Annotated in this window: 54 protein-coding genes, 5 tRNA genes and 1 other RNA gene (1 of these 60 running past the window's edge); 29 read left to right on the top strand and 31 right to left on the bottom strand. The window is 42.0% G+C overall.

Annotation, left to right across the window (positions count from 1 at the left end; all coding sequences use genetic code 11):
- The 12 genes from MK127_04690 to MK127_04635 form a co-directional block, all read left to right on the top strand.
- On the top strand, positions 1-366 hold the 3' end of the coding sequence (locus tag MK127_04690; GenBank protein MCH2532089.1) for a DUF2298 domain-containing protein. Its footprint begins 3,123 nt before the window's first position; the window shows 366 of its 3,489 coding nt (coding positions 3,124-3,489); its start codon lies beyond the left edge, outside the window; it ends in the stop codon at positions 364-366.
- Between the two features lie 4 nt (positions 367-370).
- Positions 371-2,545 carry a TIGR03663 family protein gene (locus MK127_04685; GenBank protein MCH2532088.1) on the top strand — a complete coding sequence of 725 codons (2,175 nt, stop codon included), beginning with the start codon at positions 371-373 and terminating at the stop codon, positions 2,543-2,545.
- Between the two features lie 56 nt (positions 2,546-2,601).
- Positions 2,602-3,630: a flippase-like domain-containing protein gene (locus tag MK127_04680; GenBank protein ID MCH2532087.1), complete on the top strand. Its 1,029-nt coding sequence runs from the start codon at positions 2,602-2,604 to the stop codon at positions 3,628-3,630.
- On the top strand, positions 3,623-4,978 hold the full coding sequence (locus MK127_04675; GenBank protein MCH2532086.1) for an NAD(P)/FAD-dependent oxidoreductase: 1,356 nt from the start codon (positions 3,623-3,625) through the stop codon (positions 4,976-4,978). The genes MK127_04680 and MK127_04675 overlap by 8 nt, the downstream gene beginning before the upstream one ends.
- Positions 4,979-5,036: 58 nt before the next feature.
- Positions 5,037-6,200 carry an alpha-hydroxy-acid oxidizing protein gene (locus MK127_04670; protein MCH2532085.1) on the top strand — a complete coding sequence of 388 codons (1,164 nt, stop codon included), beginning with the start codon at positions 5,037-5,039 and terminating at the stop codon, positions 6,198-6,200.
- A gap of 161 nt (positions 6,201-6,361) precedes the next feature.
- The gene (gene ligA, locus MK127_04665; GenBank protein MCH2532084.1) at positions 6,362-8,380 is read left to right on the top strand and encodes an NAD-dependent DNA ligase LigA; all 2,019 of its coding nucleotides are present in this window, start codon (positions 6,362-6,364) and stop codon (positions 8,378-8,380) included.
- A gap of 4 nt (positions 8,381-8,384) precedes the next feature.
- Complete coding sequence (gene pth, locus MK127_04660; GenBank protein ID MCH2532083.1) at positions 8,385-9,005, top strand: aminoacyl-tRNA hydrolase; 621 nt, start codon at positions 8,385-8,387, stop codon at positions 9,003-9,005.
- Positions 9,002-10,846 carry an immune inhibitor A gene (locus MK127_04655; GenBank protein ID MCH2532082.1) on the top strand — a complete coding sequence of 615 codons (1,845 nt, stop codon included), beginning with the start codon at positions 9,002-9,004 and terminating at the stop codon, positions 10,844-10,846. The genes pth and MK127_04655 overlap by 4 nt, the downstream gene beginning before the upstream one ends.
- Before the next feature lie 11 nt (positions 10,847-10,857).
- Positions 10,858-11,409, top strand: coding sequence for a hypothetical protein (locus tag MK127_04650; protein MCH2532081.1), 552 nt, complete (start codon positions 10,858-10,860; stop codon positions 11,407-11,409).
- A gap of 30 nt (positions 11,410-11,439) precedes the next feature.
- Positions 11,440-12,666 (top strand): hypothetical protein, encoded by a 1,227-nt coding sequence (locus MK127_04645; GenBank protein MCH2532080.1) that lies wholly within the window; start codon positions 11,440-11,442, stop codon positions 12,664-12,666.
- Entirely contained in the window at positions 12,663-13,655 is a 993-nt protein-coding gene (locus MK127_04640; protein ID MCH2532079.1) for a zinc-binding dehydrogenase, read from the top strand. Before MK127_04645 ends, MK127_04640 begins: the two co-directional genes overlap by 4 nt.
- A gap of 146 nt (positions 13,656-13,801) precedes the next feature.
- Complete coding sequence (locus MK127_04635) at positions 13,802-14,914, top strand: MFS transporter (GenBank protein MCH2532078.1); 1,113 nt, start codon at positions 13,802-13,804, stop codon at positions 14,912-14,914.
- Here MK127_04635 and MK127_04630 read toward each other — a convergent pair.
- From MK127_04630 to ispE, 6 genes are read right to left on the bottom strand one after another with little or no spacing between them, the layout of a single operon-like run.
- Entirely contained in the window at positions 14,911-15,651 is a 741-nt protein-coding gene (locus MK127_04630; protein ID MCH2532077.1) for an SDR family oxidoreductase, read from the bottom strand. The genes MK127_04635 and MK127_04630 overlap by 4 nt on opposite strands.
- Positions 15,652-15,668: 17 nt before the next feature.
- Entirely contained in the window at positions 15,669-16,556 is an 888-nt protein-coding gene (locus tag MK127_04625) for a hypothetical protein (GenBank protein MCH2532076.1), read from the bottom strand.
- Positions 16,528-19,311, bottom strand: coding sequence for a hypothetical protein (locus tag MK127_04620; GenBank protein ID MCH2532075.1), 2,784 nt, complete (start codon positions 19,309-19,311; stop codon positions 16,528-16,530). The genes MK127_04625 and MK127_04620 overlap by 29 nt, the downstream gene beginning before the upstream one ends.
- A gap of 58 nt (positions 19,312-19,369) precedes the next feature.
- Entirely contained in the window at positions 19,370-20,128 is a 759-nt protein-coding gene (locus MK127_04615; protein MCH2532074.1) for a dienelactone hydrolase family protein, read from the bottom strand.
- An 18-nt stretch (positions 20,129-20,146) separates the two neighbouring features.
- Positions 20,147-20,536, bottom strand: coding sequence for a RidA family protein (locus MK127_04610; GenBank protein ID MCH2532073.1), 390 nt, complete (start codon positions 20,534-20,536; stop codon positions 20,147-20,149).
- Entirely contained in the window at positions 20,523-21,449 is a 927-nt protein-coding gene (gene ispE, locus MK127_04605) for a 4-(cytidine 5'-diphospho)-2-C-methyl-D-erythritol kinase (GenBank protein ID MCH2532072.1), read from the bottom strand. Before ispE ends, MK127_04610 begins: the two co-directional genes overlap by 14 nt.
- 71 nt (positions 21,450-21,520) lie before the next feature.
- On the opposite strand from ispE, the gene MK127_04600 reads away from it, so the two are divergent.
- Complete coding sequence (locus tag MK127_04600; GenBank protein ID MCH2532071.1) at positions 21,521-22,684, top strand: cupin domain-containing protein; 1,164 nt, start codon at positions 21,521-21,523, stop codon at positions 22,682-22,684.
- 51 nt (positions 22,685-22,735) lie between these two features.
- Here MK127_04600 and MK127_04595 read toward each other — a convergent pair whose 3' ends face one another.
- The 4 genes from MK127_04595 to MK127_04580 form a co-directional block, all read right to left on the bottom strand.
- Positions 22,736-22,942: a hypothetical protein gene (locus tag MK127_04595; protein MCH2532070.1), complete on the bottom strand. Its 207-nt coding sequence runs from the start codon at positions 22,940-22,942 to the stop codon at positions 22,736-22,738.
- On the bottom strand, positions 22,939-23,733 hold the full coding sequence (gene rsmA / locus MK127_04590) for a 16S rRNA (adenine(1518)-N(6)/adenine(1519)-N(6))-dimethyltransferase RsmA (protein MCH2532069.1): 795 nt from the start codon (positions 23,731-23,733) through the stop codon (positions 22,939-22,941). Before rsmA ends, MK127_04595 begins: the two co-directional genes overlap by 4 nt.
- 35 nt (positions 23,734-23,768) lie before the next feature.
- Positions 23,769-24,032, bottom strand: an RNA gene (ffs, locus tag MK127_04585) — signal recognition particle sRNA large type.
- A gap of 58 nt (positions 24,033-24,090) precedes the next feature.
- On the bottom strand, positions 24,091-25,266 hold the full coding sequence (locus MK127_04580) for an MFS transporter (protein ID MCH2532068.1): 1,176 nt from the start codon (positions 25,264-25,266) through the stop codon (positions 24,091-24,093).
- 93 nt (positions 25,267-25,359) lie between these two features.
- On the opposite strand from MK127_04580, the gene MK127_04575 reads away from it, so the two are divergent.
- Together MK127_04575 and MK127_04570 are read left to right on the top strand one after the other, a co-directional pair.
- The gene (locus MK127_04575; protein ID MCH2532067.1) at positions 25,360-26,217 is read left to right on the top strand and encodes a UTP--glucose-1-phosphate uridylyltransferase; all 858 of its coding nucleotides are present in this window, start codon (positions 25,360-25,362) and stop codon (positions 26,215-26,217) included.
- A gap of 32 nt (positions 26,218-26,249) precedes the next feature.
- Positions 26,250-27,542, top strand: coding sequence for a Rieske 2Fe-2S domain-containing protein (locus MK127_04570; protein ID MCH2532066.1), 1,293 nt, complete (start codon positions 26,250-26,252; stop codon positions 27,540-27,542).
- 3 nt (positions 27,543-27,545) lie between these two features.
- On the opposite strand, the gene lepA is transcribed toward MK127_04570, so the two are convergent.
- The 3 genes from lepA to hflK are packed head-to-tail and all read right to left on the bottom strand — an operon-like array spanning position 27,546 to position 31,414.
- On the bottom strand, positions 27,546-29,387 hold the full coding sequence (lepA, locus tag MK127_04565; protein MCH2532065.1) for a translation elongation factor 4: 1,842 nt from the start codon (positions 29,385-29,387) through the stop codon (positions 27,546-27,548).
- A gap of 34 nt (positions 29,388-29,421) precedes the next feature.
- Positions 29,422-30,354, bottom strand: coding sequence for a protease modulator HflC (gene hflC, locus MK127_04560; protein ID MCH2532064.1), 933 nt, complete (start codon positions 30,352-30,354; stop codon positions 29,422-29,424).
- A gap of 1 nt (position 30,355) precedes the next feature.
- Complete coding sequence (gene hflK, locus MK127_04555; GenBank protein MCH2532063.1) at positions 30,356-31,414, bottom strand: FtsH protease activity modulator HflK; 1,059 nt, start codon at positions 31,412-31,414, stop codon at positions 30,356-30,358.
- A 116-nt stretch (positions 31,415-31,530) separates the two neighbouring features.
- Here hflK and MK127_04550 point away from each other — a divergent pair, with 116 nt between their 5' ends.
- The gene (locus tag MK127_04550) at positions 31,531-32,535 is read left to right on the top strand and encodes an adenosine kinase (protein ID MCH2532062.1); all 1,005 of its coding nucleotides are present in this window, start codon (positions 31,531-31,533) and stop codon (positions 32,533-32,535) included.
- Between the two features lie 14 nt (positions 32,536-32,549).
- Positions 32,550-33,170, top strand: a complete 621-nt coding sequence (locus MK127_04545) for a class I SAM-dependent methyltransferase (GenBank protein MCH2532061.1) — start codon at positions 32,550-32,552, stop codon at positions 33,168-33,170.
- Here MK127_04545 and MK127_04540 read toward each other — a convergent pair.
- The 8 genes from MK127_04540 to MK127_04505 form a co-directional block, all read right to left on the bottom strand.
- Complete coding sequence (locus MK127_04540; protein MCH2532060.1) at positions 33,167-34,312, bottom strand: cobalamin-independent methionine synthase II family protein; 1,146 nt, start codon at positions 34,310-34,312, stop codon at positions 33,167-33,169. The two genes, MK127_04545 and MK127_04540, sit on opposite strands and share 4 nt — an antisense overlap.
- 2 nt (positions 34,313-34,314) lie before the next feature.
- Positions 34,315-35,061, bottom strand: coding sequence for a dienelactone hydrolase family protein (locus tag MK127_04535; GenBank protein ID MCH2532059.1), 747 nt, complete (start codon positions 35,059-35,061; stop codon positions 34,315-34,317).
- Between the two features lie 2 nt (positions 35,062-35,063).
- The gene (locus tag MK127_04530) at positions 35,064-36,023 is read right to left on the bottom strand and encodes an NADPH:quinone oxidoreductase family protein (protein MCH2532058.1); all 960 of its coding nucleotides are present in this window, start codon (positions 36,021-36,023) and stop codon (positions 35,064-35,066) included.
- 41 nt (positions 36,024-36,064) lie between these two features.
- Positions 36,065-37,231, bottom strand: a complete 1,167-nt coding sequence (locus tag MK127_04525) for an acyl-CoA dehydrogenase family protein (GenBank protein ID MCH2532057.1) — start codon at positions 37,229-37,231, stop codon at positions 36,065-36,067.
- 79 nt (positions 37,232-37,310) lie between these two features.
- Entirely contained in the window at positions 37,311-38,069 is a 759-nt protein-coding gene (locus tag MK127_04520; protein MCH2532056.1) for a hypothetical protein, read from the bottom strand.
- Positions 38,070-38,086: 17 nt separating this feature from the next.
- Positions 38,087-38,653 carry a hypothetical protein gene (locus MK127_04515; protein ID MCH2532055.1) on the bottom strand — a complete coding sequence of 189 codons (567 nt, stop codon included), beginning with the start codon at positions 38,651-38,653 and terminating at the stop codon, positions 38,087-38,089.
- A gap of 42 nt (positions 38,654-38,695) precedes the next feature.
- On the bottom strand, positions 38,696-39,208 hold the full coding sequence (locus MK127_04510; GenBank protein MCH2532054.1) for a hypothetical protein: 513 nt from the start codon (positions 39,206-39,208) through the stop codon (positions 38,696-38,698).
- A gap of 187 nt (positions 39,209-39,395) precedes the next feature.
- The gene (locus tag MK127_04505) at positions 39,396-40,373 is read right to left on the bottom strand and encodes a zinc-binding dehydrogenase (protein ID MCH2532053.1); all 978 of its coding nucleotides are present in this window, start codon (positions 40,371-40,373) and stop codon (positions 39,396-39,398) included.
- A gap of 89 nt (positions 40,374-40,462) precedes the next feature.
- On the opposite strand from MK127_04505, the gene MK127_04500 reads away from it, so the two are divergent.
- From MK127_04500 to MK127_04485, 4 genes are all read left to right on the top strand, one after another.
- Positions 40,463-40,687, top strand: coding sequence for a glutaredoxin family protein (locus MK127_04500; GenBank protein ID MCH2532052.1), 225 nt, complete (start codon positions 40,463-40,465; stop codon positions 40,685-40,687).
- Between the two features lie 40 nt (positions 40,688-40,727).
- A tRNA-Asp gene (locus MK127_04495) sits at positions 40,728-40,806 on the top strand.
- Between the two features lie 115 nt (positions 40,807-40,921).
- A tRNA-Asn gene (locus MK127_04490) sits at positions 40,922-40,996 on the top strand.
- Positions 40,997-41,016: 20 nt separating this feature from the next.
- Positions 41,017-41,092: transfer RNA gene (locus MK127_04485), tRNA-Ala, on the top strand.
- A gap of 17 nt (positions 41,093-41,109) precedes the next feature.
- On the opposite strand, the gene MK127_04480 is transcribed toward MK127_04485, so the two are convergent.
- Positions 41,110-41,194, bottom strand: a tRNA-Leu gene (locus MK127_04480).
- Between the two features lie 12 nt (positions 41,195-41,206).
- Positions 41,207-41,704: a thioredoxin family protein gene (locus MK127_04475; protein ID MCH2532051.1), complete on the bottom strand. Its 498-nt coding sequence runs from the start codon at positions 41,702-41,704 to the stop codon at positions 41,207-41,209.
- A 73-nt stretch (positions 41,705-41,777) separates the two neighbouring features.
- On the opposite strand from MK127_04475, the gene MK127_04470 reads away from it, so the two are divergent.
- The gene (locus MK127_04470; GenBank protein ID MCH2532050.1) at positions 41,778-42,602 is read left to right on the top strand and encodes an alpha/beta hydrolase; all 825 of its coding nucleotides are present in this window, start codon (positions 41,778-41,780) and stop codon (positions 42,600-42,602) included.
- 1 nt (position 42,603) lies between these two features.
- Here MK127_04470 and MK127_04465 read toward each other — a convergent pair whose 3' ends face one another.
- Positions 42,604-42,987: a hypothetical protein gene (locus MK127_04465; GenBank protein MCH2532049.1), complete on the bottom strand. Its 384-nt coding sequence runs from the start codon at positions 42,985-42,987 to the stop codon at positions 42,604-42,606.
- A 7-nt stretch (positions 42,988-42,994) separates the two neighbouring features.
- Complete coding sequence (locus tag MK127_04460) at positions 42,995-43,387, bottom strand: VOC family protein (GenBank protein ID MCH2532048.1); 393 nt, start codon at positions 43,385-43,387, stop codon at positions 42,995-42,997.
- A 117-nt stretch (positions 43,388-43,504) separates the two neighbouring features.
- Between MK127_04460 and MK127_04455 the strand changes: the two genes are divergently transcribed.
- Positions 43,505-44,506 carry an amidohydrolase family protein gene (locus MK127_04455; protein ID MCH2532047.1) on the top strand — a complete coding sequence of 334 codons (1,002 nt, stop codon included), beginning with the start codon at positions 43,505-43,507 and terminating at the stop codon, positions 44,504-44,506.
- A 12-nt stretch (positions 44,507-44,518) separates the two neighbouring features.
- Positions 44,519-45,310, top strand: coding sequence for an SDR family oxidoreductase (locus tag MK127_04450; protein MCH2532046.1), 792 nt, complete (start codon positions 44,519-44,521; stop codon positions 45,308-45,310).
- 11 nt (positions 45,311-45,321) lie between these two features.
- Here MK127_04450 and MK127_04445 read toward each other — a convergent pair whose 3' ends face one another.
- The 3 genes from MK127_04445 to MK127_04435 are packed head-to-tail and all read right to left on the bottom strand — an operon-like array spanning position 45,322 to position 47,277.
- Positions 45,322-46,173, bottom strand: coding sequence for an alpha/beta hydrolase (locus MK127_04445; protein ID MCH2532045.1), 852 nt, complete (start codon positions 46,171-46,173; stop codon positions 45,322-45,324).
- Positions 46,174-46,176: 3 nt separating this feature from the next.
- Positions 46,177-46,314, bottom strand: a complete 138-nt coding sequence (locus MK127_04440; GenBank protein ID MCH2532044.1) for a hypothetical protein — start codon at positions 46,312-46,314, stop codon at positions 46,177-46,179.
- A gap of 36 nt (positions 46,315-46,350) precedes the next feature.
- Entirely contained in the window at positions 46,351-47,277 is a 927-nt protein-coding gene (locus MK127_04435) for a GDP-mannose 4,6-dehydratase (protein ID MCH2532043.1), read from the bottom strand.
- A gap of 103 nt (positions 47,278-47,380) precedes the next feature.
- Here MK127_04435 and MK127_04430 point away from each other — a divergent pair, with 103 nt between their 5' ends.
- Both MK127_04430 and MK127_04425 read left to right on the top strand, forming a co-directional pair.
- Positions 47,381-48,643 (top strand): MFS transporter, encoded by a 1,263-nt coding sequence (locus MK127_04430; GenBank protein ID MCH2532042.1) that lies wholly within the window; start codon positions 47,381-47,383, stop codon positions 48,641-48,643.
- A 22-nt stretch (positions 48,644-48,665) separates the two neighbouring features.
- Positions 48,666-49,934, top strand: coding sequence for an MFS transporter (locus MK127_04425; GenBank protein MCH2532041.1), 1,269 nt, complete (start codon positions 48,666-48,668; stop codon positions 49,932-49,934).
- On the opposite strand, the gene selA is transcribed toward MK127_04425, so the two are convergent.
- The gene (gene selA / locus MK127_04420) at positions 49,931-51,295 is read right to left on the bottom strand and encodes an L-seryl-tRNA(Sec) selenium transferase (protein ID MCH2532040.1); all 1,365 of its coding nucleotides are present in this window, start codon (positions 51,293-51,295) and stop codon (positions 49,931-49,933) included. The genes MK127_04425 and selA overlap by 4 nt on opposite strands.
- A gap of 53 nt (positions 51,296-51,348) precedes the next feature.
- Here selA and MK127_04415 point away from each other — a divergent pair.
- Positions 51,349-51,436, top strand: a tRNA-Leu gene (locus MK127_04415).
- A gap of 100 nt (positions 51,437-51,536) precedes the next feature.
- Here the strand turns inward: MK127_04415 and MK127_04410 are convergent.
- Positions 51,537-52,145 (bottom strand): hypothetical protein, encoded by a 609-nt coding sequence (locus MK127_04410; protein ID MCH2532039.1) that lies wholly within the window; start codon positions 52,143-52,145, stop codon positions 51,537-51,539.
- Positions 52,146-52,305: 160 nt separating this feature from the next.
- On the opposite strand from MK127_04410, the gene MK127_04405 reads away from it, so the two are divergent.
- Together MK127_04405 and MK127_04400 are read left to right on the top strand one after the other, a co-directional pair.
- A complete protein-coding gene (locus tag MK127_04405; GenBank protein MCH2532038.1) occupies positions 52,306-53,475 on the top strand; it encodes a radical SAM protein in 1,170 nt (389 codons plus the stop codon).
- Between the two features lie 113 nt (positions 53,476-53,588).
- The gene (locus MK127_04400) at positions 53,589-54,359 is read left to right on the top strand and encodes an MBL fold metallo-hydrolase (GenBank protein MCH2532037.1); all 771 of its coding nucleotides are present in this window, start codon (positions 53,589-53,591) and stop codon (positions 54,357-54,359) included.
- Positions 54,360-54,385: 26 nt separating this feature from the next.
- Here MK127_04400 and MK127_04395 read toward each other — a convergent pair.
- A partial coding sequence (locus tag MK127_04395) for a hypothetical protein (GenBank protein MCH2532036.1) occupies positions 54,386-57,671 on the bottom strand: 3,286 nt, incomplete at its 5' end.

Here is a 57,671-nt window from a genome sequence, read left to right as displayed (position 1 = left end):
ATCGTACTCCAGGGGTCATTAGTGCCCTGTACAGCCAGCCAATCCGGCTGCAACGATTGGGACCCGCGCTTGGGAAGAGTAGCCTCAGCCACAGGTAGACCTACGGTCCTAGGGTGGGAGGGGCACGAACAACAGTGGCGAACCAATCATTCTCTCCTTGAAGAACGGCAGGATGACATACGTGAAATTTACACTACCACTGACCCCTCTGCTGCGAAAATTCTAATTTCTAAGTATGGGATTGATTACGTAGTCATCAGTAAAAGCGAGCTTGAAATCTACGGTACAAAAGGTAAGGAAAAATTCAAAGAATTTGGTAGTGTGGTTTTTGAAGGAACTGATTTGTTGATGTATAAGCTGGATTAATTAAATGCAATTTATTTTAAGAGCAATAGAATATTGGTCATCAGCAAAATATTTTTCCCTTAGGCTATGGGATTCTTTCAAGAGCATACGTCCTCCAAGAACTTTCGTTGGGTGGACTTATGTTGCCATAATTACAATTGCCATAATTACAAGGCTTTGGGATCTAAGCGGACGGTCTCTTCATTACGATGAAATTCTCCATGCATGGTATTCATGGATGTACTCCCAAGGTATGGGCTATTCGCATACTCCTCTAACTCACGGTCCTTTTTTGTTCCATGGTGGAGCGGCTAGCTTTTTTGTTTTCGGTTCAAATGACTTTACTGCCCGCTTTCTTCCCGCACTTTTTGGGATATTTTTAATAGGAATGCCCTATTTCTTACGTAATGAGATTGGAAAATACGGTGCAATTTTCGCGTCAATTTACCTGCTTATATCTCCATCATTTTTGTACTTCAGTAGATTTATGCGAAACGATATCTATATGGCAGTTTGGGCTCTAGCTCTAATTATCATAATGATTAAATACCAAAGATCTCCTAAATTCAGCTTACTTTTTGCATGGGCGATAATATGGGCTTTAGCCTATTCCACCAAAGAATCAGCTTTTTTACTTGCAGGTACTATTGGTTTAATACTGATTTTTCAGACTTCAAAAGCATTATGGCAATGGATAAAAGGCAATCGATTTCTCTCAGATATTGGTCCATCTGGCGATTTATTAATTGTCCTAGGAACATGTTCACTACCTTTATGGGCGCCAATTGCAGGAACTATTCAGTCCGCTTTGGGTGTAATACTTGTAAACCCAGACCCGAATGACCCTAGAGTAATTGCAGGAGAAATAATTAGATCAAATGCTGTAACTGGAGCACCAGTAGGGGGTAGTCTATACATTGCCGCATTTATATTTTTAGTCTTACTGATACTGTCGGTAGCGATAGGGCTACTTTGGGATAGGAAACGATGGCCTATACTTGCAGGCAGCTTTGCATTTATATGGCTAATTCTATTCACAAGCTTTTTTACTAATTGGCAGGGCTTATTCACAGGCGTATGGGGATCGCTTGGTTACTGGATAGCACAACAAGCAGTAGAACGTGCTAGCCAGCCTTGGTACTACTACCTACTAGGCCTAATGGTTTACGAGTCACTTGCAATAGTCCTAGCGACTATTGGTTCTATCTATCTCTTGTTAAAGCACCGAACAAATTTCAATCTAATAATTATTTTTTGGGCAGCTATGACATTAATACTTTTCACCATCGCAGGTGAAAAAATGCCTTGGCTACTGACCGGTATCACACTTCCCCTCGTGATAGTGTCTGGAATAGTAATCGATAAATTAATGCACCAAGCAATGAGTCTCTATATGCGGGTTAGAATATATTTAGTATGGCTTTTGCTATTCATTGCAAGTCCAATTATTATCCTGTACGTAATTCTTCCCTCCAAACCTTTTTCAGTTGAAATTTATTACATCGGAATTTTGATTGGAGCCATAGCTCTGATCTACTCCGTTGTCCTTATTTTTCAATGGAAAAATGCGACCAATAATTGGCCAAGCTTATATTCAGCACTGCCCATACTTGCTATTTCATTTATTTGCGTTTGGGCGTTTGGCATTGGAGCCAGTTCAGTCAGAGCAAGCTATTCCTATGACAACATGGAAAAACCCAGAGAATTGCTTGTTTACTCCCAGACAGGGCAAGAAACATCATATGCTGCAAAATGCCTAAATCGAATCAAGCTTATGTCCGAAGATGACATAAGAATTCTTGTAGATGAATCCGATAATTTTGCTTGGCAGTGGAGATGGTATTTGCGGGATTTTAATAACGTAGATTACAGGCCATTAAATCAAGGCCCTATTAAAGAACTGCCTGAATATCAAATCATAATGATGAGCAAAGCTTCAGAAAATAATCATGTGAATTCTTTAGGTGCGTACCGTAGAACAGGGGAGCTCCACCATCTCTGGTGGTTTCCTAATTATGCATATGAGCAACTCACTCTCCCCAAAATCCTTGATGGTGCAGTCTCGTCACAGGGATGGCAAACCATATACGATTATCAGGTCAGGAGAGAAATGGGCAGTAGTATGCAGCGCTCGAATGGAATTATTTATATTGCTGACCAGCTAACTGACGACGTCACTTCGTGCACAAAAAGGCAATAGGCGTACTTTCTAGTTATACTATCTTTCTTGCACAAAGGTAGGGTTAATTCAAAATGATGTCTCGTAGGTATTGGATCGGACTAATAATCAGTACTATTTTTCTGGTTATTTTAATCTCTCAAATCGACTACAAGGAAATGATTCAGTCCTTACGCGACGCTAATTACTTTTATGTATTTCCAGGCATATGCGTATATTTTATCTCTCTATATTTCCGAAGTATTCGATGGAAATATCTGCTCTCTCCTTTCGGATCAACTACTACCGCGAGACTTTATCCCGTATTACTTGTAGGTTATTTAGCAAATAACATTTTGCCCTTGCGGGCTGGCGAATTCGTCAGGAGTTATTACTTAGCAACGCGAGAAAAAATTTCTTCTGCTACCGGATTAGCTACTGTTCTTGTTGAGAGGGTATTTGACGGGCTGACTCTTATACTATTTCTTTTCGTTGGGGGTTTATTCTTGCCTCTTTCTCCACTCGTTTCAAAATTATCTGAAACTGCAAATCTACATCCACAATCGATTATTGCAATAGTTGTCTCTCCATTCGTACTTGTCTTTGCGTTAATTATTTTTATTGCAATTAAGCCCAATATCTTTCTATCTATAACGCGAAAATTTCTAATGAAGCTTCCAAGAAAATTTGAATCCACTTTAAGCCCGTTGATTACACGTTTTATTAACGGATTTAAAGGAATGAATAAACCGGATAGGTTGTTTTGGGTATTTTTATTATCCGTACCTGTATGGATGGCAGAAGCTTATATGTACCTAATCATAGGATACGGATTTGGAATCGATAACTTCTTCCCCAATATTTGGCAATATTCCCTAGCAATGCTTATTGTTGTATCAGTTTCCAATTTAGCTACCTCAATCCCTTCCTCGCAAGGTTCGATAGGACCATTTGAGGTCTTTGGAACAATTGCATTAGTTTACCTTGGAGTGAGCAATGGTGTGGCATCCGCGTATGTAATCATATTGCACTTATCTTTACTTTTACCCGTTATAATCGTTGGTATCGCGTATATGGTTTACGCAAGCCTTTCACTAAAACAACTAACTGGAGATCCGCGTGAATGATCTTCCCGAAACCTATCGGGTAGGAATAATTGGAGCAGGAGCTGCAGGCCTTGCGGCAGCTTATGATCTTGTTTCTGAGGGATGTCACGTAGACGTATATGAAAGTGCTCCATTCCTAGGAGGACAAGCGTCTACGTTCTTGATTAATGGTGTCCCTGTTGAAAGAGGGTATCATCACTTGTTCACAAGTGATCAATCAATGATTGGCTTAGTTACTGAGCTGGGGCTTTCGCATAAGTTGAAATGGATAGACTCAAACGTTGGTTATTTTACTAAAGGGAAATTATGGAAATTCACATCTCCATTTGACCTATTGGCCTTCAGGCCAATCCCTTTATGGGATAGAGTCAAATTAGGTCTTTTAACTTTAATGCTTCAACGTAGGAAAGAATGGAAGAGCCTCGAAAAAACAACTGCCTCGGAATGGTTATTAAAAAATGCAGGTTCGAATATTTACTATGCAATTTTCGAACCAATGCTAAGAGGTAAATTTGGCCGCTATTACGACCAAATCACCATGGCTTGGCTTTGGAATAAATTTGCTCTGCGCACTGCTTCCAGAGGAAAAGGAATCGCAGGTAAATTAAAAGAACAACTTGCCTATCCTTCGGGTTCTTTTGGCGAAATTTTTGATACCCTGGCTAAACGAATTGAAGACAGCAAAGGTAAAATTCATCTATCAAAATATGTAAAAAAAATAGTAATCGAGGACAATCGTGTATCAGGTCTAGAGGTTGCTTCGGAAGGAGAGTCCCCATCCTTCCATAGTTATGATCAAGTGCTAGCTACTGTTCCTTCTTTTGTATTACCAAAAATTCTAGAACATATTCCTGAAGATTACCTAAGCAAGTTAACTGATAAAACCTATCTATCTGCAGTCTTAGTGATTCTAGAGTTAGACAGGGCATTAACCCCTCATTATTGGACTTACGTAGGCGATCGTGAATTACCCTTCTTAGGAATAATTGAACATACTAATTTCATACCTGCAGAATATTACAATGGCGCACACATCGTTTATTTAACAAATTACCTTGAGCAAGACGACCCAATGTACAAATTGTCCCCTGAAGAGCTTTACCAAGAATATATCCCTCATCTTCAAAAAATTAATCCTAACTTCAGAGAATCCTGGGTTACTAATTACTACTACCACAAAGTAGATGCTGCCCAACCAATTGTTACCAAAGGTTATACAGAAAGCATACCCAGCCACCGCACACCTTTTAAGGATCTTTACTTGGCTAATACAACACAAATATACCCAGAGGATCGAGGGACAAATTATTCTGTACGTATGGGACGAAACGTTGCCCAACTGATGAAGGAAGATCGCGGGCTGAATTAATTAATCTGAGCTACCACAAATTGAGTGGCAGGCACCCTTGCCAAAAGGAGTAAAAGTCATGAAATTGAAAGATTGCCATAATTTCCACGATTTCAGAAAACTTGCCAAAAAGAAATTGCCGTCTCCTATATTTCATTATATAGATGGTGCTGCTGAAGACGAAATAACGTACCAAAGAAACACCAGTTCCTACAATGACGTCGAATTAGTCCCGAATGTGTTACGCGGCGTAGAGAATATAGACTTATCGACTACTATATTCGGGAAAAAAATGGACTTGCCTTTTTATTGTTCACCTACCGCTCTGCAAAGGCTTTTCCATCACGACGGCGAAAGAGCCGTAGCAAAAGCAGCTGCTAAATTCAACACGATGTTTGGGCTTTCCACTATCGGCACTGTAGCGATAGAGGAAATTGATCAAGTTGAAACCCCTAAGATGTTCCAGTTTTACTTTCACAAGGATCATGGAATAAATGACGCGGTGCTCGATAGAGTAAAGGCTTCGAATTTTGATGTACTAGCGCTTACAGTCGACACAATAACTGCAGGTAGCAGAGAGCGAGATCTTCGGACCGGATTCAAATCTCCGCCCCAGTTAACATGGGCTAGTTTTCTTAGCTTTCTATCTAAACCAAATTGGGGACTGAATTATCTATTCCGTGAAAAATTTGAACTCCCATTATTGAAAGGCAGTGTATCTGAACTAAATAACGTATCAACGTCTATAGGAAGTTATTTTTCCACTATGCTTGATCAATCGATGAATTGGAATGATGCGGAAAAGCTTGCTTCTGACTGGGGAGGGCATTTTGCTCTGAAGGGAGTAATGAGCGTAGAAGATGCGAAAAGAGCTGTAGATATAGGTTGTTCTGGGATCATTGTCTCCAATCATGGTGGAAGGCAATTGGATGGCCAAAGATCAAATTTTGATCAACTAGGCGAAATAGTTGACGCAGTAGGAGACAAAATAGACGTTATTTGTGAAGGAGGCATACAGAGATCAACTCATATGATAAAGGCTTTATCAATGGGCGCAAAAGCTGTAGCAGGTGGAAGATTATATTTGTATGCACTCGGAGCAGCTGGTCAAGCAGGGGTTGAGAGAGCTTTAGGGCTATATAAAACTGCTTTAGAAAGAGACATGAAACTTATGGGATGCACCAACATAAATGAACTGAGTAGATCTAATTTAAGGTTTAGGTGCACGTGCCCGCATCATTAATTCTCTATCTGTTAAATATTACTTATTCACTGGGGTAAACAGGATGTGATATTTACCATTGCTGAGTAGATTGAGGCGAGTTGAATTAATTAATTAGAGTAACCACAAATTGATACTTAACTTAAAAGAATGCATATACTTCAAAACGATTTGAGGTAGTCATGGCAGATGAAGAGAATTCAAATTTAGCAAATTCCCTAAAAGAAAAACTTCATTTTCACAATTATCGGTACTACGTTCTAGACGATCCTGTGATTTCGGATTTTGAATACGACAGGATTTTTCGTCAATTAGTAGATCTCGAAGAAAATATACCAGGGTTAAAAGCTGCGGATTCACCTACTCAAAGAGTGGGAGGGGCGCCGTCTCCCGAATTCCTGGAGATCCAGCACCGGAGCCCAATGCTAAGTTTGGGAAATGTTTTCAACGTTAACGAATTTATAGCTTGGCATAACCGTGCAGCTACTCGTCTTCAGTTTTCAAATTTCGAAATGATCTGTGAACCTAAAATTGACGGCCTAGCGATATCATTAACCTATGAAAATGGTCTACTTGTCCAAGGCGCTACTCGTGGGGATGGTAATAAAGGTGAAGACGTTACCTCGAACGTTAGAACGATTAGATCAATTCCCTTATCCCTTCAATCCCCAAACCCTCCGCCACGCCTAGAGGTAAGAGGGGAAATTTATTATCCACTAGATGCATTTGAAAAATTTAATAATGAAAGGCTTGCTGAAGGGCAAGCGCCCTTTGCTAATCCAAGAAATGCGGCTGCAGGGTCATTACGCCAACTAGATCCTAAAACAACCTCAGAGCGCCATTTATCGATATGGGTATACCAATTGGGTTCAGTCGATGGACAAGCAGCACCCGATACACATTGGGAAATAATGCAGTGGCTTCGGTCCTTAGGATTCCGGATAAATCCTTTGATTGAATTGGTCACAAATTTAGATAGTGTCACAAAATATCATCAGCGTTGGATTGGGAATCGAAATAATGAGAATTACCAGACTGATGGAATCGTCGTCAAAGTAAATTCTCTCGAGTACCAAAGGCTTTTGGGGTTTATCAGCCGGGAGCCAAGATGGGCAGTCGCTTACAAATTCCCTTCGGAACAAGCGATTACTAAATTGGTTGAGATAGGAATTAACGTTGGTAGGACGGGGAATCTCAATCCATTTGCGGTTCTCGAGCCGGTGCAGCTTGGTGGCGTAGTGATACAACACGCAACGCTTCACAATGAAGAAGATATTTTGCGAAAAGATATCAGAATCGGAGACCAGGTAATTATTGAAAGAGCGGGGGAAGTTATTCCGCAAGTAATTGGTCCGGTAGCAGGAAGCCGCACCGGTGCAGAAATTCCTTTTGAAATGCCCGGGCTATGCCCATCTTGTTCTTCTCTAGTATCGAAAATTGAAGGAGAAGCTGCTCATCGATGCAGCAATGCTTCATGTCCCAGTCAAAAATTCGAAAAAATTAAACACTTTGTGTCTAAATCTGCAATGGACATAGAAGGATTAGGAGAAAAACTAGTTAAGCTTCTTCTAGATCTGGATCTCATTAGTGAATTCCCTGATCTATATTTTTTAGACCGAGAGCAACTTCTAAATGTCGAGCGCATGGGTGAAAAATCCGTAACAAATCTTTTAAGCGCAATTGAGAAAAGCAAACAAAGGCCATTGTCTTCTCTAATATCCGGACTTGGGATATTACATGTCGGGTCTGAAACTTCCGAGCTTTTAGCAAAGCAGTTCAAGAGTGTCGATACAATTGCGCAAGTTTCTCTTGAAAATTTTGAGGCTATCCCCGGAATTGGCAGTATCGTAGGCGCAGCGTTAGTCGAGTATTTCCAAAATTCTGAAAACTTAGCAATCATCGAAAAACTCCGCTCAGCAGGGGTTAATTTTACAGAAAATGAAAATCTTGAGGAATACGTAAGCTCCTTCATAGGCCTACGCTTTGTCGTAACTGGGCGAATAGAGGGCTATACCCGATCTGAACTTGAGCAATACATTAAAAATCGAGGAGGTTCGGTAAGCAGTTCGGTAAGTAGTAAGACAAATTTTGTTGTCGCAGGAGAAGACGCGGGGTCAAAGCTTTCTGATGCTGAAAAATTGAATGTCTCAATTATTTCATTTGCAGAACTACAAAATTTGGACAGGCAAGGCTTACACTAGTCATATGTTGGAAAAAATAGTTGGAGACTTGGGGCAAATATTCAAAGTACATTTAAATCCAGCCCGGAAAAAGCCAATGGTTGTCGTTGGCTTAGGGAATCCGGGGGAGAAATATAAACTGACTAGGCACAATGTAGGTTTCATGTTTGCAGAGCTTTTTGCAGATAGAAATAAGATTAAATTCGACATCAAAAAGAAAACTACAGTGATTGGCGAAGGTGTATTTGAAAACAAAGACCTAACGGTCGCGAAGCCTCGTACATTTGTTAATCATTCAGGCCAGGCTGTCAAGTATTTAATGGATAGGTACCGCATACCTGCTAGCTCTTGCCTAATTATCTTCGATGACATGGACCTTCCCGTAGGTCAAATTCGAATGAGACCATCCGGTGGCTCTGGCGGACATAACGGATTGAATTCAATATCAAACACTTTGGGAACAGGTAATTTCCCGCGCCTTCGAATCGGAATTGGAAGGCCAAAGAATGACACTATTGACCATGTCCTCAGTAAATTTGAATCTGAAGAAGTAACCGTGCTTGAGAAAGCACTTGAAGATGCCTATGAAGCTACTTTAGCATGGGTAAAATACGGCATCGATTACGCAATGAATAAGTTCAATTGAAATTCTACATTCCTGCCTTAACTCTTTTTGCATTCCTTCTATTTAGCGCATGTTCAGATGACAGTACAGTCCTAACAAATGAACCAAGTAATGCAGACGATGTAGGTTCTGCAGAAATAAAAGTTATTGGCAGCCCTCTACTCTCAATCCCAAATGCAAGTCCCTCTGATGTTTATGCGATTACAAAAAGATTGAAAAATATTTCAGTGCCCCCTCCAAGCGAAGAGCTACTATTTAGCAATGAGCCCGTGGGATCGACTCGAAATTTTTGGGGACTGAATATACAAACCCCAAATTATTTTGAATTTGAAGCCAAAGTTGCTTATTCAAGTGATAATGCAATTTGGTATTTTCCTATCACTTCAAATAAAAAACTACCTGAGATTAAACAAGCTATTGATGAATTCGAAAAAATTATTTGGCCAAAAACCATTAGCCTTTTTGCGCCTGAATTGAAACTTCCAGGGAAAATTGCAATTGTTCACGGTTCGTTCCCAGGTCTAGGAGGCTACTTTTCACCATCCGACGCACTCCCGCAATCTATCAATCGCCATAGTAATTTAAGGATGGCAATCTACTTGAGTGAGCCAGCAGATTTAACAGACTCTAGCTATTTGGGAACATTAACTCACGAACTGCAGCACCTGTTGCACTGGCATCTTGATAAAAATGAAGAAGCTTGGATTCAGGAAGGTTTATCAGAATTAGCTGCAAGAAAACTCAACTACCAAGCCCTACCATTTTCAACATTCCTCAACAATCCTCAGGTTTCAATCACCAATTGGCCATCATCGCCAGGCAAATCGCTCCCGAATTATGCTGCTGCTTCGCTTTTTGCTGGTTATTTATATGAATCATTACAAACTTCAGGAATTGCAACATTAGTATCAAACCCACTAAATGGACCTGAAGGCATTGATAGCACTTTAAAATTATTAGGGTCAGATCAAACTTTTGAAAAAATTTTCCAGGACTGGCTGATAGCAAATTATTTGAATGATCCATCTACCCAATACTCATATTCTTACCTTCCCTACGTAATAAAGCCTCAAGTTTCTATTACCGCTTCCAAGGAAATATCTGGCTCAATACAACAACGGGGAGCTTGGTACGCAAAATTAGAACCGGAAGGGGAGATTGAGGTTACGTTTGAAGGTGCAAAAGCTACAGCAATATTACCGGTGTTACCACATAGTGGCGAAAAATGCTGGTGGAGCAATAGAGGGAATTCTATAAATTCTCAGCTTACGCGTACTTTCGATCTCAGCGATATCAAAACAGCTACATTAAATTTCAAATCCTGGTGGGATATTGAAAACGAATGGGATCATGGGTATGTCACGGTTTCTAATGACCAAGGTCAAAGCTGGGAGGTTCAAAAAGCAACTCGTTCGTCTATTAAAAATCCTCTAGGCACTGCACTTGGTCCTTCTTACACAGGTCAATCAAAGAAATGGCGTAATGAAAGCATCGACTTAAGTCCTTACGTAGGAAATACTATTATGCTCAGATTCGAATACATTACCGATGAATCTATAAGCACCTCCGGCTGGTGTATAGACGATCTCAATATTTCGGAATTAGACTTTTTTGATAACTTCGAAGAACCCGATGAAAACTGGATATCCGATGGCTTTGTTAAAATGACTAGTAGAGGCGTCCGTCAAAGCTTCACTTTGATTTACATAGATAGCAAAAACAATGTCTCAAAATTCCCGCTAAATACGAGTAATAAACTCTCTCTTTCAGTCAATCAGCCCAGTACATTAATAATTACAGCATCCGCTCCAAAAACCTCGGAGTATGCTCATTTCAATTTATCCGTAAAATCTAAACCCTAAAGACCATGAAAATGCCAACATTCAAAACTCCTTTTTCAAAAATAATTGCTAGCATGGTAGTCATTTTATGCTTATTAACTATAGTCGTAATTTTTCTGATCATTGAAAAAGGAGTTGAGGAATATTCCCCTTCGCAGTTACCAACTTTGGTAGAAGGTTCGCCTTCCTCCGTAGTTCAAAATTACATAGTATATTTCAACACCGGCAACGTTAGTGATCTGCAAAGCGCGCACGAGCTTTTATCTGATGTACATCAAAAATCTTGTCCATTTGATGATTTCAGATACATCAATAACCATCGTGACTCTGAAAGAAATTTCAGCCTGAGCTACCCGCAAGACAAACAGTATAATTCCATGGATCCGAATAAAGCATACGTTACCGTAGCCATTGAATATGTAGAAATTAATTCAGGAATTTTTTTGTTCAATACTCGTAATAGGTACGTATCTACACACGAAATCGAACTTGTGAAGGAAAATGGTAATTGGAAAATTAACGCCTTGCCCGATAATTTAGGATTGCCCCGATACATTTCAAACGGCACTAATTGCAGGCCCTAACGATAGTAAAAGCATGCTACCCTACATCAAATGGCTGTAATTGAGCTAGAAACTGCACTAGAAAAAAAAGACTTTGAACTGCTCAGTAATTTGGGAATGACTGCTGCCAATAATGGAATCTGGTTATGGCTTGTGGGTGGCAGTGTTCGCGATATTATTTTGGGTAGTCAAATCAATGATTTTGATTTGACCTCAGAAGCGCCTGCAGAAGATTTAGGAAAGTTATTGATCGCTTCGCACCATGGCCTAATAAAGTCAAAATCACAATTCAAAACTCAAAAACTAGTGTTCGACTCTACAATCATAGATCTAGCCACTACCCGAAAAGAAACCTATGCAAAGCCAGGAGCGCTCCCGGTAATCTCTTGGGGCAGTTTAGAAGAAGATTTGATTCGTAGAGATTTTTCAATTAATTCAATGGCTGTTTCATTACATCCAGATAATTTCGGGATACTTGTTGATAAAAATTATGGGCAGCAAGACATCAATAATCGATTAATTAGAATTCTGCATCCCAGCTCTTTTCTAGATGACCCTACTAGGTTGTTCCGGGCTGTTCGCTACCAAATACGCCTTGGTTTTGATATTGAAAATCAAACTCTAGGACTAATCAATCAAAGCTCCCCATTCATAGCCGGTATTTCTGCCGCACGACTTCGCCGAGAAATAGAATTAATTTTACATGAGGAAAATTCTGTAGAGATACTGATGGAAGCAACTCGCTTAGAAATTCTTTCTCACGTAAACCCTTTATTTAAAACATCACTTCTTAAAAACCCTTTAATACAATCCATCCAACGTGGGTGCAAAGGCAATGTTTTACTGGGAGTGCTGGGCTCAGTCTTGCCCGAAAAAGAAATTCTAAACTTAAAAAAACGTTTGGGTGTAACGAAAAAACAAGCTAAAATTCTGGACGACATAAATTACTTAAAAAAAATTGAGTCAATTTTTACGGCGCCTCTTGATGCTAATCACTTGTATTCAATGCTACTAGCAACTGACAGGGAGGCCATTTTGGTTATTGCAAGCACGACATCCAATCCAATGGTAGCGAGGAATTTGGATCGATACCTAGCCGGCAATCTTTTACGTATGCCATTATCTGGTGCGGAGCTAATCGAGCTTGGATTAAAACCTGGCCCTGAAATTGGAATGATGCAACGTGAATTGCGTTGTGCGATGATCGATCGGATTATCCTAAATAAACGTGACGCTGTTTTGTTTGTTCTTACTAAATTGGAGGAATCACTAAATTGAAGGCAGCTTTTATTCGAACACACGGAGATCCCGAAGTAATTGAGGTGGGTGAGCAGCCATACCCAACTTTAAAAGCAGGCGAAGTAATACTGAAAGTTCACGCTACGGGATTAAATAGGCTGGAATTATACTCGCGTGCTGGAACTAGAGGCACGAAACTACCTGACGAATCAATGCCCCATATTTTAGGAGGGGAATGCTCAGGGGAGATAGTAGAGATTGGCATGGGCGTCTCGCATCTTTCTGTAGGCCAACGAGTAGTAGTCAACCCTCACTGCGGAAAGCAAATACTTGGGACTACTAGAGCCGGATCAAATGCCGAGTACGTTGCATCTTGCGCAGAAAATGTGATTCCTATACCAGATTCATTATCTTTTGAGCAAGCTGCTGGTCTTCCTACTGTATATCTTCCAACTTGGGGGATAATTATCCGGGAGGGGCAGCTGCAAAAATCAGAGACCGCAGTAGTTCTGTCCTCATCTAGTGGTGTTGGAACTGCGGCTATTCAAATAATTAAAGGGGTCGTAGGCGCTGATTGCATTGCTGTTACCAGTAGTGAAGAAAAAATTGGTAAATCACTAGCGCTTGGTGCAGATCATGCAATTAACTACAAAACGGAAAATATAAAAGAACGCATCCTGGAAATTACTAACGGAAAAGGTGCAGATCTAGTTGTCGATAGCACAGGAGCTTTATTTTTTGAAGACGCTTATGCGTCATTAGCACGAGGCGGACGATTTGGAATATGCGGCGTAACTGCAGGCTACCAATCGCAAATTCATTTAGGCCAGCTCTTTAGTAAACAGCTGAAATTGTTTGGAACGTTTATGGGATCAATGGAAGAATTGAAAAATATTGTTCATGAAGCAAGCAAGGGTAATATAAGTACGCATATTCACAAACTTATTGGGTTAGAAGAGTTGAAAGACGCGCACGAGGAAATGGAAAAATCTGAGCATTTTGGAAAATTCATTGTCTCCATTAACTAAGGAAGAAGCCCATTTCAAGGCAACCTAAAACTTCTCAAAAACAATCGAAATGGTTTTATGGATGGACGATAGTCGTTGTTATTTCAATCATCTCTTTTGCCGGAGGTGTCGAAACTAATCCAGTACTAGGGGTTTTTCAAATCCCTATGACCAACGAGTTTGGCTGGACTAGATCCTTATACACAATGCCAATGTCTATTGGTTCTTTTTTAGGCGGAATTGGTGGATTGATTATAGGCCCCATCATGGACAAGCATGGTGCCCGATGGGTTATGGGCATAGCAATTTTTATTATGGGGTTAACTTTCATCCTGATGGGTTATGTAGAAAATATTACTCATCATTTCGTGCTTCAGATCTTGGGTCGAACTGTAATTGCATCAACTTTTTTTATGGTAGTCGGTGTTGTGATTCCAAAATGGTTTATCACAATGAGAGGAAGGGCAATCGCCTTTGCTAACCTCGGTCAAAGATTAGGGCAAATCGCATTCCCTGTAATGGCAGAGCGGATACTGTCGTTTAGCAGTTGGCGCACAGCATGGATAGCAATGGGATTCACAGTATGGATCTCATCTCTGATTCCCACATTAGCGTTATTACGAAGACAACCCGAAGATTATGGATTACTGCCAGATGGGATCGATATAAGGAAGGAATCTTCTAGGTTAGAAGATTCCTTCAATCGGCGAATGGTGCTTAAATCTCAAGCATTTTACTTGATAGCCATTGCAGTATGTATTCAAAGTTTTGTAACAACAACAATACATTTTCATTGGTTTTCTTACCTTACCGATATAGGTATATCAAGCAGTGCTGCTGTAATTTCTTTATCTATATCACCATTTGTATCAATGCCTATATCAATAATGGCAGGTTTTAGTGCTGAAAAAATCCCTGTCCAGAAATTAATGGCTGCAAGTTACTATTTCATGGCACTGAGCATCATATTGTTTCTCTTTGCCGATACTAATTTAATTGCACATTTATTTGGATTTGCTTTTGGGATTGCAACTGGTGTGCTTTTCACGGTTATGAATGTTGTCTGGGCAGATTATTTCGGTCGTAATTCCATTGGAGGGATACGAGGACTCGTATCCCCTGCGCATATGCTTTGTAATTCACTTGGTCCATTGATGGCAGCTTGGTCTTTCGATTTAACAGGAAGCTACACAAGTATATTCATAATTAGTGCATGTCTCAGCGCGGCGGGAGGTTCATTACTCCTCTTAGCAAAAAAACCAGAGATCTCAAATACCTAAGCAGGCCCCCACTCAATACCAAATTCTGGTCTTCTTAAAATCTTGCCTGTTAATGCCATATGTTCTTGAGAAATCATCCACATAAATGAATCTTCGACTACTTCCACTTCTTCGGTCGCTTTATCTCCAGACATGTCTGTTCTGACGTGACCAGGCGTCCATACGTTTACTTCGATATTTTTAGGTTTTAGCTCTTCTGCCAGTACCTGTGAAAAGACGTCAACTGCAGCCTTTGTTGCACTGTATGCCGCACGTCCGGGGCGACGCCTCAATGTCATTTCACTCGAGACGTTGACGATGCGTCCTTGGCCAGCTTCAATCATGTGAGGTAAGGAGTAATGAATTAGGTAAAATAATGAATTCAAGTTCACATCTACTGCGTTAATCCAGTCTTCTGGAGGGGTTTCTACTATTTCCTGGTCCGGATAAATTCCAGCATTGTTGACAAGAATATCAATTCTGCCAAATTTTTTAATGGTTTGGTCAATTAGTGCTTTTGCACCTGTAGCTTCGGTTATAGTCGCAGGTACCGCCAATACTTCAGCCCCAAGCATTTGTATCGCAGATAATGTGTCCGCAAGAGTCCCACCTTGCCCTGGAGACTGGTTGAATTTCCTCGAAGTAATTACTAGTTTAGCTCCCTCGCATGCCATCGCTATAGCCAAGTGTTTACCGATTCCTCTGCTTGCACCCGTTATAAGAACGATTTTATTTTTCAAACTATTCGTTTTATTCATCTGAAGCCTTAAATGTATTAGTACCCTTCAATTGTAGCAGTAGAACGTAAAGGCCTAGTTGACTGTCTGATATTCCAAAAAAGATACTGATTAGCGTACCCAGCATCATCTCCAAATCGATCCCATGACCAATTCCGACTATCTTGGTATTTTGCGTTTACCGGGAATCCGTACCATTCATGCAGAGCCTTAGTAATCCAACGATCGTTTGGGAACGCACGAATTTTGTCTAATGAGAAAAGCATCACGCAATCAGCTATCTTGTCTCCAATACCTTTCAAGCTAGTCAAATAACCCAGTGCCTCATAATAATCAGCCTTACGGAGCTCATCTAAAGGTAAGTCGCCATTTACCACTGCATTTGCTGCGGAAGCTACGTAGGGGGCACGAAAGCCACAGCCAAGCTCCCGCAATCTTTGCTCTCCTACCTCAGCTAAAGCACCTGCTGTAGGAAATGTATACCTCGTTGAACTGTCTAATGAAATTTTCTGTCCATATGTTGCAGCAATTAATTCGACTGTTCTGCTAATTCTTGGAATGTTCGAAGTTGAAGAAAGAATGAAAGAGACTAATATTTCCCAAGGATCCTGCCTCAAAATTCGCATCCCTGGGTACACTTGGATCCCTGAAAATACTTTTTTATCCCAAGCAATTCGCGTTTCAATTTGCTTCAAATCGTCGCCGATACGTAAGTAATTTAGTATTAAATCATGAAGTTTAGGACCTGAGTGTCGTGAACTCTCAACTTCCAAAATATTGCCATGTTGGCTCATACGAATAATTCCTGAGTCAACAACACCTACCCACCGACCTGTATCGTCAATCCTCCATCTAAAGCATTGACCTGATGTTAAGGAAGCCTGCAGATCTAATGGTTCATTCACTTCTATCGTTATTTGTTGCATTTTCACTATTCAGCCAGGTATTTATAAGTGAGATACTTTCATCAAACTTGCCTTTAATAACCGTAGCTGGTGGAACAGAATCTATAAATCTCTTTCCATATGATTTAGATGTTATTCGACTATCCATTATTACAGCCACTCCTCTATCTGCTTTGCTCCTTATCAAACGACCAAAGCCTTGCCTAAAACGCAAAATTGCCTGAGGTACGGCATAGTCAAAAAAGGCATTCTCATATTCATCTGAACGTGCTGAGAAAATAGGATCAGAGGGTACATTGAATGGTAATCTAGCAATAATCAAAACCTTTAAGGCGTCATTACCAATATCTACGCCCTCCCAAAACGAAGAGGTACCCAGCAGTACTGACTTTGATTTTCTTTGGAATCGATTTATTAATTGAGCAGGTGTTCCATCGATATCTTGTGCAAGTACTTCATACCCTTTAACAGGGAGAACTGACTTTAAATCAGCGGAAATATTTCGTACAGCAGAATGTGAAGTAAATAAAACCATCGTTTTCCCATTTGCAATTTCCACCAATCTTTGAATCACTAATGCCATGGAATTTTGGTAGTTATCAGAAGTAGGAGCTGGAACATCGGTTGGAAGGTAAAGCAAAGCGGCATTTTTGTAATCGAAAGGTGAGCCTAAGCATAATTCCCGAGGTTCGCTTATACCGAGCCTCTCAATAATATGATTAAAACTGCCCATCACGGCCATCGTTGCGCTAGTCAAAACCACGGTTTTTTTGTCGCCAAATAAATCTTCGCGAAGCTTCGATGCCACTTCTAACGGTGCACTATTTAATGTCACAGTTTCGGCCTTGCTCATCCAATATATTATTTTAGGATCTGGATTTGATATAAAGTTATTAATTTTTCCTCTAATTTCGGATTGAATTGAAATCCAATCCGATAATTCAGATTTAATAGCATCGATTCCTTTGATTTTTTCGGAAGGAATATCTTCAAGCTCGCGCCTTAACCGGTTCACAACATCCGCCAATTGACTTGATGTTCGCTCAAAATCGTCTGCTTTTATATCAAGCTGAGTCCAATCAGGCATTGTACGAACTGAATTAGTTATACGTAATTCCATTTCACTAGGTGAAATACGAGAGTTTAGTAAAAATATCTCAAGTTCCGAAATAAGTTCACCCCAAAGGGAATCGACATTAGCAATAGTTTCATCAAATTCTTTTGTATGTCGTTGCAAAATTTCCTTATGGCTATAATCAATCGGCGAAATTTGTACCAATCCGAGAAGTTCAGAATAAATAGACTTGCACCGGTTTGATGCTTCTAGAATTGCAGCAGAAGATATTTGGAATCCAAATTGCTTTGTTGCCTCAGACTCTAAATTGTGAGCTTCGTCAATAATTAAATATTGATAATCAGGGATTAAAGAACCACCCACTTCAATATCTGACAGCAATAGCGCATGGTTAACAATGATCAGATGAGCAGATGCAGCTTTTTCTTTAGCATGGTTATAAAAACATGCACCCTCTTTTACACCTAAGCAATTTGCAAATGCACTTGCATTGATTCGAGTCCAGGATTTTAACTCCCCTTGATTAAGATGCAATTCTGATCGGTCACCTGTCCTTGTGTTACGAAGCCATGCAACTGTCTTTGCTAATGTCGAAGCTTCATTAGAAGTAATTGCCTCTGAATTAGCAAGAGATTCCCAGCGTTTGAGACAAACATAATTAGCCTTTCCCTTAAGTTGTGAGTACCTAAAGTCCGACAAATCAATGTCCTCAATGGCATTTAAAGCATCAACAAGATCTGGTATATCTTTTTTTATCAATTGCTCTTGAAGAGAAATGGTATTGGTTGAAATTACAATTCGAACGTTATTGCGGATTGCAAAAAGAATCGCAGGTAACAAATAAGCCACTGATTTTCCAATTCCAGTCCCTCCTTCAACAACCAAGTGATGAGCTTCGATAGATTGTTTAGTAGAACCAAATGCCTCTGAAATAGATTGGGACATAGTTAGTTGTTCAAGGCGTGGTTCATATTCAGGAAATTTTTGTGCAATAAGCCCATCTGCTTCAAGTAATTCAGCTATGAATTCAGGCTCGATAGCACGGAATTGACTAGGTTGACCCAAGGAACGTGGCCGTTCAAGCCTACTAACAGAATCTCTCTCCTCCGTCCTTTTCATTGAATCTTGTGATGTATACGTTGAGGAAGCAGAGATTTCTGCCATTAATGTATAAAGAGTACTCTGAGACCGCAGCAATAAAGATAGGAGCCTTTGAATTACGTTAAGTGGTAATGTTTTTAGCTCCCTGAGCAAAAATTCATAAACATTACCCAAAGTTATTGAATATAGATACTGCTCATCAAAAATTTTTCCGCTACTGGAAGGTGCATCTACTCCTAGCTTTGTAGCTAAGGAAAATAAATCCTCTTCTGCTGTTTCAGGATGTAGCAATTCTGCAATTTCTTGGACATCCCAAATTTCAGAAGAACGTAATTCCCCATATTGTGAAAGAGCTGCAATTGCAGGTGCAGCATCGTGAACAATAATTGCACAGCCCATGCAAAAGTCTATGAATTCTCTGTAGCCATGTTCATCTTCCGCAAAGTACACCTCAGGATGATTCGCAGATCGAAATTTCAATCCGGAAATCGCGATTAACTTACTCGGCTGATTCTCGTCAAATCGCGCTTCCAATGCGACGAAAGGGGCTTCGAGGCTATGGCTGCCTTTAACAACAGGTTGATTATTACCAGAATCCAAAATAGCCATCTCAGATCAGTACGTGTAAATCAAGCTTATAAAACACCTATCTGCATTCTCAATTACTCAGTAAATGCTTCTCATAAAAAGCAAATACCTTTTGCCATCCGTCTGCAGCCTGCTCAGGGCGATAAGAGGAACCCGCCCAGTTAAAGAATGCATGGCCTGCGCCATCGTATCGATGAAATTCATAATTTTTTCCGTGCTTCTGAAGCTCGGACTCAATCGAATCAACTTGAACAGGGTCAGGGTTTCCATCGTCGTTACCAAAAAGACCCAAAACGGGACAACTAATGTCTGATGTCATTTCTATGACAGGAATAGGTTGATTTTCATTTATTCGATCCGGAGTAGGTATAACATTGCCCCCCCAGCAATCAACAGCGGCGTCCAAATTAAGTTTCGCGGCTGCCATGTACGAAACTCTGCCGCCCGAACAAAACCCAATTATCCCAACTTTTCCAGTTGCCTCATCTAAGTTTCTAACATAATCAAGTGTTCCTTGTAGATCGCCTATAACAAATTCATCTCTCTGCCCGCCATCATCTCTAACTCGAGCAGACATTTCTGCAGCTGTTCCAGGTCCAAATCGATCATGTAAATTAGGGCATACTGCTAAATAGCCGTGATGCGCCAATCTGCGAGTGACTTCTATACACCACTCGTCCCAACCAGGCATATGATGCGCGACAATTACACTTGCAAAAGGACCTCCGATGGAAGGTTTCGCAATATACGCATCAATAGAATCATTATTATGACCCATCAATTGAATTGTTTTAGTGTCTATAGGTGGATGTAGATTTAAACCTGGCATAATATCTCCTTTTAATTTCTATTCGACGTACGCTACTGCTTCAATTTCAAGTAAAAACTCTGGTTTTGCCAAACCTGAAATAACTAAAAGTGTACTAGTTGGAGGGTTAGCAGTTCGGTATTTAGCGCGCTCTTGACGAATAATATCTAAGTTTTGCTCACCTACTACATAAACGGTAGTCTTAACAATATCATCAAATGTGCCTCCAACTGATTCAACAGCTTGTGTCAAATTTTTCATGACCTGACCTACCTGAGCCTGAGGGTCATTAATACCAACTACATTACCCTCCCCATCAGAGGCGGTCTGACCCGCGATGAAAACCCATGGGCCTACTTTGACAACATGCGTGTATCGATTTCCATTCGGTGACAAACCTTCTGGTTGCAAATATTCAATTTGAGGCATTTTCACTCCTATCAGATTCGTTAAAAATATTTTCTACACTACCACCATCCAAGCCTTGAGTAGACCAACTTGAAATCAATCTAGCTGGATACGCAATATACCCTGCTAGTTTGTTCTGATTAACGACTTGCATCATATCCTTTTCGCTTGAAAATAATGCAAATAAGCTTGGCCCGGAACCCGTTAATATGTACGGAGCAGAGATCAAGTCTCCTAGCACTGATTTTGTTCCAACATAAGGCGAATAAGCAAGACTTGCAACAGCATCAAATACGTTAAATAGGAGATGTGATAATGGCTTCTGAGAGTTGATAGCTTCAATCAATTCCGCAGTCCTTGAACCATCTGTAAAATGGTTATCTTGTATCAATCCGAACATACTTTTGGTTTTGCTTTCACGGATTCCTTCGGTAGGGCTAAATATGACCACATAGTTTTGTGTAGGCATAGGCAATTTACTAAGTTCATCACCACGCCCCTCCCCATAACGAGTGCCACCATTAATAAAGAATGGAACATCACTTCCCAATTCACTTGCAACATCGTGCAGTTCATCGTCACTTAAATTAAGCCTCCATAGTTTGTTAAGACCAAGAAGAGTAGTGGCAGCATCGCTACTGCCCCCGCCTAAACCAGCTGATATGGGTATATTTTTGATTACTCGAATAGAGGCCCCTAAAGAGACGTCAAATTTTCTTTGTAAAAGCCTTGCAGCCTTTAGCACTATGTCCTCTTCATCAAAATTTATTGAATTATCAATATTGAGACGCATATCTTTTAAGTGATCAAAAAATAATTCGTCAAAAAGACTTACTGATTGAAGCACAGTACGGACCTCGTAGTAATTAGAGTCCAAAGGACCAATAATTTCTAAGCTAAGATTAATTTTTGCTGGAGCCAATAAATGAATCACTTCACCATTTTACGGCAGAATTCGGATATTTCATGTAGCATCTAAGGGTACAAATTTGGGGAGGCTTTTGAATGCCTGATGAAACGAACGTAAAAGACGATATAGCACGTGGAGGAAGCGGTGATGGTCGATTCATCTATGACAGATGGATGGAAAACCAAAATGTCCCTATCCATAGAGGCTATTTCATTGAAGATTTGAGAACTATAGAAGTAGGTCCTTGGCATGAAAGGGAATGTAATGCGGCTTTCATTCAAGTATCAGGAATGGAAGGAGTGGCAGAAGCTCGCCTAACTGAGTTACCACCCGGTGCTAGCGCACCGCCAATGAAATTCGCACTAGATGAAATTGTTTACACTGTCTCTGGGCATGGAATTGCAACAGTATGGACAAGCGGGGTTGATAAACATAGTTTTGAATTTGGCCCAAGGAGTCTATTCCTAATTCCTAGGGGAGCATATCGCCAATTCGCAAATGCCAGAGGTGATCAATCTTTGCGAATGCTGCACAATAATTACTTGCCAGTAGCAATGTCTTTGGAACCTGATCCTGGCTTCTTTTTTGATAACCCATACGAGCACCCAGAGCTCCTAAGACCTACCGAACAAGAACTCTATGCTGTTGCAAAACGAGCTCCTGCTATGGGTAGAGGAGCCACATGGTACGGCAATTTCTTTACTGACATGGCTGCTTGGAATGACTTGGTACCTCATCGGCAAAGAGGTGGTGGTGGCCATGTCGTTGACGTCTCATTTCCAAATTCACAAATGGGGGGCCATATGTCGGTCTTTCCCCCAGGAACTTACAAAAAAGGCCATAGGCATGGACCAGGTAGGGTTATAGTAATCCCTGCGGGTGAAGGCTATTCAATTATGTGGCCCGAAGGTGGAGAAAAAATCATAGCACCATGGCATGAAGGCAGTATGTTCACTCCGCCAGATAGATGGTTCCATCAGCATTTTAATGTCAGCGTAGAGCCAGCTAGATACCTAGCTCTAGCGCCTCTTCCCCAATTTTCTGGTCATAGTGAAAAAGTTGAAGATCGTGCACGTGATCAAATTGAGTATCCTGTAGAAGAAGGATGGATACGCGAAAAATTTGCAGAGGAATTAGCTTCACGCGGATTGGAAAGCTTGATGCCCGAAGAAGCCTATACAAATGCCAATTTTAATTGGGAATATGCTTCTACTGAAGAGCGTGGAGCAGTGCTAGGTACCAAAGGAGCAGATAGATAGATATTTCCGCAGGTCAGTCTGTAGCATTGGGATTAGATATTTTAAAAGTGATCAAGAGTTAGGGTTCTTACCCAGCCTTAGCCTTACAGATCCGCAAACGCATAAATAATCTGTCCAAGCCAAACTTTCAATTTCAGTTGGGAGGAGCGGCTGGCCTGCTGAAGAATAAAGAACTTCGCGAACTTGCGTTCTGCCGCAACGCTCACATGGAGGGTCAATTAGCAAGCCTCCATCTCCTCTATTAATAACTATACTCAATCCATTTCTCGCCAGTAATTATATAAATTAATCCATTCTTCAATCGAAAGTGTCTCTGCTCGACGTTGATAATTAATGCTTGCTAATGACAATAATTCTTCTGACATTTTGTTTTCTATAGAAAGGCCAAGGGCGATAGAGTTTCGTAACTGTTTCCTCGGTGCTGCAAAACCTGCCCGAAGGAGTTTGAAAAACAAAGGAATATTAAGTATTCGATTGATGTAATGATCATGTGATTCAATTGCAACTATGGCAGAGGTAACTTTAGGGGCAGGCGAAAAAGAACCAGGCTTAACGATTTTGCATATTCTGGGGTCCCCAAATATTTGGACTCCTAAAGATGCTAGTGAATACGACCCGGGACTTGCACAAATTTGCATCGCGACTTCCTTTTGGAGAAGGAATACTGATTGTGAAGGCCTGCATGTTGATTCGAAAAAACTTCGAATTATTGGTAAAGCTGCGTAATAGGGCAGATTCCCTACGAGCTTATAGGAACTACATTCACCTAGAAGGTCATCAGGGTTTGCTGCACGAGCATCGCCTTCAACAATTTTCACATTCGCAAACTCCAAGCTTTTTAGAGGCTCTATCAGCTCAGAGTCAAGCTCAATTGCTATGACTCTATTAGCACGTGTTGCCAGAACTTCTGTCAACGATCCTCTCCCAGGACCTATTTCAATTACTGTATCGACGCTGGAAATACTTGCAGCGTCTGCAATTACTGCAAGTAAATTACGATCTGTTAAAAAATGTTGCCCGAGGCTTTTTTTGGGGGAGCGATGAAACAACTCTACTCCGTAATCATAGCCTTATAAGATTAGTGCCGTGCACCTGCCATTCGAATCAGTAACTTCCACATAGCTATAGGGTTCGAACTCAAGCCAGGCTTCACTGCGGCACTCAAAGGCACTGTTTAGCGCTGCTTCTTTCCAGATCTGACGCGGTTCACAGGACTTTGTCGCGCAGGGCCAAGCTCTCAATATCCGTTCCCAAACTAGAGGTGTCAGGCTTAACCCTCAAGGTAGGAATTCAACCCCGCTAAGCGGCTTTCGGGTGCAGGGCACCGCTAACTCCCCGTCTAGCACGGCGTCAACATCGTAGGGTGCGAAAGCCTAATGGTCAATGTCAGAGGTTAAAGCAGATCTTCAAACCGATATCTCTCTCTTAATCGAATAAATTATCGAAAGAAACGCAGAAAATGTTGCCAAGACTCCTGCAAATACAAATGCGTAACGCAGGTCAGCGTATCCTACCAATCCAGCTAATACAGCACCCATTGCACCAATACCATCCATGAAGACGAAAATTATTCCGAGTGAAGTTGATTCTCTTTTTCCCGTAATCTCAACTGCATCAGCCAATAAACCAGGTCTCAATCCAGTCCAAGCACCAGCCGCAATAGTAGCACCTAGTATTAGCATGAACGGCCCATTACCGGTGGTAAGAATTGACAGACCTAATACTCCTACAACTAGCGCGATTGCATTCACATATTTGCGGTTAAATTGATCTGAAATTCTACCCATCAATGGGGCAATTATTCCTCCTGAAAGCATCATTATTGCAAATACTGATCCTGCAAAAACTGAACTATAGCCGTGAAATTCAAGTAGATATAAAGGGGTCATTGCCAAAAGTGCAATATAAGCCATGCTGTAAGAAATCATTACAAGAATCATGTTTATTCCAGCGATTGATTTCCAGGGGATCAATAAGCTGAAAAAATCTGAAAAGGAAATTTTCGAATCTTTGGTCCGGTAAATATTTGGCCAGGCAAAGAAAAATATAATAAATGTAATCAGTAATGGGGTAGCCGATAACCTTAAGACTTCATTCCAATCCCAAAAAGTAAGCAAAACTCCTGCCATAACAGGTCCTATTACTTCCGCAAATATGCCCCCTACCAAATGCACACCTAGCACAAATCCTCTTTTTGTAGGCATTTTCTGTACCATTGTGCCCGTAGCAGCAGGATGCCAACCGCCGTCGCCAAATCCTGCAATTGCAATCAATGCAATCAATGTACTGTAGCTCCATGAAAAAGAAGCTGCGATATAGCCTATTGCAGCCCAACCAATCATGAATAATAAAACTAACCCACGTCTTTCAACGCGATCGCCCATTATTCCAGAAGGCAAATAACCAATACCAGCCCCTATAGCATGTGCCGTAATGATGAATCCAATTTCTGCAGGTGTAAGACCCCAGGCAATACCTATAGCTGGAGCAATAATAAAAAGCGCACCACCTGGCAAGTCCGCCGTGAAATGACCCCATGGAAATAAGAAAAAATAGATCACTCGATCTTTTAAAGAGACCATTCAGTTAGCCTAATTTTAATATCCTCAAATAACAACTAGAAGCACGAACCTATTAAATGCATATGGATTAGGCAACTGCTATCCTACCCCGTGATGAAAATACGTACTGCTGTAATAGTAGCTGCAGGTTTGGGAACTAGGTTTCTTCCAATTTCGAAATCTGTGCCTAAAGAAATGCTCCCTATAATCGACCTACCAGTCATACACTACTCAGTAGCACAAGCCGTAGAAGCTGGAGTAGACAAAATTATAATTGTTACTTCAAGTGGCAAAGCAGCGTTGGAAGATTATTTTGATTTTAGCAATGAGCATGAAACTCCCGTAAATTCACATACCTACCCACGACTGCAGGAAATAAAAAATATTTCCAATAGGGCTAATATCATCACAGTGAGGCAAAGTGCACCACTTGGGTTAGGGCATGCTGTACTTACGGCAAAACAGGCTGTAGGAGTTGAACCATTTATTGTCTACCTTCCTGATGAAATTCTTATCGGAACACCATCAGTAACCCTGCAATTACTAGACGCCTACAAAAGATTGGGGAATGCTATCGGGGTAATTGAAGTTCCGTGGAAAGAGGTATCAAGATATGGAATTGTTGAAGGAGAACGGATATCCGCACGTGACACAAAATTGATCCGGTGCATAGAAAAGCCCGAACAAAATAATGCGCCGACAAATCTTGCATTTGTCGGTCCCTATATTTTCTCTCCTAAAATTTTTGATTGCCTTGAATCTATTTCTCCAGGAAGTGGAGGAGAAATTCAACTAACGGATGCCATTGATATGCTTGCAAATTTGGAACCAGTACATACTCACTTGTTCGACGGAAACAGGTACGATGCAGGCACTCCCTTGGGCCTAATGAAAACTGGTATAGAGTTAGCACTTCAAAACCCGCTGTACCGATCAGAAGTGTTAGATTGGATACAAAATCTTAAGTTTTAAAGTGACTAAATCACAAATGCATTGAGGGTACTATGCTAACTCAAGATCAAAATGACCGTTTAACAAAAGTAGGCCCAGGAACACCTATAGGAGAATTATTACGTAGATATTGGTATCCAATATCTACATCTCAGAACTTGCAAGAAAATCCAGTCCAATCAATACGGCTGTTAGGTGAAAATTTCACATTATTTAGAGATCGTTCTTGTAATTTAGGGCTAATTGGCCAGCGATGCCTTCACCGAAATGTAGACTTGCGCCTAGGGATTCCTGAAAAAGATGGATTAAGGTGTCCCTACCATGGATGGCTATACGACTCAAATGGCAACTGTATTGAAATGCCTGCTGAAATTAACAAAACCACATTTGCTTCGCGCGTCAAAATTGATAGCTACGCAGTTGAAGAGCTTGGCGGTTTAATCTGGGGGTATATTGGCCCTAACCCTGCTCCGTTGCTACCTAAATGGGGAATCTTCGTTCGCGAAAATGCATTACGTCAAATCGGTACCACTGTCCTGAATTGTAATTGGCTTCAATGCCAAGAAAATTCTGTAGACCAAGTTCATGCTGAATATGTCCACGGCCATCTAGGTCTGTATTCAATGGAAAGACGAGGTATCAGTGATCCAGCAATGAAAGATCGATTTGAATCAATTAAACGTCATCATTTAAAAATAGGGTTCGAGGAGTTCGAGTACGGTATTATCAAAAGACGTGTTATTGAAGGGCTTGATGAAAGCTCTCCTCACTGGAAAACAGGGCATCCTATGGTTTTCCCAAACGTAGTGTTGATTGGTAGACCCGGATTAGAAGAATTCCAAATTCGTATCCCAATAGACGACACACATACGTGGCATTTAGTTTATGAGTGTTATACACCCGGGCAAGAAGTTGTTGTTCCTGAGCAAACCCCGGTTCCTTCTTACGAAGTACCTGTTGAAAATTTACCTGTACATGTTATTGGTCAAGATATGATCGCATGGGAAGGTCAAGGTGAAGTAACCGATAGATCAGCAGAAAAGTTAACAGAAATGGATAGAGGATTGATCATGCTAAGGAAAATGATCGAGGATCAAGCAAGGATTGTAGAAGATGGAGGAGACCCGATGTGTACTTTCCGCAATCCAGAAGAAAACCAATGCATTGAACTCCCTATGGAAAAATATGGAATTAGTCATTACCAAAAAGGCGACATTCAGTACAACAACACAGGCATGTTTAGCCCAGTATGGGGCAAATTTGATGAATATTTAACTGCTGCTTCAGAAAAAGCAAGAGCAACGGGCCTCGAGGGAGACCAAGGCATATTCTCAAATAGAATTTGAGAATTATCTATCCATCTTAAGCACTGCAAGAAATGCCTCTTGGGGAACCTCAACTCGCCCTACGCGCTTCATTCTCTTCTTACCCTCAGCCTGCTTCTCAAGAAGTTTCCTTTTCCTTGTGATATCTCCACCATAGCATTTGGCCAACACGTTTTTCCTGAGAGCCGAAACTGTTTCTCTAGCCACTATTTTGCTGCCAATTGCAGCTTGGATTGGAATTTCAAATAACTGACGAGGTATAGCTTTCTTAAGCTGCTCAACTAACGCTTTCCCTTGATAGTAAGCACGATCACGATGCGTAATTAAAGATAATGCGTCAACCGATACTTGGTTTACAAGAATATCTAACCTTACTAATGGGGCTGATCGGTATTGGTTAAATGAGTAATCTAGCGAAGCGTACCCTTTGCTCCGAGTTTTTACTTGATCATAGAAATCCACAAGAACTTCAGCCATAGGAATATTTGCCTCAAGTACAACACGTGGATCAGAGGAGGGTGCCGAATCTTTAGCATCCATTTTCACCCCAACCATATCCAAATATTCTGTGCGTTTAAATTCTCCCCGCTTGGTATTTATCAAATCCATCATGGGGCCTACAAATCTTGCGGGAGTCAATAATGAAGTTTCTAGCCATGGTTCCTCGACTTTTTCTGTCTCCCCTGCAGGAGGTAGATCTGTAGGGCGAGAAACCTCTCTGATTGAACCATCATTCATAGTAACTTTATATACGACACTAGGTGCAGTAACTACTAAATCCATTCCATATTCTCGCTCTAGTCGTTCTTGGACGATCTCCATATGCAGCAATCCCAAAAAGCCACATCGAAAACCTGGGCCTAAAGCAGGAGAACTCTCAGGGTCATAAATTAGTGCAGCATCATTCATTTGCAATCTTTCTAAAGCTTCACGAAGGTCGTGAAATTCGCTGCTATCTGAAGGGTATAATCCGGCAAAAACCATAGGCTTCTGTTCCCCATAACCCGGAAGCTCTTCAATTGCTCCATTGCGAGATAAAGTAATCGTGTCGCCTACACGGCATTCTCCTACGCTCTTAAGTCCAGTTGCTAAATACCCCACTTCCCCTGCTGCAAGCTGAGGTATTTTTTGCATAGTAGGCTTAAAAACGCCTACTTCTAGCAAATCGGCTTCAACGCCAGTAGCCATCATCTTTACTGAATCAGTCCCTTTAACGACGCCGTCAATAACTCTGACGTATGCCATCACTCCTTTGTAGGAATCATATTTCGAATCAAACACGAGTGCTCTTAAAGGTTTTTGTTCGTCAGCTTCAGGAGGGGGAACTCGATCTACAACAGCTTCCAGCAATTCTCTTACGCCCGTACCAGCCTTGGCTGAAACCATAAGCACTTCATCAGGCGTAAAGCCAAAAGCAGTTCCTATTTCCTCTATCACGCGTTCAGGATCAGCTGCAGGTAAGTCTATTTTGTTTATAACAGGGATAATTACTAAATCATGCTCTAGTGCAAGGTAAACATTTGCTAGCGTCTGCGCCTGAATACCCTGAGAAGCATCAACAACTAGAAGCGCACCTTCGCATGCTGCTAATGATCGTGAAACTTCATACGAGAAATCGACATGACCTGGGGTATCAATTAAATTTATTTCATAGTTTTGTTGCTGGTACTCCAAATCCATTCTTACCGCTTGGGCTTTGATTGTAATTCCACGCTCTCGCTCTAGATCCATTGTATCCAGCAATTGGTTCTGCATTTCTCGTGCAGAAACAGTACCTGTTATCTCGAGCATACGATCGGCAAGTGTCGATTTACCATGATCGATATGAGCAATTATGCAAAAATTACGAATTAAAGAGGAGTTCACATGCTGATTCTACAGCATCGAGGCAAACAAAAATCTATTTGCTACCCTGCGAGGAAAGAAGGAATTTAAATAAATCAGCATCTGCTGGTAGCACTAACGTCGTACTATCATTCAAAATTTTGCTATAGGCTTGCAAGCTACGTCGAAATGCAAAGAATTCTGGATCTTGCCCTAATGCTTCTGCAAGGATGGAAATTGCCTGTCCTTCTCCTTCACCACGAAGACGGTTGGCTTTTTCATCGGCTTGCGCCCCAATTATCTCTACCCTACGATCAACATCAGCTGTTTTCGTGAGATATTGCTCTTCGCCTTGTGCACGGAGTGCATTAGCTTGAATTTCACGCTCTGAGCGCATTCGTGTAAATACTGTACCCACAATTGAATCAGGAAATTCAGCTCTCTTGATACGAACATCCACAATAGAAATACCAAACGCCTGTTCTTTTGCACGTGCATCAGCAACATCTCTAACTTTTCTAGTCAATTCTTCTCTGGCAAAAACTCCATTTTGAACGATCGGCTCCACTTTCTGTGTTCCATCCGCAAGATCAATAGGGTTACCACCAATTATCTCTTCACGGTCTCGCATACCAACTTCTTCACGAAGTGCAGCAACGACGAGGTTACTGATTCGGTCACCTGCAGTTACCTCATTAGATAGTACTTCTCTGAAGCTACGAGGATCCGTAATCCTGTATCGAACATAAGCATCGATATCTAAAAATTGACTTTGAATATCAGGGAAGCCAGCTCGGGGGACATCAACTCGGAGTAAACGCTTATCAAGGACATTGGCCACATCAATAAACGGAACTTTCATTTTCAATCCCGGGCTACTCTCAATACCTCTAATCTCTCCAAAGCGAGTGAGTACTATATGCTCGGTTTCATCTACCTTATAAAACGCTTGAGGAATTAAAACAAAAGCAGCAACAATCAAAATCACAATAGGGGCTAATAGTTTCATGCTAGGAACCTCCCCCTACTGAAGATGCTGCACCTGGAGTCAATGGCAGGAATGGAAGGACTCCACCTGTCTTCTCATCAACAACAAAAATCTCCACTCCAGAGAGCGTTTTCTCCATTTCTTCTAAATACAATCGTGTGCGTGTAACTTCCTTAGATTTCGCATACTCCTCTAATATTTCGAGGAATCCAGAGGCTTCACCTCGCGCTTGTGCAACACGAGAAGCTTTAAATGCCTCGGCGCTTTGAACAGTCTGCTGGGCAGCACCCTCAGCCTTAGGAATACGATCCTGTTCATATGCGTTAGCCTGGTTAACTCTAGTTTCTTTGTCAGAACGTGCAGCAACGACATCATCAAATGCAGCACGGACTTCATCTGGAGGAGTAACTTCCTGTAAGGCAACCTCAAGTATCTGAATGCCTGCATTATAAGAAGTCATAAACTCCTGAAGCAGTGTTCTTGTGTCTTGCTGGACGGCTTCTTTCCCGACAGTTAGGACGTCATCGATTGAACGTTGGCCTACGACCTGCCTGAGGGCAGCTTCAGTAGCATCTTTTAATGTTCTCCCGTCTGGTCTACCTTCTGCAGAGTCTCGATCAGAATCACCAGGATCATCAACTCGGAATAGGAATTTCTCTAAATCAGAAATTCTATATTGAACCACAAGCCTTGCGTCCACAATGTTTAAGTCACCGGTAATCATCGTAGACTCTACTGGGACATCCCGACTGGGATTGCTCCTGAAGCCCAGTTCCATTCTCTTCGTTTCAAGAACATTCTCGATGTTACGAGCACCAATAGGCGCAGGGTAATACCAGCGCAACCCAGGACCTTCAGTCCCTGTAAATTTACCAAAAAGCCTTGTTGCTGCTTGCTCACCGGGGCCAACAGTAAAGATACCGCTCGCTGCCCAGGCAACAGCTAATAAGACGAGAATAACAGCGATAACAACTCCGCGGTTCCCTCCGCCAGGAAGGCGACTAAAAATGCCGCCCCAATTAGCTTTGAGGTTACGCATTAGTTCATCGGGGTCAAATTCAGGTTTACGTTCGCCGTACATACAAATTCCAGTAATAGTGCTACCACATGAGTGTATGGGTACGACTACCCTATGTCAACGACACCTGCATTAATTGACGAAGTGTAAATCTGCGTGTAGGTTCCCTGCGTGCAAATATGAAATACGATGTTCTCGGAATCGGAAACGCTATTGTCGATACTGAAATCAGGATCGAAGATCAATTTTTACAGGAAAATCAACTTCAAAAAGGATTGATGACCCTGTCTTCCTCTGATGAGCAATCTTTCATTCTTAAACAATTGCGTGAATTTACCCAGAGTAACGCAGCAGGTGGATCTGCAGCTAATACCGTTGTCGGTATTAGCCAATTTGGTGGGACAACCTCATTTATTGGGAAGGTAGGAACCGACAGGAATGGGGATTTATATCGTGAAAGTATGACTAATAATGGGGTTCAATTTGCACCTGCTTATAACCATCAAGAATCCACAGGTTCATGCGTGGTATTGGTAACGCCTGATGGCGAAAGAACTATGCAAACTAATCTTGCTGCATCCGCCACTCTCAATTCGGAAGATATTGATTTATCTACGCTAACTGCAAGTACAACCATATATGTGGAAGGCTACTTATACAGCTCTCCCTCTGCACAAACGGCTGCAACTCTAGCAATGAAAATGGCAAGAGACCGTAACATTAAGGTCGCCTTAACTCTTTCCGATCCTGGCATCGTCACAAATTTCATGGATCCACTGAAAAATGCAGTGGAGAATTTCACAGATATTCTGTTCTGTAATGAACACGAAGCAGAAATTTTCTCTGGATCAAACGATAGAACTCTACAGTTACAAATGCTAGGACGACATGTAAAGCTAGTATTTATGACATGTGGAGCCGACGGCACTATGGTTTTCGACAATGGTCAGATATATTCTCTTCCCGGCTACAATGTCGACGTAGTCGATACAACTGGAGCAGGTGATATATTTGCTGCAGGAGTATTATTTGGCTTAAGTAAAAGCATGAGCATTCAAGAATCCGCGCAGATTGGACTATTCGCATCAGCAAAAATAGTCACACAAAGGGGTCCAAGGCTTAAGGAATCGCTTACAATCTCAACTGAATCAATCTTAAAGGGAGCGCATCCCTCGGACACTTAAACTAGGAGCACGTAATGACAAACAGGCATCAACCATCACAGCACGCGGTAAATCATGAAATCCCTGAACAATGGGAAGAGCAGCAATTTGTCGACCATTGGGTTAATAGGGACGACGGGCGTCAGGACCAAAGGGGCCCTATGATTGAAGCAACTGTACGCTCTTGTGGTTTTTCTGAAACTCAAAGCATCAATGTTCTTGATGTCGGATCTGGCTACGGACTGCTAGCAAAGTACGTGCTTGATAATTTCCCGAATGCAAACGTTACTTTACAGGACGTTTCGGAGCCGATGTTCGTTCATGCAAAAGAACGCCTGAAAGAATATGAAGGTAAAACTACATTTATAAAAAGCGATTTTTCCAAGCGGGATTGGAGCAATGCCCTGGGTGGGCCGTTCGATATGGTGGTATCAGCAATCGCTATCCATAACATGTACGACGACAATCTAATCGCCAGTATCTATAAGGATATTCACGACCTGATCTCTGACGGGGGAGTGTTCGCTAATTTAGATTATGCTGCCCAAGCTGGAGGAGTGGATACTCATGTGCAATGGCTAAAGGATGCGGGTTTCAAAAATGTTGAAGCTATTCCCCAAAATGAACGGATTGTGATTCTACGAGCAAGTCGCTAATACTTCAGCCGATCTGTAGCTATTGCAGCTCCTTGGGATAAAGCTTCTAATTTAGCAAAAACTATGTCCGGGTCCATTTTGCCGTACCCCGCAAACGTGCCAAACCCACAATCTGAGCCGGCTATCACACGTTCATGGCCTACGATATTGGTAAATGTCTCTATCCTTTGAGCAATTAATTCTGGATGCTCGATAAAATTACTAGTCGAATCCAGCACCCCAGGTATTAAAATTTTATTATCTGGTAATTTTGCCTCTTTCCAATCCACCCATTCGTGTGAATGCCTTGGATTTGAAGCTTCAAACGCAATTGCCTGAGGTTTTGCATCAAGCACTATGGGTAAAATTTCTTTCACTGGAATGTCATGATCATGAGGGCCTTCATAGTTACCCCAACATATGTGCATACGGACAGAATCTTCCGGCACGTTTCGTAGGGCTTCATTCAATACATCGATGTGAAAACGAGCACGTTCCAAGAATTGTTTTTTCGTAATCCCTTGGAACGCAGTATGAAAAGCCATTGCTAAATCGGGGCAGTCTATCTGGAGTAAAAAGCCTGCAGAAACAATAGATTCGTACTCTTCTCTCAATGCATCTCCTAACGCTTCCACATAATCTTCGTGGGTATTGTAATAAGCATTAGGCATGAACATGGAAGCAACTCCAGGTGATGAAGACGTAATGAATGCTTCAATTACATCTACACCTGTGAGGGCGCTTTTGAAGTTAGCTAAGTCTTTGATCAAAGGCTCTCTATCTTTAACTTGTACGGGAGCGACGCATTTAGGCCTACGCATAGGTTGATTACCAGTCATACGAGCCATTTTTTCGCGAAAATTTGGATAGGGAACTAAATCGAGATTAATGCGACGTTCACTATCGCCTTCAAAGCCGGTGAGTCTATCTTTAGCATAAGTCGAGTAAGCTATCTTACTCATTTCTCCGTCGCTCACAATATCAACGCCTATTTCACTTTGCTTTCGCACAATCTCGCTAACCGCAATACGAGTTTGATCTTCTAATTCTTGAATTGAAAAGTCCTCGCCTTTTTCTTTCTTCAACAATAATTCTGCTAAAGCATCTGGTCTTGGAAGACTTCCAACATGCGTCGTAAAAATACGTTCAGATGAAGTTTGCATAGCTAATTTTTTAATGCCTCGTCAAAGAATTCAATTAATTTTGGCCATGAATCCCTTGAGGCTTCCTGATCATAACGAACTGGATTATAGGGATCATTAAAAGCATGTTGAGCATTCGAATAACGATGAAAAGTATAATTTTTATGCTTTGCTTTTAACTCTGCTTCAAAATGATCAACATCTAGCTTCGACGGGTTTTGATCCAAGTCACCAAAAAATCCCGCCAACTTACAATTAAGATTAGCTGTCAAACTTAAAGGTGAATTACCTTCACCCCATGGAAGATCTATATCTACTCCATAAAAATCTGCACAAGCTTCAAATTCGTTTGTATTAACGCTCATCAGATATGCAATTCTCCCTCCGATACAAAACCCAGTTACTCCAAAGGAAGCGCTAACATTATCCATTTTCTTGAGATAATTGAGAGCGCCAAGCATATCCTCTATGAGCTCAGGGTCCTTCAAATTATCTTTCAAAGGCATTGCAACCTGACGACGCTGTGGGTCTTCAAATTGATAAGACGTTAACTGATCATTAGACACATCAGAGCGGTGAAATAAATATGGAGCAATTGCAATATACCCTTGCTGGGCAAGTTCGTCGCACTTACCTTGGACAAATTGATCAATCCCAAAAACATGCATAGCAACCACTATTCCTGGATGCGGGCCTTGTCCGTCAGGCGTGGATAAGTAAGCCTCTACAGGCTTATCATTTATTAAGACATTTACCCATTTAGAGTTCATAATTACTCCCTAATTACAAGAGCTGATTTGCCCTTTATTTGCCTTGACTCCTGATATCGATGTGCCTCAACTGCATCAGCCAGCGACCAAACTTTGTCTACAGTCGGGTGTAGTAAACCTTGTTCAAACCAAGAAAGGATTTTCTTAAAATCATCTGGTGATGTTTCTGCGCCACCACAACCTCTTATTGATCCACCAATCCTAAATAGAGAGGTAACTGAAATAGTCGATTCTCTGCTTCCTGCTCCTCCAAAAACACAGACTCTACCGTTACGGGCAAGCGCACTTACCCCATTTGCCAATACATCTCCGCCGACTCCATCCACTATGACATCGACTCCCCGTCCTTCTGTGATTTGCTTAACTTCTTCTACAAAGTCTGTGCTTTGGTAGTTGATACCATGATCTAAGCCTAATGATTGGGCCCAGGAAAGTTTCTCTTCGCTACTCGATGTACCAATAACCGTCATACCTAGATGCTTTGCGAGTTGTACTGCCGCAATACCTACCCCAGATGCTGCTGCTTGAACAAGAACAGTATCACCTGGTTTAGCTTCTCCTTTAACACATAATGCTGCCCATGCAGTCGAATATATGATCGAAATTGTAGATGCTTCCACAAAACTTAAATTTTGGGGGAATTTATAGACATTCGTTTCAGGAGCCACTACCAATTCTGCGTACGTATAGGCAGGCTGCCTTACGACCACTCTGTCACCTACGCTTACCGAATGAACATCTGAGCCTATCTCAATAACTTCACCCGCGCCTTCAATACCTAGAATTGCAGGAAATTGTATTGGCATCCCCTTACCTGCTCTTCGTGAAACCTCAGCAGGGTTCACTCCCGATGCATGCATGCCAATCAAAACCCCATCACTTGTGGTAATAACTGGGTCCTCTATTTCTTCTAGTTGGAGAACTTCTGGACCACCATATTCATGTACCCTAATCGCTTTCATTTTCCTCCATGGAGAACATCATTTTATTAAAGGAGTTGTTCTCAATTAATTGCATTTAATCCAGTAATATGCCTGCCTAAAATCAATTGATGCATATGTTCAGTGCCTTCATAGGTGTGTACCGTTTCAAGATTAATAGCATGCCTTAAAGGTGAAAAATCGTCTGTAATACCCGCTGCCCCAAGAAGATCCCTGCAATTACGTGCGATTTCTAGAGCTGCCCGAGTATTACTATACTTGCCCATGCTGACATGCGACCAATGCAATTGGTTCTTATCCTTAAGCCTACCGAGATGAAGTGCAAGTAATTGGGCCTTGGAAAGCGCAGTAGCCATATCAGATAGTTTTTCCTGAACCATCTGGAATCCTGCGAGCGGTTTATTGAATTGAATCCTTGACTTGGTATATTCGATAGCCGTATGTAATGAATCCGCTGCTGCACCACATACGCCCCATATGATGCTATACCTTGCAGAATTCAAGCATTCTAACGCAGAACCCAACCCCTTAGTGCCCAGAAGCAGTGAATCCTCTGGTAATAACACATTATCAAATTGGATACCTGAAGTTACACTCATTCGCATTGAAAGTTTGTTTTTAATGTCTTGTACCGAAACACCTTCTAAAGACATATCTACTAAAAATGCCCGAATTGATCCCTCAAAATAAGCCCATACTACCGCGACTTTGGATATCCCAGCGTTTGTAATCCACATTTTTGAACCATTGAGCACGAAGCCCTTACCGGATCTTGTAGCCAATGTATTCATTCCACTAGGGTCACTACCGTGATCTGCTTCTGTCAAAGCGAAGCAACCTAAAGTTGTCCCTTTGGCCATATCTGGCAAGTAAAATTTCCTTTGATCTTCAGTGCCGAAAAGGTAGATAGCTGTCATGGCAAGAGACGATTGGACTGATGCGAAAGATCTGTAACCTGAGTCCGCTCTTTCTAGCTCCTGCATGATTAATCCATATGCAACGGAACCAATACCTGCACAACCATATCCATCAATGTGTGCTCCAAATATTCCGAGCTCCCCCATACGTGGAATTAAATGATGAGGGAAAATCCCTTGGCGGAAATGATCTGGAATTTCTTTTATCGCCTCAGAATTCACAAATTCTCTGACTGTGTCTCTTACTTGAAGTTCATCATCAGTTAATTCGGATTCAATGTTCAGATAATCGATCCCATGAAACTCTTCCATTTGGACTCCTAAAATTTATCAAAACAAAGGCCACCCGGTTAACGGGTGGCCTTTAAGGTTATCTAAAATCTGCAGCTAATTAGTTAGGGCAGTGGTTGTATACGCCGGAAGCTTTCCAGTCTGACAAAACCTTATCAGCCGCTGCTTGATCTGCCGTTGTAGCTGCAGCGTGAGCATCTAGAGCAGGCCCAATTAGCCCCCAAGTTGCGTCTGTCGCTGCTTCTGGTTTAGTCAAGCCAGCAAATTCTGTAACTGCTGCTGCTGCTGCTGCTGACGCTGCTGCTGCATCGTCTGCAGTGCCATTGGCGTTTGCTCTGTCAGTTACGCGACAGAAAGCCAAGGGGGCAGTTGTTATAACTGAGAAGTCTGAAGGATCAACGGCGCTAATGGCTCGCATCCTCTCAACATCACCGTCACCAGGTCCAATACCTGAACGCTTACGTGTGAATCGGTGAACCTTCCAAGTAGTTGCCCATGCACCACGCTCATTTGCTATCACAACCCCATTAATTTTGTCATGAGGAGTAGTGTAGTTGGTAATATCTGTAGGAGCTCCAGGGCCGTCATTAATCATAAGAATAAATTCAGCACCAGGTTTAAAACCTGAGCCCCACAATTTTACAGTCTTTTTAGAAGTACGTTTACCAAGTTCATGGTCAACGACGACGTTCTCGGCAACTATGGTCTCAAGACCAGTGGTACCGTGATCATGATCACCGTCAGCAAATGCTGAACTAGGTGTCAAAACCATGGTTCCTGCTACCAGCCCAAACATGAGACCAAATGCAAGTACTGCAAGTGTCATTGCCCGGGAATGTTTTGTAATAGTGCTAGTCACAATTTCCTCCTACGCACTTAGGCTGAGCAGAAGTCAGGGACTTCTTCGCCTTCACCACGGTTATTAAGATTACAGAGAGCCAAGGGAGCACTAGCAAGGTTAGTATAAGTAGCAGAATCTACTGCCAAAATAGTAATCATTGCCTCTTCTCCCACGTTTTTACGAGTGAATCGTCCCAAAAGCCAACTGCTGGCAAAGGCTCCATCATCGTTAGCTACTAGCGGATAAGGTACCCCACCACCATCTTTTCGTTTCTTGGGGTCACATACTCCAAGAGTCTTCCACCTACAAGTGCTAATCTCGTAAAGAGCACCTTGGGCACCACTAGCTATAAGCGTGATTTCTTGGCCAGGCGTAAATCCTGATCCGCGAATCCATACGCTTTTCTTAGAACGACTCTTACCAGTTTCGAAGTCTATTTCATTAGTGGAAAGAGTAATCGATTCGTTACCAGTTGCATGTCCATCAGCTGCGGCAGACTGAACACCTGTAAGCCCAAAAGCTAGCAATAGTCCAGCAAAAAGGCCCGCTGCTAACCACATCCAAGTGGTACGTCGCATATTTGTTACTTGCGTGCGAGTCACTGAGTCCTCCCTAAATATCTAACTAAATTCAACACCACTTATCTATTTAGAACAGTGGCTAGGTACATCTGCACCTTCGGCTCGGTTGTTCAGGTTACAAAGAGCAAGAGGTGCAGTTGCCAAGTCTTCAAAACTGGCAGCATCAACAGCCCTAAGTGAAATCATACCCTCACCACCGACACCTTTACGTGTGAAACGACCGAATTTCCATGGAAATCCAAACGCTCCATCCGCATTGGCGACAACATCAACCTTTGAAAGTGCTCCAACGTCACTTGCAACACCCCTTTGGTCTGCAGCGAGTACTAGAACGCTTGTACCAGGTACAAATCCGGAACCATAAATCCAGACAACTGTCTTAGAGCTACGGTTACCAGGCTGAAAATCAGCCTCTGACGGAGTAACGATTAATTTCTCATTACCTGTACTGTGCCCATCAGCTCGAACACTATCAGTGCCTGACATTGCAGCCATTAAAGCGAATCCAGCTAACAGACTTGCGGCAATCCATACGAGTGCCAACCGTCGCGACATAAACGAATGCGTGCGAATCACGGCTTCCTCCTTAACCTACCCGCGAATACTTCCAAAATACATTAATATCAGAATTGTAAACTGATCGCGAGATGCGCGATGGAGACTATCGGTAGTCAAGGAGTGTGTCAAGAGCTAAAACCACCAAGATCTCAAGATTGAAAGTAACTTTGATAAAACTAACCAAAAACTACTTTAGATTTTTAGCCTACATTGTTAATGAAACCTTCAACGCTCCATCAGTCGGATCATGAGCTAAAGAGAAAGCATCTTTGACGTTTTCGATAGGTAAAGCATGGGTAACATATGGAGACATGTCGATGTCTCCATCAATAATTAGCTTAAGTGCTTTTCGGAATGAAGATAGGTTGTTTTCGTCTTGAGCACCAAAAATTGTGCGCAAATCGAGCCTTTTTAGGAAATACGTGCCTAGGTCAAACTGCACTTTCTCAAAACTTGTCGGCAATCCGAAAACGTGAACGTGCCCTTCAGGCTTTGCGATTTTTATAGCTTGGTCCAATGTTTCAGGGCCTCCAACAGCGTCAACGACAACTTCAGCCCCCTTACCACCAGTCAATTCCATTACCGCTTGAACAGCTGAATCTCCTATAACATCCACGGTATCGTCCACATTTAAATTTATTCCTGCATTTCTTCTATCGTCGTTAGGTTCAATGGCAATAATTCTTGAAGCTCCCAATTTACGGAGGTAGTAGTCGTGGAACAATCCTGCGCTTCCCTGTCCAATCACCACTGCCGTTTTCCCCGACATATCAGGTAATTTTTGCGCTGCAAATATTACTGTGCCTAATTGCTGAGCCATCATCAACTCTGCAGGGGGCCGATCATCGGGTAGTTCCACAAGAAAATTTGGTGAGATCCATTGATATCCCGCAAAGTTTCTTGCTTCCCAAATGTTCGGGACTGTAAGAACAAGGGTTCCTTCTTTCAAAAGCGTCGGTCCAGGATCAAGAACTCGTCCAATTCCCTCATGTCCCGGTTCCCCAGGGTTCATTGGGTAATTATTGCGAGGCCAACCATGGAACACATAATGCAAATCTGTACCACAAATTGATGCCATTTCCATTTTTACCAATACTTTTCCTTCAACTGAATCAGGCAAATCAACTTCGTCGCACTCTATGTCCCCAAGTCCACGAAGAATTGCTGCGGGCATCTTGACCATAGGAGACCTCTCTTTCTTTTCAAAATTTCTCGATTCTCACATAAATATCATTTCAGAAGCATATGGACAACTCGTGATAACATAATGTGGTGATAAGTGAACCAGAACTTGTAATATATACAAGACCTGACTGCTCATACTCAGACGCGCTGCTTCACGACTTAGACAAAGACGATGTAGCATATACACAAGTTGATCTTGAGTTGTATCCAGAGCGTATAGATGAGCTTGAAAGGTTGACGGGCGGAGAACGTGTAACTCCGGTTATGGTCGAAGGAGATCTCGTAATTATCGGATATCACGGGATTGGTTGAGCGTTCTAGCCCACCCTGAAGGATTCAGGGTAAAATTCGCGGCCCTGTGGTGTAGCCTGGTTTAACACACCGCCCTGTCAAGGCGGAGATCGCCGGTTCAAATCCGGTCGGGGTCGCCATTATTTTTTCAATAAATAAAGTACTATTGTAATATTAGCCTGCCATGATCCGCTTTGTTCTAGTCCTAGAGCGATTGGCTTGTTACAATACATAAGCTCTTTTCAGAGTCCTCGCTCCCGCGTAGCTCAGTGGTAGAGCGGTCGGCTGTTAACCGATTGGCCGTAGGTTCGAGTCCTACCGCGGGAGCCAATTATGTGTTTGTTCAATGTGGGGATATAGCTCAACTGGGAGAGCACCGCGTTCGCAATGCGGAGGTTGGGGGTTCGAGCCCCCCTATCTCCACCATTTCAAGCGAATATTCTTGGTGGGGAAGGGGAGACTCGAACTCCCACGCCCTCAGGGCACATGATCCTAAATCATGCGCGTCTGCCATTCCGCCACTTCCCCAGATTACATATTCTAACTTGATTTTAGGCTCAATGCGGTTTCCTCTATTTTAGCAATATCTGGATAACCACTCTGCCTAAACGCTACATTCCCAAAACCATCAAATATGAGAAAAGTAGGTGTAACGGTAACTTGATATTGCCGAGCTACCATTCTACCTATTTTTTCAGAAAGATTTAAGCGTAACAACGCCACTTCTCCATCAATGTTACGATCCAATTCGTCAACGGAGTTCTTACTTAGTAAGCACATTGCGCATGAATCAGAATAAATTTGGACAATAAATGGCTTATTGGATTCAAAGAAAATATTAAGCTCATTGGTATTAGTTACGTCGCTATGACCGTACTGAGCATTGAAAAATAGGAAAATTGCAAGCGCCGCAATAAGCAAAGCTGGGAGCAAAACAAACAAGTTTCTTTTGTAGGTCCAAGCAAAAAATGCTACTCCAATCACAAAAATAATGAGTGCTATCAGAGCGGAATTATGATTTATATATTCGTATAACAAATGATCTCCACTTGACACTTTCAAAAGCCATTCTAGGATATCTGTAATACGAGCTTATCCGGTAGGAGAATTTATGTCTGTTCAAATTGCAAATATTACTTTGGACAATGCTGAGGAAAAATATGTGGAAATGAGCCATGGTAAAACACGGTACATTGAAGCAGGCGAAGGATACCCAACAATTTTGCTCCACGGAGTAGGCTACACCGATGGAGCCCACAGTTGGCTTCTAAATATCGGGCCTCTATCAAAAAAAATGAAAATCATCGCCGTAGATGCACTGGCGTGGGGTAAAGGCGATGGTCTTCTACAACAAGAGTACTCTTTTGCGTACCTTGTAGATTTTCTTCGGGAATTCCAAGATGCCTTAGGTCTAGAAAAAACTAATCTTGTAGGACATTCAATGGGAGGTTGGTTGGCTTCGTTATTTGCATACGAAAGCCCTCAGCGCCTCAACAAACTTGTATTAGTAGCAAGCGGTGGTGCAATGCCAAGGCAGCTGAAAAGCATGGTTGAATTCACCCCACCGACGCGGGATCAAATAATCGAGACTTACACTCCTAAAGTAAATGGAGGCGTGGATATTGAAGCTCTTGCAGATTACCAATTTGCCTTGACACAGAGCGAAGAGCGTCTCGGTGCGTACCGTAGAGTATTAAGCCACATGAACAATATGGAAACTCGAAGTAGGTACAACACGGTTAGAAGATTCCCGCACATTTCTGTACCAACTTTAGTGGTCTGGGGAACTGAGGATCCAGTAAACGCGCTTGAAATGGGGCAAATGACACACGAGGGAATACCTGGTTCAAGAATGGTGACCTTCGAAAATTGTGGGCACTGGATCCCTACTGAAAAGCCAGATGAATTTAACGAAGCTCTATTGAATTTCCTCTAGGTCATTTTTCCTCGGGGAAATCAATTTTGAATAGGTTGCTACCAGCAACTCTTGCCTCTAGCTGATCCAAAGCTCCTTCTTTTTCCAGGAGTGCATAGAGAATTTGTCGTTTTTCAGATTCCTCTCTAACTGGCTTAGCTACTGCAATAGCATCAATCTCTGCACTTTCTTTGAAGTGGTATTGAAACTGAGGAATTGCATAGAGGTTGGCGGCCCAGTCTCTAGTACCAGGGTTATTAGTCAAATATACCTGTCCGTCAATCTGTCGCAAGCGAACTTCTTTCCTATATTGGTTACCTGACTTTCGACCAGTGGTGGTTATATCTACAAGGCGATCATTTCTAATTGCCTTTTCTATGTTTAATTTTTCTTCTGGTGTTCTCATTTTGGGTTTAGCTAGTTCCTGAACTACTGGATATGTAGGTATGCGTAATTATTTCCCAAACATGGCCATTCTCATCATCGAAGTAAAACCCTCTTCCTTGGTGCTTATGATTAATTTCACCGTCGGTTCTTGAACCAGGGCCACTTCCAAAAAGAATTCCTTCGTCCTTTACTCTTTGCAATATTGTGTCGAATTCCTCGTCAGAAGCTAAAAAAGCATAATGATTTGAATGAGGATTATCTGAGTTATCAAAATCTAGGGTGAATGTTTCATTAATTTTTACTGGAGCAAAATGCCCATATGGACCTGTATATTCTAGGCCCAATATTCTTGCAATGAATTGTGCCGATTTCACTTTGTCATAAGCTGGTACTATCGTATGGTCAAGATTTAGTGGCATTACAAACCTCCTATTTTGGCAGAGCATACTCTAGGTCAGAAAGAACTGCGATTTTTTTGCAAATTAAAACCTTAAGTAATGGTATTCTTCATCAAAATTTCTTTTATAGAGTGAAAAATGATCATTGATATGCACACTCACATCGTTCCAAGTGAATTCCCTTTATTGGATGGACGACCTTCCGGCGATTCGTTCCCTAGAATGCAAATTGAAGATGATGAACGATCGACAATAATAATCGACGGGAAAAATTACCGGACAGTACGAAATGTTTGTTGGGATGCAAGCAAAAGGAAGAAAGAAATTAATAACGAAGGCACTACAAAACAAGTGCTTTCCCCCCTACCCGAGCTTTTGATGTATCACCTCGATCCTAAAGACGGCGCAGATTTAGCTAGGCATCTCAACGAATGTATATCGACAATGATTAAAGAAGAGCCCGATACTTTTTACGGACTTGGTTCAGTTCCGATGCAGGATATAAAACTTGCGATTACCGAGCTTCAATACATCAAAGAACTCGGCCTTCACGGGGTTGAGATACGCACAAATATTGAAGGATGCAGCCTAGGTGAGGAAAAATTCAAGCCGTTTTTTGAAGCTGCATCTGCACTTGATCTAGCTGTTTTTCCACATGCGAATCGGCCTACCTTCAGTGATCGGCTTGCGCATATCCCGGCATCGGTAGCAGATGCACCACTCGGTTTTCCAATTGAATCTGGGCTTGCAGGCGCATCGATCATCTGGAGCGGCTTACTTGAAGATTTTCCGAATTTACGAATATGTATGAGCCATGCTGGAGGTATATTGATTCCGCTCCTTGCAAGATCCAATGAAAATTGGCATAGCAGAGAGGCAGTCCGCAAGCTATTACCCAAATCTCCATTGGAATACGCTTCAATGCTTTTCTATGACGATATAGCTTTCGACATTGCACCACTACGCTATCTAATTGACCACGTAGGTATAGAACAAGTAATGATAGGGTCAGACTGGCAAGGTACTGGAGCTAAGGTGCCGTCTCCATCGGACGAATTTTTAGCTCTCGGCCTGGATAGAACAGAGCAGGAATTTATCGGATGGAAAAACGCCATTCGCTTCTTAGGAGAAACTAATTAATAGGAGCTGCAAATGCCAAGTTTTGATTTAACTGACAGAGTTGCAATTGTTACTGGAGGATCACAAGGGTTTGGAAAGGCAATAGCAATTGGGTTAGCACACCAAGGTGCAAATGTTGTCGTAGCTGCGCGTGAGCCTGAAGGAGTAACCGTAGGCAGAGAGCGTCCTCACGCACCTGTAAAACCAGTTGTCGATGAAATTTTAGCAATTGGTAGCAGAGGGCTAGGAATTACATGCGATGTCAGAAATCTCTCTGATGTCGAGAATATGGTTGAAGAAACTATGTCGACTTTTGGCAAAATCGATATATTGGTCAATGTAGTTGGAGGCAGCTGGGGTGAAACTTTCCGTTCAGGTCCTTTGATGGAGCTAGAGGAGCATGATTTTATAGAATGCTACAAAGTAAATGTCATTACGGCATTCCAATGTGCTAAGGCAGTCCAGCCCATTATGAAAAGCCAAGGAAAAGGAACTATTGTTAATATCGCCTCTGGATCAGGGCTTAATCCAGGCACAGGCCAAGCCGCATACGGGGCTGCCAAGGCAGGTGTTATTAACATGACCAAATCAATGGCTTACGAATGGGCTCCTGAGATCCGTGTAAATTCCATAGCACTTGGAGGAATAGAAACACCACACCGGCCAATGTGGAGCGAGACAATTCGTAGCACAAGTACCAGTAGAAGCGCGATGGGTCGACTTGGAACACCAGATGAGCATGCAGGTACAGTCCTCTGGCTGGTATCAGACGCAGCAGGATACATGAATGGTGCTACTATCGAAGCAGACGGAGGAAGACCTTAACCTTATAGAAATTACAAAATGTTTTCATTCTTAGCGAAATTGAGAATGTGCCCAGCAGTAACTTCAGGTTGCTGTTCGTGTACGTAATGAGCAGCGGAATCAACAGCTATTCCTTTTACTTTTTCTGCTACTTTCCTCCATAGCTGTTCAACTTCAAGGCGTGCAGAAGGACCGGTGCTACCCCAAAGCACTAAAACAGGAACAACAATTTTACTGCCATTGTCGGCAAGTTCCTGCCAATAAATCGGATCTTCTTCGAGCATCGAACGATAATCCCATACTACCGCCTCAGGGGTTCCTTTCTTGCTGAATTGCTCTATGTAATGCTGGCGTTCATCATCAGGCAAGTGAGGGTTGCGATCAATAAATAAGCCAAAAAACAACTCTGGTATAGCAGTTACTATTTTTTCTGCGACGTCACGTTGTCGGAAAAAATCAAAATACCATTGACGGCCACTTGCGTCTCTGTTGCTTACTACTAATTCTTGAGGAACAGCGTCGATTTGTATCATTCCAAGAACCCTATCAGGGTGATCTAGCGCAATTTTTCGGGCTGTTGGTGAACCTTTATCATGACCAAGCACCACAAATTTATCTATCCCTAAGTAATCCATTAAACCAATAGCATCCGTCGTCATATCTTGCAATCGATATGAAGAAGGTTCTGGCAATCTATCTGAATCACCATAACCACGTCGATCGGGCATTATTAATTGAAAATCGCCTGCTAGTAAAGGCTCAATATATTTCCATGTTCGATGGGTCCTAGGGAAACCATGCAGGGCGAGAATCGGAACACCCTGCCCTGACTGCTCAAATGCAATACGCACACCATTTATGTCTGCAAATTGCAAGCCTGTCATTTGCTAAGGCCTAATAACTGGCCATAAAAATACAAGAATGATTAATGTCGATCCGGCACCAATTACACCTGTCGCAGCAATCGGCCAAATGATGTATCCGATATCTTTTGCATGACCAAAAGGCCAAATCAAATCTTTCACAACAATCTCCTAACAAAGCCTTGATATAAATGTACCCTATCTGAGCTCACTCCGCATCCATTCCACCGTACGCTTTATTCCGTTGTCGATATCAATGGTGGGTTTCCATTTCAATTTTTCATTAGCTCTATCGCTGTTTAAGTAGATACTACGAACATCGCCAATTCTTTCGTCTTTGAAAATAGCAGGTATTTCGGAATCCAATGCTCTAGATACAAGATCATAAATATCTTTTACTGACGTACTTGAATTAGTTCCTATATTAAATTTTTCATTGCCGGATGATTGCAATGACAGCAGATTGGCCTTCACTACATCTTCCACATAGACATAATCCCGCTGATGCAAACCGTCTCCAAAAATCATAGGTGACTCACCACGGAGCAAGGCGTCAATAAAGATTGCGACCACACCAGCTTCCCCATAAGGGCTTTGACGTGGTCCATATACATTCCCATAACGCAATATTGAATAATTCATCCCACTAAGACTACTAATACTCTCAATAAATGCTTCTGCTGCCAATTTTGATGCCCCATATGGAGAAAGAGGGTGAGTAGGGTGCTCTTCATCTGCAGGGAGATATTTTGGTTCTCCATACAATGCTCCTCCAGTAGAACTGAAAACTAGGCGATTGACTTTGAACTCCTTGCATAGCTCCAAAACATTAATTGTTCCAAGGATATTGACCTGTGCATCATATTGAGGGTCCCTCACTGACTCACTGACGCTTGCATGGGCTGCAAGGTGAAACACAACAGATGGGGAGCAGAATTCGAATCCCTTTTTGAGTTCTTGCAAGTCAAGGATATTTCCTTGCCTAAAGTCTGCACCGTCGTTGAGATATTTTGTCGAGGAGTTTGAAAGGTCATCCATTACTGTAACCCTGTGACCTTCTGAAATAAGCGCATCAACTAAATGAGAACCTATAAATCCAGCTCCGCCTGTTACAAGAGTATTCATTTAGCACCATTTTGAACTTGCAAGTTTTTCACTCCATCAACGAATTCAGATTAAATACATCTTAATGATATAGCGTATAGTTTAACGACGGCGCCTTTTATATATGCAACCTGTAAACAACTTTAACTCACCCGCGAAGCAAGGAAATGAACCCTCGTCCAATTCTTTAAAGTACTCTAATTTTCGACTTCTTTGGATTACTACAGGACTTGTCGCAGGAGGGACGTGGTTCCAGCAGGTAACTCTAGGTTGGCTTGCATATGAATTAACACGAAACCCGATACATGTAGCTGGAGTAGTAGGAATTAGGACTTTGCCGCTGCTTCTGTCGCCAATAACAGGCGTACTTGCTGATCGAATAGACAGAAAAAAATTGCTTGTTATTGATCAAGCTTTAGTAACAATTTTAGTTTTTGGATTCTCGCTTCTACTCTTCGCCAATCTACATCAAGTCTGGCATCTATACGTTTTTGCGCTAACTTTCGGGTTCCTCTGGGCTGTTAACAACCCAGTCAGGTACGTGCTCATCGCAAATACAGTACCCAAAGAAGCGCTGATGCATGCAACAGCAATGGTTTCGATGGCATTCAACGCTATGCGCGCACTGGGCCCCGGAATAGGAGGCTTCGTTATCGCTTACTTGGGTCCAGGTGTAAATTTTCTAATTCAAACCGTACTTTTTTTAATTGCACTGATTTTAATTCAAAAAATGCAAACTCCCTACTACACAGCCGATAGAGCACAGGCGCAAAGAAATTCTCCTTTTAAAAATCTTTCTGATGGATTTTCCCATGTCATAAATGACCCTATAACCCGAATAATTACCGTAATGGCATTTGCAGTTTCATTTTTCATGCTTGCAATCGTCTTCAATCAACTTCCAGTCTACACAGCTGAAATTTTATTCAATGAAGATGGAACCTACCTTGGGTTATTAATGATGTCGCTAGGCTTTGGGGGTTTTATTGGTACCGCCATAATCGCCTCATTAGGAAGCTACTCCCGTAAGGGATTGTTAGCATCCAGCGGATTTTTAATGTCAGCATTGTGCGTAATTGCACTTTCGCAAGTAACAAATTTATGGATAGCGCTTTTTGTATTAATGCTGCAGCAAATGTTTATGCAAATTGTTATGACTACTCATATGACTGTAATTCATACTGTGACACCAGACGCAATGAGAGGGCGGGTAATGGGCGTTTACCAAATGGAAATTGGGATGCTCCCATTTGGAGGGCTTCTTGCAGGATGGATATCTAGTTTATACGGGGTCGATCAGGCATTATTAGTAAGCGGTTTAACAGGGCTGGCCATAATAGTTTTGGCTAGTATTTTTGTGCCTCAATACCGCAAGATAGCCCTGTAATGCTAAAGAGTATTAATAATTAATGAAACAACCTCCGAACTCCGAGCACCCACCTCCAATTCAAAAAACAGGATGGGCTGGTACTTTCTCTTCTTTGTCCTATAAGAATTTTCGCTTACTCTGGTTCGGAACGATATTTATGAGTGGTGGAACCTGGATACAGCAGATAACTCTCGGATGGTTAGCTTTCGAAATGACCAATTCGCCCTTGCAAGTATCAGTCGTACTGGGTCTCAGGGCGCTGCCCATGCTTGCTGCTCCGGTAGCTGGAGTAATTGCAGATATTTTTGATCGAAGGAAATTTTTGCTATTTGATCAAACATATCTTGCCCTACTTGCATTTGGATTCTCTTTAATCATTCTTTTTGAGCTAGAGGAAATCTGGCATCTCTATGTATTTTCATTCCTGACAGGTGCAGGCTGGGGAATGATGAATCCTTTACGGCAAACACTAGTTGCCAATTCTGTACCTCGTTCCGCATTAACCAATGCGATCGCCTTAAATTCGATGGCGTTCAATTCTATGCGAATGATCGGGCCAGGCATTGCAGGCATAATGATTGCAATGTTTGGACCTGAAATTAATTTTCTTATCCAAGCTGTAATGTACGCCGCGGTTGTTTTTCTGGTAATACCGTATAAGGCTGAGTTTGCAGAATTACGTGAAGCACCGGCCAAAATCACCCCGGTCAAAGATTTCAAAGAAGGATTGATGTACGTAACATCACAACCAATCCCTAGGTACGCAGTCCTATTAAGCTTAGTTGCTACAGTTTGGCTAATGGCATTTATTCAAACCCAATTGCCCGTTTTTGTCGCGGTCGATCTAAATGATCCTGATGGAGGTCTGCTGGGATTAATGGGGCTCGGAATGGGTGTTGGTGGTTTTCTTGGGGCCGTTTTTGTGGCGAGGTTTCATTTCATTAGGCGAAAAGGAAGGGTTGCTCTCATAGCAGTGGCCGGCGGGGCAGCTTCTTTAGTCCTGCTTGCGCTTGTACCATCATGGCAACTCGCCTGGATAATTCTGGTCGTACAGCAATTATTTTTCATTATGGTAATGACAACTAATAACACCATTTTGCAATCCGTCACTCCTGATCACCTAAGAGGCAGAGTAATGGGGATATTTATGCTTGATGTGGGAATGCAACCAATCGGTGGTGTAATTGCTGGATTACTCGCAACTTATTACGGTGTTTCTACAGCATGGGTATTTGGTGGTCTAATGGGCATGCTTTTAGTTGTTCTAATTACCTTAGCAGCGCCATCATTCCGGAAACTGGAAATTTAAAGAACCCGCTTAATAGCTTCTATAATTTCCTTATCGTTTTCTGGTATAACCGTACGAAAATCGAAAATCAAATTCCCATCTTCAATTCTGGCAATAATATGAGGTGTGTTTTTTCTGATTTTTTCGGCTGTTTTTTCAATTTTTACATGCTCTGATGGACTCAATGAAATTAATTTGGAAGGTAATTGATCAGTAGGCAAACTTCCTCCACCCACAGCGGAAAATCCGTCCACTACTTTGGCACGAGGCCCGATAGCTTCGGCAGCAATTCTTGATCTTTCGTCCAGTTCTTCTAAAGGCATTGAGATCATTTTCCATACAGGAATTTTCTGGGTCGCTTCACCTTGTAAGTAATGAAGAAGAGTCTGATGCAAAGCTGCCAATGTTAATTTTTCCGGCCTCAATGCGCGCGCTAAAGGATGTGCTTTTAATTTAGAGATAAGGTTCTTATTACCTACTACGATTCCAGACTGGGGACCTCCAAGCAATTTGTCACCAGAGAAAAATACAAGATCTGAGCCATCAGCCAAGCTCTCCTGCGGCATAGGCTCATGCCCCAATCCGTACGCAGCAGTATCTATTAGAGCACCGGAGCCAAGGTCATGGAGTACTGGGATATTATTGTCCCTACCGACTTGAGAAATATCGGATAACTGCGGTTCATGTGTAAAGCCCAAGACTTGGAAATTAGACCTGTGCACCACGAGGATAGCTGCAGTTTTAGATGTAATTGCTAATTGATAATCTTCCGCATAGGTCCGATTGACAGTCCCTACCTCGACTAATTTTGCACCACTCTGCACAAGAACGTCGGGGATGCGAAAACCACCGCCTATTTCACTAGCCTCGCCACGAGATACAATTACTTCTTTACCTCGGGCGATTGCAGCGAGACCTAAAAACATCGCGGACGCATTGTTATTCACTACAATCGCATCCTCACACCCAGTCAATCGTCTCAATAAATTAGAAATTTCAGAGTACCTAGAACCACGTTTACCATCCCGAAGATCCAATTCAAGATCACTGTAATCTTCTGACGCTACCTTGGCTGAAATCAGAGCATCCTCAGATAATGGAGCCCTACCCATATTCGTATGTAAGACAACCCCTGTAGCGTTTATTACTGGTGAAGGCCATTGCTCCATTTCACGATTGACTGTATCTACGACTATCTGGATCAATTCATTTCGATTTGGCGGAGTTTTTCCTTTTTGTATTTCTTCGCGGGTGTTGTCTGTAATCTCTCTTATTACTTGTACGAGAAACTCACGCTCAAGCAACCCTAAAAGGTCGATTACTCTAGAATCTGACAAAAGGTTGTCTATACTAGGTATACTGCGAAATGCATTCTTGTCCATTGCAATATCTTAACGCGCGCATAAAAATATCGCGCGGCTTATAATAATATTGGGCCGAGGTGGCGGAATGGCAGACGCCACGGACTTAAAATCCGTTGTCCTTAATTGGGCGTGCGAGTTCGAGTCTCGCCCTCGGCACCACTCTCTCCTAGGTAATGACCAAGTAATTGTTGAACGATAAAGAATAAGGCTTCAAATTTTGAGGCCTTATTCTTTATCGTTCATTTCTGTATCTTCAGTTCTAGGCGCGAACCTTCTGTATACCAATGATCGCTACAAGGATCAGATTCACGGGGAAAAGCAACATAAAAGCCACGAAACCAAATGCGGGAATGAAGACGCCGATGGTTCCAACGATTCCTGCTAGTCCAAGTAATCCCATTAAAACCGGTGCTCCCGACTTTTTGAGGTACGAAACGGTCCCAACGATGAAGAAGCTGAGCATCATCATTACGATCCCAAGGAATCCACCAATGTCACCAAGGCGCAGCAGCGCATAGGCAGCATCGGCGTTATCTGCAGCCGTATTTGCAGCGGCGCTACTGCTGATAATGCCTACCCAGCTCAGTACGAGACCCAGCAGCGGAAGATAGCTGGCGTACGTAAGCGGAGCATTAGACTCATCGATACTACGGATCCAGGAGATCATGCCAGCTGTGAACACGAGCATGGTAAGACCACCGACCATTTCTACCAGCCCGAGCCACTGCATATCCTCGTTTGCTATAAGCCAAGCGATTTCATCAGCTTTGGTCTCCTGGTTGCCCTGGACCATGCTTGCACCCATCAGAATGACCAAAGTGACGAATCCCATCGTCAGAGACCAGCCCGTTGCCTTTGAATTTAGCATCGATACCTCTTTCGGGGTTCCCCATTGGAATCCCACTTTAATGTGCTACTTAACGTAATGGTATGCACCTTATAGTTCAATCTAACATGAATGCAAAATACTTCATGTTAGAGATCAGAATAGCAGATGAATTTTCCTAGGAAGAAGCATGGAGAGAGTAATGCAAGAGGGTAATGGAAAAGAGAACCATATATCACATGGACGAATACTTACTTCCAGTCAAATGTCAGACAAGGATACTTTTTGGCATTCTGTCTTTGCGGAATTAGACAGGAAAATTTCTGAATTAGAAGGTCAAGACTCGGAAAATTACGAGATAGCGAAAACAATCCGAGGATCTCTTCGTAAAAATATTGATAACGAGATTAATTTCTATAGAGCTAATTTCCAACTAGGAGAGCAAGAATTCTCTTGGCTCAAAAAAAATGAAACTAGAAAATGGGCTGATTACCTCATTTATCGTTATAAATTTAGGGTCTACCCAGAGAAAAAAATCCTCAAAGAATTTCCTCCCTATGTTTTGATTGAGCCGACTTCAGTTTGTAATATTCGATGCGTGATGTGCTTTCAAGTCGATAAGACTTTCACGAACTCGCAATTCATGGGGAAAATGCCATGGAATATTTTCCAGCGAGCAGTTGACGAAAGTGCAAAAAATGATTGCCAAGCAATCACTCTTGCTTCGCGCGGAGAGCCGACTTTACATCCTTTGTTACCAGACATGCTCGCTTACATTCACAGTAAAGGAATTCTTGATCTCAAGTTAAACACGAATGCAACTCGACTGTCTGAAAAAATTGCCCGAAGCATACTCTCTTCAGAAGTAAATGAACTGGTCTTTTCTGTCGACGCAGGGACCAAAGAGACATACGAAAGAATCCGTGTCAAAGGTAAATTTGATCAAGTCGTCGCTAACATAACGCGATTCAATGAAATCAGGGAGACTGAATTCCCTGATTCTAAAACAACAACTCGAATCAGCGGGGTAAAGGTCGACGAAGACCAGGATGTAGAACAGATGGTTGCGTTCTGGAGCCCTCTTGTAGACGAGGTATCCATAAAGCCGGCGATCGCGCGTTGGGACTCCTACCATAACAATACGAATTCGATAAAAGTACCCTGTAGTCAATTATGGGAGCGTATGTACGTTTGGTATGATGGCGCCTTGAATCCGTGTGACTTCGACTATAAATCATACTTAACAGTGGGAAATATCAATGAGATGACGTTAAGTGAGGCTTGGCTTGGCGCGCGATATTCTGCACTTCGGAAAGCGCATCTTGCTGAAGAAAGATCCAGTTGCTTTCCGTGCGATAGATGCCCTCTATAATCCGCAGAAAGCAAGTCATTTGTTCGAATACATTCATTGTGAAATTTGAAAAGCATTGATCACTACAGATCGAAAAACAATTTAAAATTCTCCAATACTAAATCGAGGGTTATATGGTATCCATAGAAGTGTTGCTCCATGGTGAATCTATTTCTACAAATTACGGATCCTTAGGCTATTGCAGTACCCTGCTAATTAGAGGTTCCCAAAATATCATTGTAGATACTGGGCATGTTGGCCGAAGAAGAGCGCTACAAAAAGCCCTTAATGATCGCAATCTTCAACCAGCCGATATTAATATTGCCGTAATGACCCATGCACACTGGGATCATGCGCAAAATTATGACATCTTCCCTTCTGCCGAAGTACTCATCCATGAATGGGAACGAAAATACATCCGTAACCCCCACCCAAATGACTGGGCTACTCCATTATGGACAAACGCAATGATTGACTCTCTGGGTAAAGTTAAAGAAGTAGAAGATGGCTATCAACTTGAAGATGGTATTACAGTCATGCACACGCCAGGGCATTCTGCAGGAACAATGGCTTTAATTGTTGAAACTGAAGAAGGACCTGTTGCAATTACAGGAGATGGGATTGCTAATGCTAAGGTAATTTCAACAAAGATAAACGCAAATGTTTTTTGGAATGAAGCTGATTCTAAGCGCAGCATAGAGCGAATTTCTCAAGCTGCAGAAATAATTTATCCGGGCCACGACAGGCCGTTTAAAATACTGAAAAACGGTCAAATTGATTACTTAGCAGATCGGAAACTTACATTTTTTGGTATTGATATTAATGATTCTAATATCAATATCAAGTCTGAAAAAATCAAACCATTTGTAATGCCAGGAATCGAAAGCCAAGCGATTGCAAACTAACCTTATATCTCGATATTACTTCTAATTCAGTTCGTTTTTCCACTTCTAGTAACTACAAAAAGTTTATCTGGTTCCCAAGATTTTTGCTTCTTTTCGAGTTCCACCCATATGGCGGTATAGCTCCTTCCCCCATCGAAAGAAATATCGGCCCAAACTGCAGTTTGATTGGATTTGGACAAAACTAACGGACTAGACCAATTCTCTGATTCAGGGTCCAAACTTGCAGTCTCAATTACGTGCCCAGCCACTGGATCTGAACGGCCCCATATAATAGCTACTTCTCCATTATCTCCAATCGCAATTCGTGGTGTTTTGGCATGATAGCCTGAAGCTGAAAGAGCCTTCGCTGATCCCCAATTACCTAAGGCATCTCGTGATGAAGCAAAAATCCTATAGTCATCTCCATCGAATCCGTACCATACGGCAATAGCCTTACCATTAGCCGTAAATTTTATATTGATATCCTCTGCCGTTTCTACATTTGCATTGAAGCTATCATGCCCTTGATCAGATAATTGTTTTTTGCTACTTAATCTCCCAGCACGAGCCCGGTTCATCACTGTAAGATGGGCTGTAGCAGACATCGATAAATACCCGTTCAGCTGAGTGGTACCAATAAAGTGATGGGAAGCAATTAACTTAGCTTGATCAGCTTCACGCCAGTACATAATCCCATTTCCTTGACTATCTAGTGAAAGCTGCGGAAACCCGGCATGTGCGGTTCCGTCAGAGTAAATCTCTGTAGCTGACCAATATGGATAGGTAGCAGTTTCATTTGAGAAAAAGCGTCCTTTCACTTGAAATACTTTCTTATTAGGTAAGAATTCTTGCCATGCTACCCATTTATCACCTCGCTGATTCAACGAAAGAGCAGGGAACGCAATGAGATTAGAACTTTCAGATAGCACAATAGAGCTTGACCAGGCACCTTGCGTATCGCGAGTACGGCTCATTAGTTGATATTTTCCCTGCTGGCTCCCACTGTTTCTACGCACCCAAATCGCAGTGGCTTCTCCATTGTCATTTATCTCAAGCCTTGGGTACTTCATAGACGTATTTGTATCGCTTAGTGCAGAGAGCGGAGAAGGTACTGCCCAAGTTTTAGTACTTACATCGTAAGTAGTGATTTCTATACTCGAATTACCTAGATTCTTTGCCTTGCTTCGTTCCCATATGGCGATAGCATTCCCTGAGTTGTTCATTTTTATTGAAAGAGCAGACACTCCATCTGGGTATACGAAGGAAACAGGGCTCGCCCATGATCCGTTCTGATCTCTATTGACTAGCCAGATTTCATCCTGTGTGCTTGAAGTCCACGCTGCAGCAGCTGATTGGTTCAATGGAGAGTCAGCACTAACTATGAGAGGGAATTTGGGAGTGTCCATTGTTGTCAATTTAATATCATTTTGCTCATCCCATTCCCAATTTGCTTTACTATCAACTGCATCAACGGAGAGTTTCGGTAAGAGGTACTGCGTTGGGATTGTCGATAGTTCTACTATCTCGTTTTTAACCAGCCAATTTATAAAGGAAGCTCTTACTACACGACCGTACGTAGGTGTATTGAGACTAAATTCAGGCCTTGTCAAATACCAGCTTTGACCCGCATATTGACTATCATGTTTTGAAGCTTCTGAGACATGCTGGCTCATAAAGCTTTTTTCAGCGTTTGAATACAGAAACGAAACATAATCGTAAGTTCCCATCTCTTCGGAAACTTCTATTCCAACCCTTTGAGGAACTGCGAATCCAGCAAAATGATCAATCCCCGTTACATGTGCCATCTCATGTAGAAGTATTGAAGCACTGTACGGATCAATAGAAGCACCTCCACTTATGTTGGATGTATCAACAACTATTTGAGCCCCTTTGCGAGCTCGATAGGGAAAATTTTTGTATGTATAGCCCTGGGTACCGGCATTGTTAATATCAGTAAGAATTATATTTACTGCATCATCAATTGCAGCAGGGCTAGCCCCCACTTCGTCCATAACCATTAAAGCTTCTTCAGGCGTTGACGATTTGGCCCTTACAGGATCGTAATAATCAGTTATTGAGGCCAATTCAAACCCAGGCCAAATCCCAATAGGCAAAAGATCACCGTAAATTTTGTTCAAGTGATCGACTTGCGCTTGAATGTCAATTTTTGTTGGATTAGAAGAACTGAAGGAAACATCATCCGTAACCCGAATTGCATTTATTTTTACTGCATCTTTTCTTTTTAATGGAAATTCTTGACGTACATGAGTTCCGTCTAAGTCGATGCTGAATTGAATTTCATAATGACCAAGTCCGTTAGGTCCTAGATCAAATAACTGATTCGTAGATGCATCCCATTGATTCCATGCATCGTTACCGATTTTACCTTCATTAGGAAGTGCAAATTTACCTCTAATAGAACTTACCAGAGAGTATTGTCCTGCCATTGGCAATTCTGTAATTAGAATGGGATTCATTCCGGCACCTACGTCGGTAGCTACCTCAATTATTTTTCCTTTTGAATCAAAAAGATGCAGTTGGGTATTAAAATCAAAATTATCTTTTCCATATTTGAAGGGAGCCACTACTTTTAATAGCACTTTTAATAATTGGCCTTTGCTTGCATTAAAAGTATAGGTATCTTGCTTGTCTTCAATAAAGAAAGACCCTTTATTTTTATAAGTCCAATTTGTTGTTTTATTTCCCTGTGTGACCGCGATCGGATTTTGATCTAACAATGGGGTATTTCCATCTTCAGCGGGAGTAACTTGCAGGGATACATTGTTCAAACTAACGGCTAGTTGATAGCCCCCAGAATCATTTTTATATGTATTTGCATAGATTTTGTGTACACCAGTAGTGCAAATACTGAACTGTATTGGATGATTAGCTTGGCCCTCTGGCAAAAATTCTGTTCCCTTATGATTTGTAATTATTTCCTTACCATTTGGATCTACTATAGAAAAAATTGTCTCTGCCAAGGCATTTGTTCGTGTTAAGGGACTATCCATACGATTACGCTGGGCACGAGGTATTACTGATCCAATCATTTCGATAAGGGCCTTGTCGCCTTCTTTGGCGCTGAATTGCCAAACATCCTGATCGTACCCGTATAGATAGCCGTACGCATTTACTCCTTGAGCAGAGTTAGCTGACTTGGGTTTACTAATTTGAAGGCAATCATTAATGCTGGATCTGCTTCCTTCTGACTGGTTACCATTGTTTGGGCTATCGGGTGGTGGCGGCGGTGGAGGAGCGTCACCAAGAGCACTGGCAGGCAAGTCAACCGGTGGAGGAGGTGGAGGTGCGTCACCAGCAGCAGCCGGAGGGACG

It is taken from the genome of Dehalococcoidia bacterium (assembly GCA_022449765.1).
Classification (GTDB): domain Bacteria; phylum Chloroflexota; class Dehalococcoidia; order Lucifugimonadales; family Australimonadaceae; genus UBA2963.
Note: the sequence above shows the minus strand (reverse complement) of the source record. Positions and strands in the feature narration are given on the sequence as shown.

What these genes read in the sequence shown, in the direction of transcription:
- MK127_04470 (MCH2532050.1), top strand. Translation starts at nt 41,778, where the DNA reads ATGTCTGTTCAAATTGCAAATATTACTTTGGACAATGCTGAGGAAAAA.
- MK127_04575 (MCH2532067.1), top strand. Translation starts at nt 25,360, where the DNA reads ATGAAAATACGTACTGCTGTAATAGTAGCTGCAGGTTTGGGAACTAGG.
- MK127_04600 (MCH2532071.1), top strand. Translation starts at nt 21,521, where the DNA reads ATGCCTGATGAAACGAACGTAAAAGACGATATAGCACGTGGAGGAAGC.
- MK127_04460 (MCH2532048.1), bottom strand. Translation starts at nt 43,387, where the DNA reads ATGCCACTAAATCTTGACCATACGATAGTACCAGCTTATGACAAAGTG.
- MK127_04525 (MCH2532057.1), bottom strand. Translation starts at nt 37,231, where the DNA reads ATGGAAGAGTTTCATGGGATCGATTATCTGAACATTGAATCCGAATTA.
- MK127_04405 (MCH2532038.1), top strand. Translation starts at nt 52,306, where the DNA reads ATGCAAGAGGGTAATGGAAAAGAGAACCATATATCACATGGACGAATA.
- MK127_04570 (MCH2532066.1), top strand. Translation starts at nt 26,250, where the DNA reads ATGCTAACTCAAGATCAAAATGACCGTTTAACAAAAGTAGGCCCAGGA.
- MK127_04530 (MCH2532058.1), bottom strand. Translation starts at nt 36,023, where the DNA reads ATGAAAGCGATTAGGGTACATGAATATGGTGGTCCAGAAGTTCTCCAA.
- MK127_04400 (MCH2532037.1), top strand. Translation starts at nt 53,589, where the DNA reads ATGGTATCCATAGAAGTGTTGCTCCATGGTGAATCTATTTCTACAAAT.
- MK127_04435 (MCH2532043.1), bottom strand. Translation starts at nt 47,277, where the DNA reads ATGAATACTCTTGTAACAGGCGGAGCTGGATTTATAGGTTCTCATTTA.
- MK127_04465 (MCH2532049.1), bottom strand. Translation starts at nt 42,987, where the DNA reads ATGAGAACACCAGAAGAAAAATTAAACATAGAAAAGGCAATTAGAAAT.
- MK127_04680 (MCH2532087.1), top strand. Translation starts at nt 2,602, where the DNA reads ATGTCTCGTAGGTATTGGATCGGACTAATAATCAGTACTATTTTTCTG.
- MK127_04630 (MCH2532077.1), bottom strand. Translation starts at nt 15,651, where the DNA reads ATGAATAAAACGAATAGTTTGAAAAATAAAATCGTTCTTATAACGGGT.
- selA (MCH2532040.1), bottom strand. Translation starts at nt 51,295, where the DNA reads ATGGACAAGAATGCATTTCGCAGTATACCTAGTATAGACAACCTTTTG.
- MK127_04545 (MCH2532061.1), top strand. Translation starts at nt 32,550, where the DNA reads ATGACAAACAGGCATCAACCATCACAGCACGCGGTAAATCATGAAATC.
- MK127_04685 (MCH2532088.1), top strand. Translation starts at nt 371, where the DNA reads ATGCAATTTATTTTAAGAGCAATAGAATATTGGTCATCAGCAAAATAT.
- MK127_04650 (MCH2532081.1), top strand. Translation starts at nt 10,858, where the DNA reads ATGCCAACATTCAAAACTCCTTTTTCAAAAATAATTGCTAGCATGGTA.
- hflC (MCH2532064.1), bottom strand. Translation starts at nt 30,354, where the DNA reads ATGAAACTATTAGCCCCTATTGTGATTTTGATTGTTGCTGCTTTTGTT.
- MK127_04410 (MCH2532039.1), bottom strand. Translation starts at nt 52,145, where the DNA reads ATGCTAAATTCAAAGGCAACGGGCTGGTCTCTGACGATGGGATTCGTC.
- MK127_04635 (MCH2532078.1), top strand. Translation starts at nt 13,802, where the DNA reads ATGACCAACGAGTTTGGCTGGACTAGATCCTTATACACAATGCCAATG.
- MK127_04580 (MCH2532068.1), bottom strand. Translation starts at nt 25,266, where the DNA reads ATGGTCTCTTTAAAAGATCGAGTGATCTATTTTTTCTTATTTCCATGG.
- MK127_04615 (MCH2532074.1), bottom strand. Translation starts at nt 20,128, where the DNA reads ATGCCAGGTTTAAATCTACATCCACCTATAGACACTAAAACAATTCAA.
- ligA (MCH2532084.1), top strand. Translation starts at nt 6,362, where the DNA reads ATGGCAGATGAAGAGAATTCAAATTTAGCAAATTCCCTAAAAGAAAAA.
- MK127_04610 (MCH2532073.1), bottom strand. Translation starts at nt 20,536, where the DNA reads ATGCCTCAAATTGAATATTTGCAACCAGAAGGTTTGTCACCGAATGGA.
- MK127_04535 (MCH2532059.1), bottom strand. Translation starts at nt 35,061, where the DNA reads ATGAACTCTAAATGGGTAAATGTCTTAATAAATGATAAGCCTGTAGAG.
- pth (MCH2532083.1), top strand. Translation starts at nt 8,385, where the DNA reads ATGTTGGAAAAAATAGTTGGAGACTTGGGGCAAATATTCAAAGTACAT.
- MK127_04445 (MCH2532045.1), bottom strand. Translation starts at nt 46,173, where the DNA reads ATGACAGGCTTGCAATTTGCAGACATAAATGGTGTGCGTATTGCATTT.
- MK127_04670 (MCH2532085.1), top strand. Translation starts at nt 5,037, where the DNA reads ATGAAATTGAAAGATTGCCATAATTTCCACGATTTCAGAAAACTTGCC.
- MK127_04455 (MCH2532047.1), top strand. Translation starts at nt 43,505, where the DNA reads ATGATCATTGATATGCACACTCACATCGTTCCAAGTGAATTCCCTTTA.
- MK127_04540 (MCH2532060.1), bottom strand. Translation starts at nt 34,312, where the DNA reads ATGCAAACTTCATCTGAACGTATTTTTACGACGCATGTTGGAAGTCTT.
- MK127_04625 (MCH2532076.1), bottom strand. Translation starts at nt 16,556, where the DNA reads ATGCAACAAATAACGATAGAAGTGAATGAACCATTAGATCTGCAGGCT.
- MK127_04430 (MCH2532042.1), top strand. Translation starts at nt 47,381, where the DNA reads ATGCAACCTGTAAACAACTTTAACTCACCCGCGAAGCAAGGAAATGAA.
- hflK (MCH2532063.1), bottom strand. Translation starts at nt 31,414, where the DNA reads ATGTACGGCGAACGTAAACCTGAATTTGACCCCGATGAACTAATGCGT.
- MK127_04505 (MCH2532053.1), bottom strand. Translation starts at nt 40,373, where the DNA reads ATGGTCAAGATGCCCGCAGCAATTCTTCGTGGACTTGGGGACATAGAG.
- MK127_04550 (MCH2532062.1), top strand. Translation starts at nt 31,531, where the DNA reads ATGAAATACGATGTTCTCGGAATCGGAAACGCTATTGTCGATACTGAA.
- MK127_04450 (MCH2532046.1), top strand. Translation starts at nt 44,519, where the DNA reads ATGCCAAGTTTTGATTTAACTGACAGAGTTGCAATTGTTACTGGAGGA.
- MK127_04645 (MCH2532080.1), top strand. Translation starts at nt 11,440, where the DNA reads ATGGCTGTAATTGAGCTAGAAACTGCACTAGAAAAAAAAGACTTTGAA.
- MK127_04425 (MCH2532041.1), top strand. Translation starts at nt 48,666, where the DNA reads ATGAAACAACCTCCGAACTCCGAGCACCCACCTCCAATTCAAAAAACA.